The sequence below is a fragment of the Dyadobacter chenhuakuii genome (genome assembly GCF_023821985.2).
Taxonomy (GTDB): Bacteria; Bacteroidota; Bacteroidia; order Cytophagales; family Spirosomataceae; genus Dyadobacter; species Dyadobacter chenhuakuii.
In genome coordinates this window covers 2,998,912-3,056,582 of sequence record NZ_CP098805.1, presented here as the reverse complement: position 1 = coordinate 3,056,582, position 57,671 = coordinate 2,998,912, and the positions used below count along the sequence as shown (strand labels likewise).

The following is a 57,671-nucleotide window of genomic DNA, read 5'->3' as shown; positions in this document are numbered from 1 at the left end:
TGTAAATAAGCTGAATCAGATTCTGCGGATATTCCGGATCTGTCACGATGGCCACCTGTGTTGATCCATCCAGTGGGATGGTATATTTTGTCCGCTTCTTAGCATTGACAGGCGCAGGCATTGAACCGAATTTCTGCTTGATCGTAGCTTCCACTTTATCCACATCAAAATCACCGACAGCTATAACGGCCATCAGGTCAGGGCGATACCAATCCTTGTAAAATGCTGTAATTGTCTCCGGTTTGAAGCTTTTAAGAATGCTGTCTTTTCCAATCGGCAGCCGCTCCGCATAGCGCGAATTATTGAGGATTACTTTCAGGAATTTATCCCGCATACGCTGTTGCGCACCGCGTCCCATTCTCGACTCTTCCAGCACAACGCCGCGCTCTTTTTCAATTTCGGCAGGATCCAGCAAGGCGCCGTGCGCCCAGTCTTCCAGCACTTGAAGGCCTTTGTCCAGCAATCCGGCCGAATCAGTAGGAATAGGCAGCATATAAACAGTTTCGTCGAAACCCGTATAAGCATTCAAATCCGCCCCGAAGCGCACACCGGTCTTTTGAAGGAAGTTAACCAGTTCATTTTTAGGGAAATTGGTCGTGCCATTGAAGTTCATATGCTCCATGAAATGCGCCAATCCTTGTTGCGCATCCGTTTCCAGGACCGATCCTGCCTTTACAGCAAGACGTAATTCTGCACGGTTTTTAGGCTCAGCATTCTTTCTGATATAGTAAGTCAGGCCGTTTTTAAGTTTTCCTGTCCGCACACCCGGATCAAGCGGGACTTTTTGGGTCGAAAGATCCTGGGCAAAAGAAATAGTCAGCGGGCCCATTCCAAATCCCGCGATATATAAAGCGATCAGCGCCTTTTTCATTGTTTTTATTTTAATTAATGCACTCAGAAGAGCGAAAGATATTTAAAAAACTTACGACTTTTTCGAAATCAGCGACACTTAGCATTTCTAAACGTAAGGCCATTGGTGAAATCCAACTTAGATCTGTCGCTGAACCTCATGCCGCCGTCTTTTTCATCCACCGGCCCGAATCCTTCGACCCAGTTGCCATCCTTTTTTAGAAACACCACTTCACGTGTGGATGCTACGCCCTCGGACATGAATTGGTAATCGGCCCGCAATGTGTCACCATTGATTTTACCCTCAATTTTGCCCCGGTTTTTATCTTTTTCGAATAAGCTATATTCCAATTCCCCGGTCACAATGTTGTCAGCTGTCATTTCAATATGCAGGAAGGCAGAGTCCTTGTCGGTCGCGTAAGCGTAGCATTCAGAAACAGGCTGAGCAGTGTTTTCTGTCGCTGAGGAGGATTCAGATTCCTTCTTTGTGCATGCCGAAAAAATGCAGGCAAGCGCAAGGATAAGATGGATTCGCTTTGTCATATTCGTTTTGTAGAGAAATATTAAGATGAGTCAAGGTAATGCTTTAACCAGCGAAAGCCGGATGAAAACGTAATAAAATTTCCCTTTCTATAACCTTAACGCGTTGCGGAGTCCATCCTTGTAATTTCAATCACTTCAATCGTTAAAAACCCAAATTCTTCTGTGACTACGCCACGGATTTTATAAACACCTTTTACAGAAAAATTAAACTTCGCTGCGACCTGTGGAAAATGCACCGTATCAATGAAATGCCCTTCCTGATCCAGAAAAGTGCCGAATTGCATGGTTTCACCCCTCGCCGTCCGTGTGTTTTTAACTGCTACGAGATACCCATATTGCACCACTTCGCGATTAACGTAAGCATGGAGGTCTTTGCTCATGACGCTTTTCGGCAGCGCATTTTTCAAAAGATCGAAAGGGCTGCATAATGCAAAACCCAGTAATTCTATCTGATCATATGCATCGTCAATCGGCGAAGAGTGGAACGTCGGGAGCTGATAATCTTTCACTTCCGTATGAAACAACTGCTTCTGCGGGACTTTTGCCGGTGTTTTGCTAAGTCGGAAATGCGCTTTCCAAAGCAATGTTTTTTTGTTAATTCCCGTAAATCTGAATGCGTCAATGCGGATCAGGATTGTCAATTGCTCGATTGAAATGGCCACGCGATCAATGAAATTATTCAAGGATGTGTACACGCCATCCTGCTCGCGCGCCGACACAATTTTCAGGATCGTTTTTTCTTCAATTTCATTCAAAAACTGTAATCCCAGATAAATGTCCTTTCCCTTGATCACGGCTTGCGCATTGCTGTTGTTCACGCAAGGCGCCATGATGGTCGCGCCCATCATGCGGGCCTCGTGCAGATATAATTCCGGTGCGTAAAAGCCTCCGCCGTTATTCAGCACGGCGACCATATATTCCAATGGATAATAGGCTTTCAGGAAAAGGGTTTGGTAACTTTCCACTGCATAGGACGCAGAATGTCCCTTCGCAAATGCGTAGCCGGCAAAACTGGCGATCTGATTCCAGATTTCCTGTGTCGTTTGCGGGGCATAACCCATATCCGAGCAGTTTTTGAAATACTTTTTCTTCACACGCTCAAACTCATCGCGCCCGCGAAATTTGCCGCTCATTCCACGCCTGATCACATCGGCTTCGCCCAATGTAAGCTTGGCAAAATAGTGCGCAACCTTGATCACATCTTCCTGATAAACCATAATGCCGTACGTTTCGGGCATTAATTTTAATAGTTCAGGATGTGCTTCCTGGATTTTCTCAGGATTTTGGTGCCGCAAAATGTATTCGCGCATCATGCCGCTTTTCGCCACGCCAGGCCTGATAATGGAGCTTGCCGCCACCAGACCGAGATAGTTATCCACCTCCAACTTGCGTAAAAGCATGCGCATAGCAGGCGATTCCACATAAAAGCAACCAATGCATTGCGCCTGCTTGATGAGCTCGTTGATTTTTGGGTCAGTCTTGAATTTTTTGACATCGTCGATGTCAATGGGCTGCTCCTCAGGGCGATTGTATCGGATCACTTCCAAAGTTTCCTTGATCTTGGCCAATCCGCGCTGCGCAAGAATGTCATACTTGTTTAGTCCCACATCTTCCGCAATCACCATGTCGAATTGCGTGGTAGGGAAGCCTTTGGGTGGCACATCGGTTGCGGTAAAATAATGGATAGGCCTTTCCGAAATGAGGATTCCGCCCGCGTGAATGCTCAAATGGTTCGGCTGATTATTATCCTGCAAATAACCCGCATACTTGATGACCAGCCCCGAAATCTGATCCAGTTTTTTCGGGTCAAATTTTCCATTGCTCAGCGCATCGATCTCATAAGTAGGCAAACCGAAAACTTTGCCTAACTCGCGCACGGCCGCACTGTGCTGGAATGTGCTGTAAGTCGCCAGCAACGATGCCTGCCCATTTTTTCCGAAAATGTCGAAAATGTATTGTGTCACGTCCTCGCGGTCGCGCCACGAAAAGTCTATGTCGAAATCGGGCGGATTTTTACGGTGGAGGTTGATGAAACGTTCAAAATAAAGGTCCAGCTCTATAGGGTCAACATTCGTAATGTTTAGCAGATAAGCCACAATGCTGTTCGCGCCGCTTCCGCGACCTACATAATAATAGCCTTTCCGTCGCGCATAGCTGACAATGTCATGGTTAACCAGGAAAAACGGCACGAAATTCTGCTTCTGGATGAGATCGAGTTCCATAGCGATCCGGTCAAAAATCTCGTCCGTTACATGCGCACCGTATCGATAGCCCAGTGCCTGATAACTGAGTGACGTCAGTTTTTGGTAATCGTCTTTTGCGCTTTCACCATAAACCCGCAGATTCTGATGCTCCCGGTCATCACCGAAATTGAAATGAATGCTGCATTCCTCCATCAGTTTTTCGGTGTTATGGATAATGAAATCAAGATCTTTTTCCTTGAAGTGATATTCTAAAACCTTCAACGGCATGATTTGCTCGGATTCTTCGCCCGTTTCAGCAGGTGAAAGCTTGCTTAGCAATGTGTTTTCATCGATCGACCGCAATAGCCTGTGCATGTTGAAATCGCGCTTGTTGCGAAAACTCAGCGGCTGCATAACCACAAACTTTTCCTTATGCTTATATAATGGTGAAAAGCGTATTCTGTTCAAGTCTTTTTGCGCAATGCCAATGAACTCATTGGGTAGCAACGTTTCTTTTTTAGTAGCAAATAGTTTTTCAAAGGGATAAATGAACACCGCATTTTCCAGCTCCGGTGCTTCATCCGGGAATGCTTCTTTCAATAAAGAATGTCTTGACAGGAAAGCATTCAGCTCCTGAAACCCGGCGTTATTTTTAGCTAACCCTACATATTGCTGCTGCATTCCATTACGAAAATCAATTCCTACGATTGGTTTAATGTCATATTTCGGCGCCATTCTGATGAAGTTCAGGCAGCCGGATGTGTTATTAATATCGGTCAGTGCAATGCAGCCATAACCGTTTTCCCTGCTTATTTGAAGCAATTCCTGTTCCGGAATAGTCCCAAAACGAAGGCTGAAATAAGAGTGACAGTTGAGTAGCATGGTATTTTGGAAATAAACTTATTCGTCGAGTAAATTCACGCATTCCGATGTGCGGGGATGATGGGTGGGTCGCCGTTGAAGGGGTTTCCCATACTGGAAATGTTGGGGATGCCGATGGTGGTGCCCCAGCTTAGAATCGCGTTTCCGCGCTTGTCGGTGCCGTATCTGTTTCGGATATAATCCATGGCCTGATAAAGATTTAACTTCTCCTCAGAGTCGTCGAACATGTTGATCTGATGACTGCCGGAAACAAGATCACTGAAATTGACTCCTACAAGCCGCACCATCATTCGACGGTTATGCAGCAAATCGAATAACCTTTCAATCTGAGGGATCAATGTATGGTCGGCAGATGTGTAAGGAATCTTCACTTGTTTGGAAACCGTATTAAAATCCGAATACCGGATCTTAACAGAAATGCAGGAAGTGAGTTTATTGCCATTCCGAAGCTGGTAAGCCAGATTTTCACCCATCGCACGCAGCATTTCGCGCATTCGCTTCACGTCGCCGGTGTCTTTGCCGAAAGTCCGCTCATTCGAGATAGATTTGCGCTCATGAAACGGAATGATAGGAGAGTTGTCGAGCCCATTTGCGCGGTTCCAGAGCAGAATGCCGTTTTTACCCAATATTTCGCCCATCATTTCCACCGGCATTTCCTGTATCGTTTTCACATATTTGACACCCATGTCGTAGAGGATCTTGTTCGTCTTGTCCCCGACCATCGGGATCTTTTGCACGTGCATGGGCGCCAGAAAGCTTTTTTCTGTTCCTGCTTCGATCTTCTTGTGATTGTCCGGTTTTGCCTCGCCGGTCGCGACCTTAGACACGACTTTACTGGTCGAAAGGCCGCAGGAAATAGGAAGGCCGCTCTCACGTTTGATGCGCTCTCTCAGGTTGGTAGCAAGCTGATAAGTGCCGAAAAACTTGTCCATCCCGGACAGGTCGGCATAAAATTCATCAATGCTGGCTTTTTCGAAAACGGGCACCGTATCCGCAATGATCTCCGACACAAGTTTCGACTCCTTGGAATAAATCCCGGCTTCGCCGCGAATGATCGTCGCTTCGGGGCAAAGCATACGCGCCATCTTCATGGACATGCCGGAATGCACGCCAAACGGTCGGGTTTCATAACTGCATGCCGCTACTACACCCCGGTCCCCGGTGCCGCCAACGAGTACGGGGCGGTTATTAAGACGGCTGTCGTGCTTTCGCTCCACCGACACAAAAAATGTGTCCAGATCCAGATGTAGTATCGTACGGTCCATTGCGTTTGGAATTTTTACAAAAATATGGATTATTTCCAAATATATGGAGCATATCCAAAATTAAAAAGGAAATATTCCAAAAAATATGTATCTTTGCTTGTGATAAGGAGTTACAGATTTTTTTGACCAGATCATTCGGCTATGCAGATCGACGAGGAATTCAAGCGTTTTAAACAAATAAGGGAAGAATTGAATTTGACCCAGTCTGCTTTTGCAGACGAGCTGGGCATCAGCGCGACGACCGCTGACATTGAGCGTGGGCGGACGCGGATTCCCGGGCAAGTTGTAAAGGAATTGTTGCGAAAATATAGCATTAACCCACTGTGGCTTTTCGGCGATAGCAAGCAGAAATATTTGCAGCCGGACAAGTTGCTGATGAGTCCTAAGGTTGTGACCGTGGATAATGCTGGCAAAGACAACATCGTACTGGTAAGTGCCAAGGCGGCAGCCGGTTATCCCAACAACATTGGGGATGCACAATGGTTTGAAACATTGCCGGCCTTTTCTATCCCGCTGCCCGAATTCCGGAATGCTACATTCCGAGGTTTTCAGGTGGAAGGAGATAGTATGTTGCCGGTGCTGCATTCGGGCGAATGGATCGTCGGGAAGGCGCTGGATGATTGGGAGGACGTGAATCCGAAGCAGATCTACGTTGTTGTGACAGTGGATAGTATTTTAGTGAAAAAAATACAGCAGGAAAGTCAGTCAACGTTTATCAATCTAATTTCTTCAAACCCGGAATACAGCCCTATTAAACTGGATAGGAGTGAGATCAAGGAAATCTGGATTGTTAATAGTAAACTGACTTTTGACCTCGAAGCGGATAACAAGCAAGTGAGTTTGCTGACTTTACATTCAGAAATGCGCGAATTGAAGGAAGAGATGCGGAAGCTGGTAAAGGATGTCGTGTCGAAGTAATGTTGCTTTTGATTTATTGATCGTAAGGATTTATCAATGTTAACCCGCTGATATTCGAAAAATCCTTGGTGTTTCGTGTCACCAACGTAAGATTATACACCATTGCTGTTGCAGCAATAATTGCATCCGGGAGTTTAAGATTATGCAGTTTTCGAATTTCTGCTGCTTTTATTATCCTGCTCGAAGTTCATCCAGATGAGTGTCAACATCTTGGATAGACTGTTTTGACATTCCTCCTTTATATTGAGCAATTTGCAACCTATCTGCTGGCGCGTTCCGCTCTTCCTTCCTTAAACTGATCAGTTCAAGGCGCTCCATATCCATTAAAAGATTGAGCGCTTTTTCATTAATTATGTCAACTGTGATGGTCTGTCTCATAATTCTTGCAAGTAAAGCACCATAAATATACAAATATCCAGCAATTATTGTCGCAGAGGCCAAATTTACGCTTCTTCCGCAACTAACTGCTTCTCATACAGCTCTTTATACGCCTTGTTGAGGGCCATGAGTTCGGTGTGGGTTCCTTGTTCTATAATTTTTCCTTCGTCCAGCACTACTATGCGGTCGGCGAGCTTGGCGGAGGAGACGCGGTGGGAGATGATCACGGAGGTGCGCTGATCCATGATGCGTTTCAGATTGTTAAGGATAATGTTCTCCGTGTTGGTATCGACGGCGGACAAGCAGTCATCGAGAACGAGGATTTTTGGGTCACGTGCGATGGCTCTGGCAATGGATAGGCGCTGTTTTTGACCTCCGGAAAGCGTTATGCCGCGTTCACCTAGCAATGTTTGATAACCCTGCGGAAATTCTTTAATGTTGTTATACAAGTCGGCATCCTTAATGGCTTGCTCAATCCGTTCAAACGGCATATCCGTTGTTCCGAAGCGAACATTGTTCTCAATCGAATCAGAGAAAAGGAACACATCCTGAGGCACATAGCCAATTTGCCGGCGATAAGCATGCACATCGTAGTCCTTCATTGGAATGTTGTCAATCAGGATTTCACCTTCTGTCGGATCGTAAAGACGGCCCAGCAGATGGGCCAGCGTGCTTTTTCCAGAACCCGTAGTTCCTAGAATTGCTACACTTTCTCCCGGTTTTACCTCCAAATCAAAATCGTGCAACGCCTTTATACCGGAATCAGGATAAACGAAGCCTACATGTTTGAATGTGATCGCGCCTTCGAGTGGTTTTTCGATATTTTTGACCGAAACCAATGTTGTTTTTTCATTTAAAAACTCATTGATCCGAGTTTGTGAAGATGCCGCCCTTTGGATCTGACTCGTTGTCCAGCCGAGCGCCATCACGGGCCACGTCAGCATATTAACATATAAAATAAATTCCGTAATGTTCCCAGGCGTAAGGTTCCCATTGATGATTTCCTGCCCGCCGACGAAAATGACGAGAATGTTACTCAGCCCGATCAGCAAGACAATTACAGGATAAAAGAAGGCGTCGACCTTGGTCAGGCTCAATGATTTCTTTTTAAAATCTTCCGCCTCTCTTTCAAAATTCGTATATGAATGTTTCTCCTGAACAAAGGATTTAATAACCCTTATCCCTGAAAAAGCTTCCTGCACGTAAGTGGACAGTCCGGAAAGCTGCTTCTGGATTTCCTGGGAGCGTTTCATGATCATGCTGTTCACAATGTAAACGCTGATCGAAAGCACCGGAAGGGGCAGCAGTACAAATAAAGTAAGCTTCGTGCTCACGGAGAGCATGTAGGAAATGACGAGAAAGAACAGGACGATCAGGTTGATGCCATACATTAATGCCGGACCGACATACATCCGGACATTGCTCACATCCTCGGAAATCCGGGCCATCAGGTCGCCTGTGCTGTGACGGCGGAAGAAACTGGCTGGTAAGGTCTGGTAATGTTGGTAAATGTCATTTTTAAGCTCGAACTCGATATGCCGAGACATAACGATGATCGTCTGCCTGACAAGGAACAGGAAAATTCCTTTCAGAAGCGCCATAGCAAGGATTAACAAGCCATATAGCAGGATGCTGAACGCGAAAATGTCATACATCTCAGTCTGCAAAGCGGCGCCGTTGAACAGATAATAAATGTCCAGCGTCTCAATCACCAGATCCAGCGCGTAACGCACAAGCTGGGCCGGGATTATTCCAAAAAGGTTAGAAATAATTGTAAAAATGGTTCCAAGAATCAGATACCACTTGTATTTCCATAAGTACTGGTTGAGGTACTTTAATGCTTTCACTATATCTTATTTTAACTGCGGATTTTCCCAAGCCAGACAGGCGATAACTAACCAACATCCTATCGTTTCAAAACGTTGCAAATTTAAAAGACGGCATTTCATTTTTTCGATTCTAAACAAAATAGTCTATTTTTGCGGTCAATTTTAAACGAAAAACGCAGGGGAAAGTATTCAAACGGCCCTGCCAAATACAGATACGTTCTTTGATTTACTGTACCTTTTATCCAATTAGTGTTCCGGCTTATGCTGAATAGAAGATTATTAAGAACTAAGGCGGTTCAGGCGCTTTATGCCCGTCAGCTTACAAGAGATGCCAATCGTTTACTGGCCTTAGACCACATTGAAGCGGCTTTTCAGCCGGATCTTAATTCCATGGAATTTCAGGACCGGGCGAAACTGTCGGGAATGAGAAAGCTTGCCGGAATGACCCTCGATGAATTTATCAAGCACGGAAAGCCGAAGGAAGATGAAGAACTTCCTGAGCAGGTGATCAGAGTGGCGCGGAGCGCTTTTGAGGCATACAGCAGACAAACAACTTCCGATGGGGAGAAAATGGTTCGCCGGGTTTTGAATGAAACGGAATCCATTTACGTGGATTTCATCCGTGTTTTATCCATGTTAATAGAGCTTTCGCATCAGGCTAAAATTGACCGCGAAAGAAGATACGATGATCCTGAGGCGCCTTTTCCAAAGGATGCCGGACTCGATACGAACCGGGTTATCCAGGTTTTGATTGCTGATAAGACGCTTGAAGAAGAAATTATCAGGAACGGGATCAATTGGAGTAATGAAATGAACCTGATCCGGAAAATCTATCGCGAAGCACTGCGTAAGGACGAGGAATACACAGCTTATTGCAAAAACGCATCGCATACGCCGGAAGAAGATCAGGCCATTGTGCAACACGTTTTGCGGCAAGTTATATTAAAGCATGAAGTGCCCCTGGAATATCTGGAACAGCGCGATCTCTATTGGGTAGACCATAGCGAACTGATCAGGAGCCTTGCTATCAAAACATTAAGATCAGCAGATAACAGCGCAACATTTGAAATTTCTCCGTTGACAAAAGATTGGGAAGAAGACCGGTTTTTTGTTGAGGAACTTTGCAGGATTGTTGTTGAGGAGAGTGACCAGTATGATGTTTATCTGGATGAGCACCTGAAAAACTGGGAACTTGACCGGATTGCATTGGTTGATCTGATCATTCTGAAGACGGCGCTTGCCGAGCTGATCCATTTCCCTGGAATTCCTGTTAAAGTAACCATCAACGAGTTTATTGAAATTGCAAAAAGGTACAGTACGCCAAAAAGCGGTAAGTTTGTAAATGGTGTCCTGGACGTGCTTTCGGTTAAACTGGCCAAAGAAGGCGTGATCAGAAAAAGCGGACGCGGACTGATAGATAACAAATAGGCTGAGCACAATAATTACAGCTAAAAACCAAAAGTCATGAGTAAAACGAGCAATAGTTTAATCGCATTTTTAACCGGTTGTGTCACTGGCGCTGCTCTCGGGATCCTCTACGCACCTGATAAAGGGGAGGTTCTGCGTACGCAATTGACATATAGATTGTCTAAATACAGAGAAAAATTACAGGATGTTATAGATGATCTGGTTCAGAAAAAAGACCAGCCTGATAACTTCACAAAGACTGAGGGCGAGCGTGTTGTGAATGATGCACGCGAAAAAGCAGAAAAGTTACTTGAAGACGTAGATCGCCTGATGGCACAAATCAAAGGTCAGACCAGCTGATTATTTCATATGAAAATACGGTCATTGGGTTTTTTATTGGGAGTTGCATTACTACTTTCCAATTGTTCCAAAAGCGATAATAAAGAAGATTCAAAACAGGCAGACTCAAAGATGCCTGTTTTTACTTTGAGCGATAGTTCAACATTTGAATTCGGGACAATTCAGGAAGGGGAGGTTGTCGAACATGATTTCAAGTTCCGGAATGATGGCGAATATCCATTGATCCTCAATAATATAACTTCATCTTGCGGCTGCACCACGCCGGAGTGGCCGAAAGATCCCATTGGTCCGAAGCAGACTTCCAGCATTAAAGTCCGTTTTGACAGTAAAAATAAAACTGGCCCGCAGGTAAAAACCATAACGGTTTATGCCAACACGGAGCCGGCTTACACGGAGCTCAGGCTGAAAGGAATTGTAAATGCAGCTTCCAAGCCTGATACACTCAACTAGCTTTCTCTATCACAACCGAAAGGTTAACAACTTACTAATCCGTTCATTATAATGAAATTTTCGATTTTAGCACAAGCAGCAAGTGGCGGTTCAGAAGCCATGATTTACCAGGTCGTGATGTGGGTTGGTATCATTGGTGTATTCTATTTTTTCATGATCCGTCCGCAGCAAAAGAAACAAAAAGAGCAAAAAGAGCTTCTTGGCAATCTTAAAAAAGGAGATCAGGTCGTTACAATAGGAGGGATCCACGCGCGGGTTTATACTGTTGAAGACGCCATTGTTACGCTTGAACTGGATAAAGGAGTGAAGCTTACAGTGGATAAGTCAGCGGTTGCGCGTACTATTGCAGGGTAAAGTCATGTTATGAGTAACGCACCATCAGGCCAGAATAAAGTCAAGACCTTTTTTGTATGTATTCTGGCAGCCTCGTTTTTTTGGTTAATGAATGTATTGAACAAGGATAATTATTCGATTAAGCTTAATTATCCCCTGGACATCGAATACGATTATTCGGCTTTTGTTCCTATGCAGCCATTACCAAAACGGATTTCCGTGAATGTCTCGGGCGACGGCTGGACGCTGCTGCAAAAATCCTGGCTTAATTTCAATGCTAACCCGGTGGTTTATAAGGTTAACAACCCCAATGAGGCAAGTTTCATCAACTCGACCACATTGACGGACCAGATCACGGAATTGTTCCCAAACCTGCACGTGAATTATGTCATTGCGGATACATTCGAGCTCAATTTCGAGCGAAAGATCAGGAAGATCATTCCTATCCGGGTGGATAGCGCGGCGATAAATATCCGCGATGGTTACGTTATTTCAAGCATTATTAATGTTTCCCCATCGCTTATATCTGTCGACGGGCCCGTTTCGTTGATCAAGACTTATCCGGATACGATTCGTGTCAGCGTTCCTACGCCCAAGATCCAAAACAACTTTGACGAAAGCCTGCCCATCCCGCTGCCGGTTTCGCCGTTGGTAGAGGTGAGTCACCGGGACGTTTACATCAGTTTTGAGGTGGCGCAGTATCTCAATGTGATCACGCCGTAAATTCATCATTCACGTCATTTTTCCGTCATGTCACTTCCCCTTCAAGTTGGAATTACCGGCGGAATCGGCTCTGGGAAAAGTGTTGTCTGTAAATTGTTTGCCTGCCTGGGCATTCCCGTTTACAATGCAGACAGCCGGGCCAAATGGCTCACCAATCACAATCCCCAGATCATTGAAAGTGTTGTCTCGCTGTTAGGAAAAGAATCCTACACCAGCGAAGGACATTATAATACAGCATATGTTAGCTCGCTGGTTTTCAGCAATGAACATTTACTCAAAAAACTGAATGCAATCATTCATCCCGTCGTCATGCAGGACACCGCAGATTGGGTTGAAAATCATGCAGGATCGCCGTATGTCGTAAAGGAAGCAGCCATTATGAATAAGGCTGGCGACCGCAATGCACTGGATTATGTGGTTGTGGTTGAAGCGCCATTAGAATTGCGGATATCCCGAATCCTGCAAAGGGACAATCGCAGCGAGGACCAGATCAGGGCCATTGTAAAGAGACAGATTTCGGACGACGAACGAAGAATGGTCGGCAATTTTTTTGTCAATAATGACGAAAGATCAGCTTTGATTCCGCAGATATTGAAGCTTCATGAAATTTTCCTGATGGCAAGAAGCTAAATTAGAAATCTACATCTAATCCCAAAGCTTGTTTCAATTCCAGCAGATACGGATTCTTCTCCGCCATGAAATTGAATTTTTCTGCCGGGGTGTAAGGAAGCCTGTTCACTTCCTGCGGCGCCACGCGCGGGTTTATTTCCAGCCTCGGTGCATCAATGCGACTTTTGAGATAGGTTAGCAGTTCATAACGCACATTCGCCATTGCTTCCAACTGGTGCGTGTTGTCCAAAGCGATTTCAATGCTCGTGCCTTCCAGTTTGAATTCTTTGTTCAAACTGATTTCTTCCGTCGTGGAGTTACCTGCTATCCTTCGCTTTTCGGCGAATTCATACCAATGCGTTTGCAGCGTTTCGAATGTAAGTGCCTCTTTTCTTACATTGGTTTGCGAGGCCGCATAGCCATTCTCCACCTCACTACTTGGCTTTTCTTTAACTGCTGTCTCTGCAACCGCCGCTGTAGGACTCAATGCAATCGTATTTTTGAGACGCGAAGGGGCCTGTGCAACTGGCTGTGCAACGCGCGCCGGAGCCTCGGTATGATTTCCATTTAAGGACAAACCATTGCTGGGCGTTTCAATGGGCGTTGCAGGGGCAGTATTTAAAGGTTTTAACTCAGGCTCAACTTTTTTTTTTGCCGTTTCATCAACGGCGGCAAGAGAAGAAAGTTGAAGAACATGGGGCAGATTGGCGAGCTTCATCAAACAAAGCTCCACATGCAACCGCTGGTTTTTGGCCGATTTATAATTGATATCACACTGGCTGGCAATGCTCAGCGCAGACAACAAAAAGCTCATATCCGCCAATGCCGACTGCTGCTGATATTTCCGTTCCGCTGATTCCGAAACCTGCAAAAGCGTGACAGTTTGCGGGTCCTTGCAGACCAGGAGATTCCGAAAATGTTCCAAAAGGCCAACCACGAACAAATGACCGTCAAAGCCTTTTCTCAAAATTTCATCAAATAAAACCAGCGAGCGGGCAATGCTGCCCGAAGTCAGCGCATCTGTGATTTTGAAATAATAATCGTAGTCCAGAATGTGCAGATTTTCCAGCACAGCTTCATAAGTAAGCTTGTTATCTGTCGAAAATGTCACATTCAGGTCAAACATCGAAAGCGCATCCCGAAGACCGCCATCAGCCTTCTGGCCGATCAGCTCCAATGCTTCTTTTTCTGTTTCGATACCCTCTTTCTGCGCGATATCTGACAAGTGATAAGCAATGTCTTTCGGTTGAATGCGGTTGAAATCGAAGATCTGGCAGCGTGAAAGAATGGTTGGCAGAATTTTATGCTTTTCCGTGGTCGCCAGGATAAAAATGGCGTAACCAGGCGGTTCTTCCAACGTTTTCAAAAATGCATTGAAGGCAGCTTGCGAAAGCATGTGCACCTCATCAATAATATAGATTTTGTATTTCCCGGTTTGAGGCGGGTAACGAACCTGGTCTATCAGGTTACGGATATCTTCAACGGAGTTATTGGAAGCAGCATCCAGCTCATGAATGTTGAATGATGCATTGTTTTGAAAACTGACACAAGATTCGCATTCGCCGCACGCTTCCACATCGTCGCCAAGGTTCTGGCAGTTGATGGTTTTGGCTAAGATCCTTGCGCAAGTTGTTTTTCCAACCCCTCGCGGCCCGCAAAAAAGGAAAGCCTGCGCCAGGTGATTGGTGCGGATTGCGTTTTTTAAAGTTGTAGTGATGTGTGACTGGCCAACCACCGAGTCGAAAGTGACGGGACGATACTTTCTGGCCGAGACAACGAAATTATCCATAGCGCAAGATACTTCCATGCGCTCGAATTTCAAAGCTACTTTTTCTCGACAAGCGGGTAAACGCGCACGTAATCCACCTCCATTTTTTGAGGGAAAATGCTGTCATCCACGCCTTTCTGTCCGCCCCAATTGCCTCCGACAGCCATATTTAAAATTAAATGAAAAGGTTTATCAAAGGGCCATTGAGTCCATTCGTAGCCAGCTTCTTTATTAAAAGTAAAATAGTCTTTGCCGTCCAACAGGATCTTCACGCTTTCGGGCGTCCATTCGCAGGAGTAAATGTGAAACTCTTCCGAAACCGTTTCAACGACGACATTATCACCCTTATTCGTCTTAATAGCATGGTTAAAAGCCTTGGTATGAATGTTTCCATGAACCCGGTTCTGGTCAAAACCTACGTGTTCCATGATATCAATCTCACCATTATCCGGCCAACCCTTATTCCCATAGCTGTTTCCAGTCGCAAGCATCCATATCGCAGGCCAGGTGCCGCGGCCTTTCGGAAGCTTGGCACGGATTTCGAACTTACCATATGTAAAATCCCCTTTGCCCTTCGAAACCAGCCGCGCCGAACTATAATCAGCCTTTCCCGACTTTCCTTTGATAGCCTCAATGACTAGATGCCCGTTTTCCACTTTGGCATTTTCGATCTGATCCGTATAATTCTGCAACTCATTGTTCCCCCAGCCATGATCCCCCAGGTCATAGCTCCACTTCTTCGGGTCAGGCTTACCAGCGTAATCGAATTCATCCTGCCAGGAAGGCTGGGCGGCGAATTCATATTTTGCTGGCTTTTGAGCGAGCGTTGTGTCGTTTGGCTGTGTACAACCAAACGATACAATGGCAACAAGTGCAGCAAAGCCCAAGCTCATATCCCCGTCTTTTTCTTAGCCTCTTCCCTTTGTTTTCTCCTTTCATAAATGGGAGAAAGATCAGTTTTGCTAAGCAGCTCATTTGCCCGCGCCAGCTTCTTTTGAACGATCGGATGATTCGTCACATCATGCAGCTCAACGAGTTTGAATTCCTGTTTCATAATTTTTCAATTAAATAATAGTCGTAATGTGTATTTGGTTGAAAATATTCAGAAAAATCGCCGATTACCCCTGATACAATGAAAGACCTGGATATTTCCCGAACTTCCTTATTAATAATGATCCGATACATTCTATGCCTCCGCTCATCACTTCCCATAAACATAACGACGCTTTCAGGTTTTGTTTCGAAGAAATGATGAATTATTTGGAATACTGTCGCCAGGACCTTTTTGAAATCTTTGTTTCTGGTTTCCGCAACATCACATAGACGTCCATCTTGCAATACATCCAGAAGTGCCAGATTATAAGTGCCCGAAGCTCCGGTTCCGGTAAATAAAACAACTTTTTGTACTGCTTTTGTTGCACTGATACTAATGAATTCGTATCGAAATTCGGTATTTAGTACGGTGAAGGGGTAAGGCTTAATGTCCATCAATAAAATATAGCGTGTGAATTTATCCCAAACATAATCCTTTTCTCTAATTTATGAAAACACATTAATTGCCCTAAACCGGGCAAATACTTGTAATTTTACGATTGATACACTTTATAGGTTAATGATGGAAATTAAGCTTAGTACGGAGGTTGGGACCACTCCATCGGATTGGAAAATTGGCCATCATTCCAGGATTGCGACAATCGGTTCTTGTTTTGCAGATGTGCTTGGTAGTCAGCTTGGCGGGTATAAATTTCCGGTTTTGAATAATGATTTTGGAACTGCATTTAATCCGCTGGCCATTGCCAAGATTTTAGATATTACGCTGGAAGGTAAGGAGCCTAATCAAGCATTGTTTTTAGAGAATCCGGATAAGATCTGGCTTCATCATGATTTCCATTCATCGTTGTACGGACATGATAGGGAGGCTTTACATGCACAGTTGACAGATAAATTGGTGTCTGCAAGAGTCTTTTTGAAAGAAGCGGATGTTCTGGTAATCACTTTCGGAACTGCATTTGCTTACCGGCATAAGCAGACGAATCTGATCGTCGGCAATTGTCATAAACAGCCAGCCGACCGTTTCCTGAGAGAATTGCTTCATCCCGATCAGATCATGATCGCTTATGATCAGCTGATCCAAAAATTGCAGTCTTTCCAAAGAAATCTCAGGGTGATATTGACGGTCAGTCCGGTGAGGCATACACGGGATACGCTGCCGCTGAACCAGGTTAGCAAGTCAACATTGCGGCTGGTTTGTCACCGGTTATCCGAAAAATACAAGCATGTCGAGTATTTTCCTGCTTACGAAATCATGGTGGATGAGCTGCGTGATTACCGGTTTTATGAGGAAGATATGATCCATCCGACCAAGGTTGCAGAGGATTACATTTTCAATGCTTTCGCTAAAACTTACATTGAACCCAGCGCCCGGAATCTTATGAAAGAATGGGACGCTATACGCCAAATGACCCAGCACAGGCCTTTGCATGGCGTTACCGAAAGTCACCGGAAATTGCTGAAAAACGTGTTGTCAAAATTAAAAGCACTGTCATCGCAAATTGATGTCACCAGAGAAATTGCGGAAACAGAAGACAAAATCCATGAATTTTCAGATTTGAGATAAACTCATTGGGAATAATTCGTGTTGCATAATATTGAAGTATAGAATCAGATATTTTTAAGTTTCCGGGGCTTCATAAGGCGTAAAAATCGAGAGGTCTTAACCAGTATAATGGGAGAATTTACAATTAATAAGGAGAAAGTTTTACAGGCGCTCAGCACTGTTGAAGAACCGGATCTCAAAAAGGATTTGGTGACGCTGGGTATGATCCAGGACATTGAAATCGGGGTGAATCAGGTAAGATTTACAGTTGTTTTGACAACCCCCGCCTGTCCGTTGAAAGAGCTGATCCGCAGAAATTGCGAGGCAGCAATTCACGAGCATTTAAGTCCAGACGTCGAGGTTGTTATCAAGCTTACAGCCAATGTAACTTCAACGCGTCAGTCCGGGCCGGTTATTCCGGGCGTGAAGAATGTGATCGCTATTTCTTCCGGAAAAGGAGGCGTGGGTAAGTCAACAGTCACCGCGAACCTTGCTATGGCGCTGCACCGTTCGGGCGCTTCGGTCGGCATTATTGATGCGGATATTTTTGGGCCTTCGATCCCGGTGATGTTTGGTGCAGAGAATATGCAGCCTACCATTACGCCAAAAGACGGTAAAAACTTCATTAACCCGATCCGCCAATACGGGATCAAAATGATCTCCATCGGATTTCTTACTCCTCCTGATAGCGCGGTCGTTTGGCGTGGGCCAATGGCCAGCCAGGCTTTGAAGCAATTTTTTGCAGATACGGACTGGGGTGATCTGGATTATCTTTTGATCGACCTTCCTCCCGGCACCAGCGATATACATTTAACATTAGTGCAAACAGTGCCCGTAACCGGAGCGGTGATCGTTACCACGCCTCAAAAAGTGGCACTTGCTGATGCTATCAAAGGTTTGCAAATGTTCCGCCAGCCGCAGATCAATGTGCCGATTTTGGGTGTAATTGAAAACATGTCCTGGTTTACGCCGGAAGAAATGCCTGATCATCAGTATCATATCTTTGGAAAAGGAGGAGGTCAGTTGCTTGCAGATAAGTTTGATGTTCCTTTATTAGGCCAAATTCCTTTGGTACAAGGCATTAGGGAGGCAGGTGATGAAGGACGCCCGGCTGTTATGGATATGAATCCGATTGTGAATGATGCTTTCCGTGATGCAGCTGAGTCGTTGGCGCAGCAGGTTGCGATCAGAAATGCTACAAAGGAGAAAACGCAGCCCGTTGAAATCCAGGCTTAGCATTATATGTTAATGATTTGATTTTTTGAATATATTCTTGCACCTTAGCAAATAGATTTTTTAACAATGGATTCAAAAGAAAAAATAATAGAGCTCATCGAGCAGGCACTCGATACGGTACGACCTTATTTGCACGCAGACGGTGGAGATGTGAAATTTGTGGAATTGACTGATGATCTGGTCGTTAAATTGGAGTTGCAGGGCTCTTGCCAAAGCTGCCCTATGAGTGCAATGACATTCCGCGCAGGTCTGGAAGAATCCATTCGCAAAGCTGTTCCTTATGTTAGCAAAGTTGTTTCTGTGAATGTCCCTGAATTGGCTTAAAACAAGCCGGTTTTTATAACCTTATTTGATCAAAGGCAGCTTTTCTGAACGGAAGGCTGCTTTTTTATTTAAAATTTTCGGGCATTTCAGCCAGAAATTGATTCGTCCCGATTAGTACGTTATATTGCGCGTAAGATTTAGAAGATTTTACCTGACATTTAAATATGCGTATCGGAATTTTTTTCGGAGGACCTTCCCGCGAAAGGGAAATTTCATTTGCTGGTGGAAAAACTGCTTTTGAATACCTGGATAAATCACTTTTTGAGCCAGTTCCGGTCTTTGTGGATAGTTTCGGACGTTTTATCCTGCTGGAAAAACCACTTATGTATGCCAGTGAGATCAGGGAGTTCTATCCGTCGCGAAGCATCCAGCAAACTGGTTTTAAAACCTATATAGAATCCCATCCGGAGCTCGCCAACGAGTCCGTTCCTTCCGAAATTGGGGTAGAGATATCTCCTGAACAATTCAAACAACATTTCGATTTCGTATTCCTGGCCATGCATGGCCCTGATTGTGAGGACGGTGCAATTCAGGGTTTGTTGGAATGGTATAAAATTCCTTACAGCGGGCCCGGTTTAATGGGTTCGGCAGTCGGAATTGATAAAATTCTTCAAAATGAAATGATCACATTGGTGAATGGTCAGCAGAAAAAGAGCTGGACATTGCGTTACGATCAATGGATTCCAAACGAGTATCCAATTCTTTTTCAGGTTCTTAAAAAACATTTAGGACTTCCGTTGGTCATTAAAGCGCCGCATCAGGGGTCTTCTATCGGCGTTGCTATTGTGAAGGACGATTCTTTGGAAGAATTTATATCAGCAGTTAACCAATGCTTTTTCCAGGTGGAGCTCGATGGCGCGACCTGGACGGCGCTGGGCGGATCCGAAAAACAGGCTTGGGCACAAAAAGTGGCAAATCTTGATGAGGGAATCGGGTTTCCGCTGGTTTTGAATGGTGAAATGATATATCACCCGGCAAAGCTGATCGATGTGCTGGACAGCTATTTCTCAACAGCAAATGAACCTGCCGTTCTCAGCAGCGCTAATGGTGAAGACCAGGTTTTAATAGAAGAGTTTGTCAGCGGGCAGGAGTTTTCCTGCGGCTGCATCCAGCTTGATAACGGGAAACCGTTGGCGCTGCCGCCCAGCGAGGTGATCAAAATGGTGCAGGTTTTTGATTTTAATGCAAAATATAAGCCCGGAGCAAGCCGCAAACGCATTCCCGTTGATACAACGCTTGAACTGAATCAGGAGATCCAAAAGGTGATAGCGACCGTTTTTGAACAACTGGGCATTGATGTTTGCGTCCGTATCGACGGATTTCTGACACCGGAAGGCACCATTGTGCTCCATGACCCTAATACGATTCCCGGAATGTCACCTACATCATTCATCTTCAAGCAGATGGCTGAAATTGGGCTGAATGTGACGCATGCGCTTACCTATCTTGTGAGGCAGTCGATCCGGGAAAGGATCCGTTCCGGGAAAAATATCTGGCAATTAAGGACTTTGCTGGATGGTCTTGATGCGAAAATCAGGGCGGAGAATGCTAAAAGCAAACCTTCGAAATTTATCGTATTTGCTTCAACTGATGAAGATTATATAGCAGCACGGTCAAAATATGGCAGGATGAATGCGGAAGGAGAAGTGAAGCCAATTCCTGTCCTTCATGCTTCGGATGGAAAATATTATGTGTTAACCAATCCGCTGATGTTCAAGGAATATGTAGCGGATGTGGAAGCATTGTTGCACACGGAACGCCATCCATTATTGACCGAAACGGCGCAGAGGGCAGCTGAAACGACTGCATTTTATGCAGGCAAAGTAAACTATCAGGTAAGCGTCTACAATGACCTGGAATCACTTGCAGTTTGAGGTGAAATTTGCTGATCGGTGATGATTTGCCGATTAAGTTTTTAGTTTTACAAAGAGATTTTCATTCCTTTCAGAAAAATATAAATTAATGGCACACGGCGCGGAAAAAGTAAGACTAAGCCTGCAAAAAGAGAATACAGGGTGGAAAAAGTGGGGACCTTATTTGTCTGAACGCCAGTGGGGAACGGTTCGTGAGGATTACAGTGGAAATGGTGATGCCTGGAATTATATCACCCACGAGATGGCACTCTCAAAAGCTTATCGCTGGGGCGAGGACGGAATCGGAGGTTTTTCTGACAATAAGCAGCATATATGTTTCTCGTTCGGGTTTTGGAACCATAAAGATAAGATCCTGAAAGAAAGGATTTTTGGCCTCACAAACCGGGAGTCTAATCATGGCGAAGACGTGAAGGAAATGTACTATTATCTGGATAGCACACCTACGCACTCTTATACCAAAATGCTTTATAAATACCCGCAGAACGCTTTCCCTTACGAAAAGTTACGTCAGGAAAACGGCCGGCGCGGTAAAGAAGATCCGGAATATGAAATCATGGACACAGGCGTGTTCGAGAATGATGAGTATTTCGATATTTTCATTGAGCATGCCAAGGCCGATGAAGAGGACATTATGATGAAGGTAACGGTTTTCAACCGCAGCGACCAGGATGCTCCGATCACGGTTTTGCCAACGATCATGTTCAGAAATACGTGGTCGTGGGGATATGAGGCTTTCAATTATAAGCCGATCATGAATGGTATTTCGAACCGTTTGATAGAGGTTACGCACCGTAAACACGGGAAATACAACCTGTATCTGGATGGCGCGGACGAACTGCTGTTCTGCGAAAATGAGACCAACTTCAAAAAACTATACGGAACTGCGAACAATACAGCCTACCCGAAGGACGGGATCAACGACTACATTGTCAGCAATAAAAAGTCCTCCACCGTAAATCCGAACAACATTGGAACGAAGGCAGCAGCCCGTTTCACACGGACGATTAAGGCTGGCGAAAGCACTACATTCAGATTAAGATTTGTAAATCATACGATTTCAGAACCTTTCGGCGGCTTTGAAGATCTTTTTGCAAAAAGGATCAGGGAGGCGGACGAGTTTTATGACGATTTGCAGCGCGATGTGGCAGATGCCGATCTGCGATCCATTCAGCGGCAGGCGTATGCAGGCATGCTTTGGAGCAAGCAGTTTTATTATTACAATGTTTACGAATGGTTAAAGGGCGATCCGGCGCAGCCAGGGCCGAATCAAGGCCGTAAATGGGGGCGGAATTCCGGGTGGAAGCATTTGTATGCGGCCAACATTATTTCGATGCCGGATAAGTGGGAATATCCTTGGTTTGCTGCATGGGACCTTGCTTTTCACTGTGTCCCGCTGGCCAGGGTGGATGCGGATTTTGCCAAAAGACAGCTTGAAATTTTGCTTCGGGAGTATTATATGCACCCAAATGGGCAGATTCCGGCTTATGAGTGGAATTTCTCGGACGTAAACCCGCCGGTGCACGGCTGGGCAACCTGGAAGGTGTATGAGATTGATCGTGAGCAGAATAACGGAGTAGGGGACATTGAATTTCTTGAAAAAATATTCCATAAGCTGCTCCTGAACTTTACCTGGTGGGTTAACCAAAAGGATGATACAGGCAACAACATTTTCAGTGGCGGCTTCCTAGGCCTGGATAATATCGGGGTTTTTGACCGGTCGACGCCAATGCCTTTTGGCGGAAAACTGCAACAGGCCGACGCCACAGGCTGGATGGCGATGTATACGCTGAATATGCTGCGTATTTCAGTGGAAATCGCCCTTGTGCACCCGGTTTATCAGGATATGGCTTCTAAATTTTTCGAGCACTTCCTGCACATTGCGGGCGCTATGGAGTCTATCGGAGGCAAAAATTCTTCGATAAGCCTTTGGGATGAAGAAGATCAGTTCTATTATGACGTGATCCACATTCCGAATGGACAGAGTATATTGCTCAAAGTGAGGTCAATAGTGGGGCTTATCCCGCTTTTTGCAGTTGAGATTCTTGATCCGCAAAACCTCGATAAAATGCCTGTCTTCAAACGGCGTGTAGAATGGGTTTTGGCAAACAGACCGGATCTGGCGAGGCTGATATCACGCTGGTTTGAGTCCGGTAAAGGAGAAAATCGCCTGCTATCCATTCTGCGTGGTCACAGGATGAAAATGATCATGAAGCGGATGCTGGATGAAAATGAATTTCTTTCGGACTATGGCGTTAGGGCTTTGTCTAAATACCACGAAGAAAATCCGTATAAATTTTATATCAATGGTGAGGTGCTGCAAGTGGATTATACTCCGGCTGAGGCACTTACCGACATTATGGGTGGGAATTCCAACTGGCGCGGGCCAATCTGGTTTCCATTAAATTACCTCATATTTGACTCCCTGATGAAATTCCACGCTTACTATGGCGAGGATTTTATGGTAGAATATCCAACGAATTCCGGCAATCTGGCGACGATTAAGGAAGCAGCTGTGGCCATTGCATGCCGATTGATAGATATATTCAAAAAGGATGCAGACGGCAACCGGGCCGTGTATGGCGTTGACCAGAAAATGCAGAAAGACCCGAATTTCAATGAACACATTCTTTTTTACGAATATTTTCATGGAGATAATGGTCGCGGTTGCGGCGCAAGCCATCAGACCGGTTGGACAGGGCTTGTAGCCGAGCTAATTCACAAAACTGCTAAGGAAACTGCCAAGCAACCAGAAAAAGAAGAGCTGGAAATCAGTAAGTAACTCAACAATCCATAAAGTATATTTTCAATTAATTCCATCCAATCAACTTATGACTGCAAAATTGGAACCTAGTGTAATGACCAAAGTGAGCAGCTGGCTCAACGGTGATTATGATATCGATACCAAACAATCCATTCAGCAATTAATCGATGAAGGAAACGATACTGAACTGACAGACGCATTTTATAAAGACCTTGAATTCGGGACCGGCGGGCTGAGAGGCCTTATCGGGATCGGTTCCAACCGCATGAACCGCTACACAGTGGGCACCGCAACGCAGGGTTTAGCAAATTATCTGAACCAGGCATTTCCGAACGAAGAAATAAAAGTGGCGATTGCATACGACAGCCGCATTAAATCGGATGAATTTGCCAAAATCATTGCCGATATTTTTTCTGCAAATGGCATCACCGTTTATCTTTTTGAAGCGCTTCGTCCTACTCCTGAGCTATCGTTTGCGATCCGTTTGCTGGGTTGTAAAAGCGGTGTGGTTGTAACGGCTTCGCATAACCCGAAAGAATATAATGGCTACAAAGCATACTGGGATGATGGTTCTCAGGTAGTTGCACCGCACGACACGAACATTATCAACGAGGTGAATGCAATCACTTCGATTGATGACGTGAAATTTGACGGTGATGCGTCGAAGATCATTAAGATCGGTGCAGATGTTGATGAAAAATATATGGATCATATTCTGTCGCTCTCCATTTCAAAAGGTGCTTTGGAACGTCAGAAAGGCCTTAAAATAGTTTATACACCATTGCACGGAACGGGGGTAACATTGGTTCCTGCGCTTTTGGCCAAAATGGGTTTCGAGGCAGTTACTGTGATTGAAGAGCAGGCAGAGCCAAAAGGAAACGGCCAGTTCCCAACGGTGGTTTATCCAAATCCGGAGGAAAGTGAAGCCATGTCCAAGGCGGTTGAGAAAGCCAGGGAAATTGATGCAGACCTGGTATTAGGAACCGATCCGGATGCAGACCGTGTAGGAATTGCGGTGAAAAACCATCATGGCGAGATCCAGCTTTTAAATGGTAACCAAACTGCCAGTGTGCTGATCTATTATCTTTTGAATGCGTGGAAAGATGCCGGCAAGCTAACAGGAACTCAGTTTGTTTGTAAAACCATTGTTACTACCGACTTAATTGATAAAATGGCGGCGGCTTACGATGTGAAATGTTATAACACGCTGACCGGTTTTAAATACATTGCACAGGTTATCCGTGAAAAAGAAGGCGTTGAGCAATTCATCGGTGGTGGTGAAGAAAGCTATGGTTACCTGATTGGCGACGCAGTTCGTGACAAGGATGCGATCGCTTCCTGCGCCATGATCGCGGAATTAACTGCTTACGCTAAGGATAAAGGGTTGAGCCTGTTTGATATGTTGATGGAAATCTACAAGCAATTTGGTTTCTATTATGAAGGACTCATTTCTTTAACCAAAAAAGGAAAAACCGGAGCTGATGAAATCCAGCAGATGATGGCCGATTTCCGTGCTAATCCGCCTAAAACATTGGCAGGCTCACCTGTGATCAGAATGGATGATTACAAAGCGTTAAGCACGGTAGACTTTATCAGCGGAACCACGCATTCAATTCCATCGGGGGAAATGGGGATCGAACCATCTAATGTGCTTCAATTCTTCACCGAAGACGGAACGAAATTCACATGCCGCCCATCCGGAACGGAACCAAAAATTAAGTTCTACGTAGGTGTTCGCGCTGCGCTGGAGAAAAACGAAGATTTCGACAATGTATATGCCAGCCTGAAAGCAAAAGTGAGCGCAATAGGCGAGGAGCTTGGGTTGAAATAATTCGTTTATAAATAGAATTGGAGAGGCTGTTCCCTGGCGGAGCAGCCTTTTTTTTGCCTATTTCAGCAAACAGCGCGCCTGTATGCGTCCGTCGTTTTATATTTGAAGTAAAAGTGCCGGATTCTGACAACGCTCGTGATTAATAATTTGCTTAAACCTAATGCCTTATATCGTTTTTGGTTGACGTTCGTCATCGCCGTTTTCAGTCTGTGCCAGGTATATGCGCAGCAAGGCGGAATGGTTACGCTTACTGGAAAGGTGACCGACGAGAAAACGGGTAAGCCACTTCCGTTTGCCAACGTTTTTATTAATAATTCCACCATAGGAACGAATGCGGACGAGAATGGCAATTACCGGCTGACGAATTTGTCCATTGGTAATCTTGAAATGGCAGTGTCGTTTTTGGGTTATGAAACTGTGAAACAAACATTGCGGTTTGAGCAGCCGGGCGTGAAGACTGTCCTTTTTAAGCTGAGGGAAGGAATGGAGCTGCAAGGCGTTACGGTTTATGCTAAAAAGAATAAAAAACGCGAGCGGAACTTGAAAATTATCACCCGCGAACTGCTCGGAAACAGCCGTTTTAGCAAGCAATGCAGGATTGTTAACCCGCAGGTTTTGCGGATTTCCGAGGACGATGACAAGCATTTAACTGCGCAAACGACCAAGCCGCTGATCATTGAAAACCTTGCATTAGGTTACCGCATTCATCAGGATCTGGACGATTTTGATTATTTCAACGGAAAGCTATTCTATGGTGGCAGCACGAGATTTGAGCTGCTGGTGCCGAAAGACAGCATACAGAAAAAACAATGGCGAACTAACCAAAAGATCGCTTACCAGGGCTCTGTGAAGCATTTATTGTCGAGTATGGTGTCGGACAGTTTGCAGGAGGAAGGTTTCAAAGTATATCAGGCAATTCCCGATTCCATGCGCAGGTTCAACACGGTGCGGACGCAAAATGGCTACAACACCATTGCCAATCATTTGCATAACCGCATTGAGCAGATCCGCGGGATGCGGCTCATCCGGCCCGGAGAGTTGGTAACCGAGCGGCTGGTGGTGTCGGGCACGCAGTTAGAAGTTTTTTATATGAAGAAAAAGGGAAGATCGCCTTATTCGGACATGCCATATGCTTACACACAAATCACACTGCCTCAGGGATATATGGTCATTACGCCTTCGGGATGGGTTTCTATTCCCATGGGATTTGAGATTGCGGGCGACCTGGGTAACGATCGTTTCTCATCCCTGCTGCCAGCAGACTGGAAAAGAGACGATTAGCCTATTGCAATTTTGCAGACAGTGTTTTGTTTTCAAGCAGCACATAAGGGATATGCACATTCCAGGTTGGTTTCGAGCTTTCCTGATTCAAAAAACCTTTTGAAAAATTTCCCAAAACAATGTCGTCGTCTCCATCGCCGTCGTAGTCTTCGACATCCATACAGATCCAGCGGCCATGCGTATGCACGGGCACGGCGTGCGGTTTGAAATTCGGTTGCTGCTTAGGCGCTGCATCGGTTTGTTCAAAATACAAAAAGCCTTCCTGCGGCTTCTTCTGAAAATCCGCGAAAAAGGCAATGGTCGCAATGTCCATGTCGCCGTCCTGATCAAAATCTGACGCCACGGCTTTTGTGCAGCCATTAATAGGATAAAAATAGCTTTGCCTGAATGTCAGGTTTCCTGTGTTTTCAAAAATATAAAGGCCGTGGTAAGGTTTCAAAACCCTCGAAAAGTCGCTGTTATCACCAGCTGTGTAAACAATGTCCGGCTCGCCGTCTTGCGTGACATCAATGAGCTGAAAGCTGCTAGAACCATATACAGAAGGAAACCGAAGCACATTCTTTTCAATAAATCCTCCTTTCTGGTCATTCATAAAAACCCAGATCCCTTCGTCTGCATGTGCAAAAAGCGTCATGATATCAGGCCAGCCATCACTATTCAGGTCACGTATATAGCTTTGCGTTGCCCCCGGCATTTCCCTTACCACCACTTTCTCAAACTTACTGCCGGAAGTTGGCTTGTCCGCAAGCTGTTTCAGGATGTATAGGCCGCCTCTGTTATGGCCGAATGCACAGACCAGGTAGTCTTGTAATCCGTCTTTGTTGTAATCTATGGGTTGGCTCTGGATCGGCCGGATGAGGTCCTGCGATATCATTTCGGGTTGGGTGCCGCGTTTTTTATCCAAAGTGAATATTTGGCCCTTAGTAATGTCCAGGGCACGCATGCCGCCCATGCATGTGATCGCCATTTCTGGGTTTTTTAGCGTCGGAAAACAAATGTCGATGGCGGAGGAGGGAAGCGTGGTGAGCAGCTTGCGTTGTTCCAGGCGGTCGGAAGTATACAGGCCCGGGTTTTCCAGGTCGCTGGTGTAGAGGCGTTGCCTGGACGAATCGATTGCAACTAATAATGTGCTGCTTACGGCAGATAATTCAATTTTTGGCTGCTTCAATGTAAATACGGCCCAGTCCTGCGTGTGTTTGTAACCGTTAGGAACTTGCAATGTGTCCGGAGCGAGGGTTTGATAATAATGTACAAGTTTCGTCCAGTCCGCGGAGGAGAGCGCAGATTGTTGGCTATGCAGGTAAATGTTTCCTTCCAGGACCTCAATACCAAGCTGCTCCGCCATAGCTGGCAACACATTATTTGTCCACGTTGATTTGTCCAGAAGAGCCGGATCGGGCACCTGGTGACAGTTTGAGCAATATTTTCCAGCGAGTGCTTTTCCCTCGGCAACCGACTCCCCGGAGCCTTCCGTTCCGCATGACAGGTTACTAAGGCAAAGGCAAATAGAAATCTGGAAAAAGTAATATTGAAGCCATGGGATCTTCCTTAGCATTCTGAGAAAGTAGGTTGTAGCGTGGAAATACTAAGATTGTACAATATGCGGCTTAACGATTTTGTGTGCGTTTGCGTAAATAAACACTCAAAAGTCGGTTATCTATGACATTATTTTATCTCTTTATAATACTATTATTTCACTGCAAGAAAATATTAATCTAAAACGGCCAATTATTTGTGGAAATAATCATAGATTTGACTGCTTAATAATTATTAACCTAACCGAGTATTATGAAAAGAATCTACAAGATCTCCGGCAGGGGCATCTTCTTCTCCTTCATGCTAAGTTTCGCAGCAATTGTTGCATTCGCACAAGAACGTAAGGTAACAGGAAAGATCACCGACCTCGCCGGAACAGGCATCCCAGGGGCCACGGTTGTCGTGAAAGGAACCCAATCAGGAACGAACACCAACACGGATGGTGACTTTTCTATCAACGTTGGTAACAACACCACATTAGTCATCAGCTTTGTGGGTTACAAGACGAAAGAGGTGAGTGTGGGAAATCAAAGTGTCATCAACATTCAGATGGACGATGATATTTCGGCACTAGAGGAGGTTATCGTAACGGGTTACACCATCGATAGCAGAAGAGAAACAACAGGTGCGGTTTCAACAGTTAAGTCAAAAGATTTAACAGCAACCCCATCTGGTAACGTTGAACAGCAATTACAAGGCCGCGTTGCGGGTGTGACTGTCATTACAAACGGTCAGCCGGGAACAACCAGCCAGATCCGCGTAAGGGGTTTTGGTGCTTTCGGTGGTAACGAGCCATTGTACGTTGTGGACGGGGTGCCAACAGGATCAACCGATTTTCTTAACCCTGATGACATTGAAACAACGACTGTACTGAAAGATGCAGCGGCTGCTTCTATTTACGGAGCACGTGCAGCGAACGGTGTAATCGTTTACACAACCAAAAAGGGAACTAAGAAAGCTAAGAAACTGAGCATTACATATGATGGACTTTTCGGGGTAACTACTCCTGGAAAAGGACAGACTATGCTTACGCCACAGGAGCAGGCAGACTGGACATGGCAGGCGATCAGAAATGACGCATTCCAGGGTGACTCACTTCCTAAATTTACAAACGTTGCCAGCGGTCAATATGGCTCAGGCGATAAGCCGGTTTTGCCAGACTACATTAACGTAGGCGGAAAAACAGGTGTAATTGGTGAAGTGGATCTCGCAGCTGAAAAGTTGAAATACAATGTGGATCCAAACCGTGGTTCTATCTATCAGGTGGTTAAAGCTAACAAGCAAGGAACAGACTGGTATGATGCGATCACAAGAAACGCACCTTTGCAGAGACATTCACTTGGATTTTCAGGTGGTGGCGACAACAACCGTTTCTATGCTGGTTTCAGCGTTCAGGATCAGAAAGGGATCATGATTAACAATGGTTTCAAGCGTTATGCTTTCCGTGTTAATACTGAATTTGATGTGCTTAAAAACCTGAGAATCGGTCAGAATGCACAGTTTACTTACCTGCAAGTATTAGGTCAGGATGGTGGATCGGGCGGACAAGGTGTTGCAGCGAATGAAAATGACATTCTTTTTGCATTCCGTATGCCTTCGATCATTCCGGTTTACGATGAGTTTGGCGGATATGCAGGAACATCTTCAAAAGGTTTCAACAACCCGCAAAACCCGGTTGCACGCAGGGATGGTCTTAAAAACAATGCAGGTTTCGCCGGTAACGGTTTTGGTAACTTCTACATTGAACTGGATGTAGTTCCTGGTTTGACATTGCGTTCAAGCGTTGGGGCTCAATATTCCAATTATGCCAACAGAGGTTTCAGCAGATTACAATATGAAAACTCTGAAAACAACTCTGCATTCGGTTACAATGAAGGTTCGGGACACCGTTTCAGCTGGACATTGACAAACACGGCCAACTTCAAGAAAACTTTCGGATTGCATAATCTGGACGTGATCATTGGTCAGGAAGCATTGAACACAGGCGTGGGGAAAAATCAGAATTCATCTGGTCTGAATCCATTCTCGACGGATATCAACTACATTAACATGAATAACGTTGGTTCCAAGCAAGTTTTCAGTGATTACTATAAAGGAGTTAACTTCTACTCACTGTTTGCCCGTGCCAACTACACATTCAATGACCGGTATATCCTGACAGGGGTTGTTCGTCGCGATGGTTCTTCCCGTTTCGGAGAAAACAACCGTTATGGTGTGTTCCCTGCGTTTTCGGCAGCATGGAGAATTTCTTCGGAAAACTTCATGAAAAGCGTTCCTTTTGTTACAGAGCTTAAACTTAGAGGAGGTTACGGTTTGATGGGTAACTCTAACAACGTGGATCCAAACAACCAGTACAGCTTATTCGGTGCAAGCCTTGGCCAGTCATCTTATGACTTGAACGGAACCAATTCAAGCGCATTAGAAGGTTATTACAGAACGCGGATTGGTAACAAAAGCGCGAAATGGGAAACCAGTATCACTAAAAACATTGGTATCGACGGAACATTCCTGAAAGGCAAGCTGGATGTGATCATTGACTTGTGGCAGAAAGATACCAAGGACCTTTTGTTCCAGGTTCCGATCACTGCAACAGCTGGTTACGATGCTGCTGCGCCTTCTGTTAACGTTGGTAAAATGTCAAACAAAGGAATTGACTTGCAGATCATTAACCGTGGCCGTATAACTAACGACCTTGGTTATGAAGTGAATTTCACTGCCGGTATTCTTAAAAACAAGATCGAATCGCTTGCGCCAGGTATCAATTACCTGACAGTTAACCCTGATTTCCGTGGTATCAAGCCAATCAGAAACCAGATCGGTTATGCAATCTCTTCTTTCTACGGATACAAAGTGATGGGTCTTTTCAAAGACAAAGCAGAAGTTGACGGCGCACCAGCTCAGGATGGCAAAGGCCCTGGCCGTTTCCGTTATGAGGATATCAACAATGACGGTGTGATCAATGCGGATGACAGAACTTACCTGGGAAGCCCGGTTCCTAAGTTCACAGGCGGTATCAACCTGAAATTGACTTACAAAGGATTTGACGTTGAAACTTACATGTATACTTCTGTTGGTAACAAAATCTTCAACCTTTCTAAATGGTTTACAGATTTCTACCCATCATTTACAGGAGCGGCAGTTAGTGACCGCGTAAAAGGTTCATGGTTACCAAATGCTACGAACACAGATACGCCGATCTTTGAAAGCACTTCCAATTTCAGTACAAACACGCAGTCAAACTCATTCTATGTTGAGGACGGAACATTCTTCCGTATGCAGAATATCACACTTGGCTACACATTGCCAGGCAACATATTGAGCAAACTTCGCATGTCTAAATTGCGCGTATTCGCTTCAACGAACAACTTGTTCACGCTGACGAAATACAAAGGACTTGATCCGGGTGTTGGTGGAAATGCTGATACAAACTTCGGTATCGACGTAGGTAACTATCCGATCACAAGAAGCTACACATTGGGTATCAATTTAGGTTTCTAAAATCGAAGAAACAAAAGCCATATTTCAAAACATCGGTTTAGACAGATCTTGATAAAAATGAATAAAATGAAAAACAATATTTCAAAAAAAGGTGGACTGGCACTTTTATTAGTGATCATGCTGGTCGGATACTCCTGTAAAGAAAGTTTCCTGACAATTCCGGCAACAGGACAGCTGGATGAAGGGCAGCTTTCAACCAAAAAGGGGATTGAGGGTGTGCTTGTATCGGTATATGGACAGCTTAACGGACGTGCAAACCGTATGGCCAGCGCCAGTAACTGGGTGTGGGGCAGTATTCGCGGAGGTGATGCCAACAAAGGAACTGACCCTGGGGATTTCAGTGATATCAACCCAATCCAACGCTTTGAGTATCAGACTACACAAGGTGTAATTTTGGATAAATGGAAAGGAAACTACGAAGGTGTAGCCCGTGCAAACTTGGTTATCAAGCTGCTGGGTGTTGCACAGGAGGATGTTACAGAAGCCGATAAGAAAAGAATCGGTGGTGAAGCCCGCTTCCTGAGAAGCCACTACTATTTCGAGCTGAAAAGAGGATTCAACAATGTTCCTTTTGTAGATGAAACAAAGGACTACGGAACAGGCATTGAATCAGTTCCTAACACAGTAGAGATCTGGCCATTGATCGAAGCAGATATGAAATTTGCTTATGAAAACCTGCCGGAAACACAAGGTGCAGCTGGTCGCGCTAACAAATGGGCGGCTGCGGCTTATCTTGCGAAAATCTACATGTATCAGAAGAAGTTTACCGAAGCAAAGGCGCTTTATGACCTGATCATTGCCAACGGTAAAACAACCAATGGTAAAAAATACGCTTTGGTACCAAAATTCCAGGACGCATTCAAAGCAGCTAATGACAACAATTCTGAGTCGGTTTTCGCGATCCAGGCTGCTGCCAACACAGGAAGTGTAAACAATGCAAACCCGGAATTTGACCTTAACTGGCCTTACAACACAGGTCCTAACGGTCCGGGTAACTGCTGTTCTTTCTTCCAGCCAAGCTTTGAGCTGGGTAACTCTTTCCGTACAGATGCAAGCGGACTTCCTTATCTGGACGGTTCTTACAACACGGCAGGCAAAGAGCTGAAAACAGATATGGGTTTGAAATCGTCTGACGCTTTCACGCCGGATGCAGGTCCTGTTGACCCACGTCTGGACCACTCTATCGGCCGTCGCGGTCTTCCTTTCCTTGACTGGATCGATCACCCGGGTAATGACTGGATCCGTAACCAGCCAAATGCAGGTCCTTATACGCCTAAAAAATATGCGTATTACAAATCTGACATCGGTTCTTTGCAGGATAACAGCTCATGGACACCAGGTTACACAGCGATCAACGTCAACATTATCCGTTATGCCGACGTCCTTTTGATGGCAGCAGAAGCTGAGATCGAAGTGGGATCATTGGAAAAAGCGAGAGAATATGTGAACCTTGTCCGTACACGTGCTGCTAACCCAGAAAGTTTTGTAAAACGTGCCAATGGCGCAGTTGCTGCTAACTACGTGATCAATACTTACAAAGCGCCTTTCGCAAGCAAAGATGCAGCCCGCACAGCAGTTCGTTTCGAAAGAAAACTTGAACTTTCCGGCGAAGGCCACCGCTTCTTCGACCTTGTACGTTGGGAAATCGCTGATTCAGCAATCAATGCTTACCTTACTTACGAAGGCAAAAAGTTGAGCGGCGCACTGGGCGGAACGAAATTTACATCGAAGAAAAATGAATTCCTGCCAGTTCCTCAGGAGCAGATTGACTTGCTTGGTAAAGACGTTCTGGTGCAGAATCCAGGTTATTAATATTTTAAGAATTGCTTAATAAAAGGAGGTGGTATTTGTTTACCATCTCCTTTTATTAATTTCGAGATGTTCCCCACTTTTGTTTTTTTCAGATGAAGTCCATTTTACCCCCAAAACATTTCTTAATTCTACTTGTAGTTGCTGCACTGCTTGCATCATGCAATAAGAAACAGAAAACATTTACCCTGCTTGACAGCGATGAAACGGGCATTCAGTTTTCCAATCGGATTGCGGAAAACGATACGATGAACATTCTTTCGTTCGAATATGTGTACAATGGCGGGGGCGTAGCTTTGGGCGACTTTAACAATGACAGCCTCCCGGATGTGTATTTTACCGGAAACTCGGTTGAAAACAAATTGTATCTGAACAAAGGTGATTTCAAGTTTGAGGACGTCACCCGGAAGGCGGGAGTGGAAGCTAAGAACAAATGGTCCACAGGCGTGGCATTGATCGATATCAATGCAGACAACCTGCTGGATATTTATGTTTGTGCGTCAGTAAGGAAGGTCGCAAAGGAGCGCGAAAATTTGCTTTATGTAAACCAGGGGCTGGATAAGGATGGCACGCCGGTTTTCAAAGAGATGGGCAGGGAATATGGAGTTGCCGACACTACACACACCACCAACGCTGCTTTTCTGGACTACGACAATGATGGCGATCTGGATCTCTTTCTGCTCGTTAACGAGATGGACGACAACACTTTTCCCAACAAATATCACAAAAAGATCGTCGACGGGTCATCAAAAAGAACTGACCGGTTATATCGCAATGATTGGGACGAAAAATTAAAACATCCCGTATTTACCAATGTGTCAAAAGAGGCGGGGATCCTCATAGAAGGTTACGGTTTGGGTGTGAATGTGACGGATATAAATCAGGATGGTTACAAGGATATCTATGTTACGAACGACTATCTGACCAATGACCTGCTTTACATTAATAATGGTAACGGAACATTCACAGACAAAGCAGCATCCTCATTCAAGCACACTTCTCATTCAGCGATGGGCAATGATGTGGCTGACATTAACAATGACGGTTTGGTAGATCTGGTCGCCGTGGACATGATGCCAGCCACCAACCGCAGGAAGAAAATGATGACGCCCGCGAACAGCTATGTCACTTACCAGAACAATGAGCTTTTTGGTTACCAGTACCAGGTGGCAAGAAACACATTGCAGCTTAATTTGGGATCGGTGGATGGCAAAAGCAAAAGTCCCGTTTTCAGCGAAATAGGTTTGCTGAGCGGCGTGGCTGAAACGGATTGGAGCTGGACGCCCATGGTTACGGACTTCGATAACGACGGCATGCGGGACATGATCATTACCAATGGTTTTCCCAAAGACATTACCGACCTCGACTTCATCGCTTACCGGAACGAAGTGTCGAGCGTGATGGAGCCTATGATGATGCTGGATTACATTCCGACTATCAAGATTGCCAATTTTGCATTTAAAAATAAAGGAAACCTCGGTTTCCAGGATGTCTCAGAGCAATGGGGCCTCGAAACAGAAAGCTTCTCCAATGGTGCCGCCTATGCCGATCTTGATAATGACGGTGACCTAGATTTCGTGGTAAACAACATCAATGATTCCGCATTTGTTTACCGGAACAACAGCATTCAGACTAAGCCCGAAGAGAGCAATTACTTACGGATTGCATTCAAAGGAGCGCGTTATAACAAAGCAGGAATCGGCGCGATTGCAGAGATTATGTATGCAGATACGGTGCGCCAGATTTCTGAGAATTCACCTTACCGCGGTTACTTGTCAACAATTGAGCCATATGTACATTTTGGCCTTGGTACAACCAGAAAGGTAGACCACGTAAAAGTGACCTGGCCAGGTGGTAAGTCACAGATCATGAAGGATGTAAAAGCGAATCAGGTGCTTACATTCAGTGAAGCCGATGCGAAGAATATCATCGAATCACATCAGAACGAAAACTCTGAAACCTCGCTTTTTACAGACATTACATCCAAGATAAACCTTCCATACAGGCACCAGGAAACCGATGTTATTGATTTTAATATACAAAAACTGCTTCCGCACAAAATGTCACAATTCGGCCCGGCTTTGGCTGCTGGTGATGTGAATGGGGATGGTTTGGACGATATATTTATTGGCGGTCCGATGAACTTCAAGGGCCGCTTCCTGTTGCAGCAAACAAATGGAAAATTCCAGGTTACGGATCTACTTCCCGGCCTGGAAGGTGTAACGAAAGACACAGAAGACATGGGCGTTCTGCTTTTTGACGCGGATAATGATAAAGATCTCGACCTGTGCGTGGTTAGCGGAAGCTATGAAATACGGGCAGGCACGCCGGGCCTTAAAACGCTGCTTTATACCAATGATGGCAAAGGCAAATTCAGCCTTGATACAGCCGCTCTGCCGCAGTTCCTCGTGAATGGTTCTTGCATAAAGGCAGTCGATTATGACAAAGATGGCGACCTGGACCTTTTTATCGGCGGCCGCGTGGAGTCTGGGGCATATCCAAAGCCCGTTTCAAGTCACATTCTGCGCAATGATTCACAAAGCAGCACCGTGAAATTTTCGGATGCAACCAAGGCTGTCATTCCGGATCTTGTCAACATTGGTTTGGTATGCGACGCATTATGGACTGATTATGACAATGATGGCTGGGTGGACCTGGTCGTTGCGGGAGAATGGATGCCGGTAACTTTCTTTAAAAATAACAAAGGCAAATTTGCAAAAGCCGCATCCGGACTGGAAGACAAGAAAGGCTGGTGGGGAAGCCTTACGGCAGGAGATTTTGATAACGACGGTGATATGGATTACATCGCCGGGAATTTAGGGACCAATTCACTGGCGCGTGCTTCCGAGAAACAACCGGTGAGCATGTATGCGAAAGATTTCAACAATGACGGCTATTTTGATGCCATACCAACCGTTTACTATCGCGCAGACGACAAGACTTACAAAGAGTTTCCCTATAATACGAGGGATGATATGGGCAAGCAGATCATTCAGGTGCGCCAGCGTTTTCAGGAATACAACAAGTTTGCCCAGGTAAGCCTGCCCGACATATTAAAACCCGAAGAGCTTAAAGACGCCCTGCATGTGAGCGCCACGTGGATGAAAAGCAGTTATATAGAAAATCTTGGAAATGGTAAATTCGCAGTCCGCGAGCTCCCAGTCCAGGCACAGGTCGCACCGATTTTCGGCATGATCGCCGATGATTTTGATCAGGACGGAAACCTGGATGTGCTGCTTACCGGCAATGATTACGGGTCGGAAGTTTCGGTAGGGCGGTACGACGCGTTTTACGGGTTGGTCCTGAAAGGGGATGGGAAGGGCAATTTCAAGCCATTGAACCTGGCGCAAGGCGGTTATGCTGCCATGGGCAATGCAAAAGGGTTAGTGAAATTAGCATCCTCAGGCAATAACTGGATCGCAGCCACCTCACAAAACAAAGATTCGTTGTGTTTCCACCAGCTACGCAAAGAGACTAAAAAGCACACGCTTATGCCGAATGAAACGACGGTGCTATTGAAACTAAAAGGCGGAAAAACCAGGAGAGAGGAGCTGGGATACGGTTCATCATTCCTGTCGCAATCCTCGCATACTTTATTCTTACCCGCCTACGCCGAGCAAGCAACCGCCATCGACTCCAAAGGAAATAAGCGGACATTGAAATAACCAAAAAAGGCCTCTGCATTTCGGCAGAGGCCTTTTTTGTCAACACCTATTAATTAGCTGATGCTAATTTCCTGTGCCGGTTTCTCCGATCCGGGAATGATCGGCAGGTTCAAATGGAGAATTCCATTGTTGTACTCAGCCACAATGTTGTCTGAATCTACTGTTTCATCAATCACAAACGACCGCTCGAAAGAAGTTTTGCTGAATTCATGGCGGATCCAGTTCCGGTTGTCCTCTCTTTCGTGGTTTGATGTATAGGCAACGGTCAACTCGTGCCCTTTGATGCTGATCTTAAAATCCTCCTTCGCCCTGTCCGGTGCAAACACCATCAGTTCATAGTTCGTATCGTTTTTTACGATGTTAACCGGCACGCGATAGTTATGGCTGCCGCCAAATTGTTTTCCTGAATATTCATGGCGCATTCCCTGCCCACGGTGTCCAAATCTGTTATTGCACATTTTGTTTTGAATTTAATGTTGAAAAATTGCTTACGCATGCTGGGCCCCCTAAATCCTCCAAAAGGGGACTTTCAAGAGTAATGTAAAAGTCCCCTTCAGGGGATTTAGGGGCTAACTGCACCGGACGGCTCCCGCGATGAATTTTCTTTCATCCGATCTTCACCCCGATAAGAATGACTATCGCCGCAGTCCCTTTGTCCGTAATGTGGCCCTCCTTCACGGCTCCATCCGGAGCCCCATTGGCGGTGATGGAAGCGGTTTCCTATTGTGAAATTTAAACTCGCTGCTGTGATAAGCGCTATGCTTATCCCCAGCAGCATTCTTGTACTTTTTTTCATGGCTAAATATTTTTTGGATGCTGATAAAATGGATCTCTTAACCCTTCTTTTCCTTCATAAAAACGGGGGCTATCAGGGCCGCCGAAATACGGATCATAATGTCGCCATCTGTGATATCCGCGGCGCCTGCCTGCAAACAGCCGGAAAATGAGGCCGATGAAAAGGAAAAAGAAAAGTGCTTTGAAAAGCAGGAACGGGATCAGGAATAGGATAATCCCTCCCAGGATGCCGCCGGCAACAGTTTTAAGAATTTGATTAAACATGGCTTTTTAGATTTAAAATGAATAGCATACAAATGGTGTACATCATCGCAGACGGCTGATTAGAAAAATTACTTTAATGATTTTTGAAAAAATAAAAAACCCAGCTTTATGGGCTGGGTTTGTAGTATCTATTCATTTTCGGGCGGCTTGCCGCAGCGCCTTCGCATCTCTTGTTTAAATTTTTTCCGGTCTTCATCCGTCATATCCATCCATTTATTCCGCCACGACCTGAATCCCGGTCCGCCTTCATTTTGGAAGTTTTCGCGGAAACCAGGCTTTCGCCACCGGCCCGGTCCGCCGCCAAAATTGCCAAACAAAATCCTGCACAATACGATCAACCCAACGGCCTGCCAGTAGGAGATCGGATTGGTATTCAAAACCTCGGGCAAAATGGCATTCCACAACCAACGCACAATCGCGCCCAGCAGGAGCGCAGCAGCAAACCCGAAAACGGGAAACATCCAAAAGCGCTTCTTGTATGTATGTCGCTGATTCATGATAGACAAATTTAATAATTTACAAATTCCTGATATACGCTTTCCAGTCTTCGTCGCAAATGCTGGACAGCATAACGTTTCCTGGAAATTAGTGTTTTGATATTCTCTCCCGTGCGGTCTGAAATTTCCTGAAAAGTCTGATCCTCCAGTTCATTCCAAACAAACACTTGCCGCTGGTTTTCGGGAAGCTCGGCCAGAGCGATGCCCAGTTGCTCCCAGAAAAGCTCTCGCATATAAACCGTTTCGGGTGTGCCGTCATCGGCTAGCAGGATGTCTTTGAAATAGAACTCACCTTCCTCGTCCTCGTAGCCGTAATCTTCCAGCGAATCCGGTTTTTGTTTCCGGTATTTATCAATGATACGGTTGCGCGCCACGCGATACAACCAGCTGCCGATCTGCTCAATGGCTTCAATCTCAGGGACACTGCTTAGCTGAAACCAAACATCCTGCAAAATATCCTCAGCATCCTCATCGGTATTCACCCGTTGCCGGATAAACCCCATTAGCTGCTTACTATAAGACGCAACGGTTTGAATGATATTTGGCCTTTTCTCCGACAAAGTGAAGATTGAAAATTGGTATTAACAGTGCAGACGGATAGCAAACGAAAATACTTTAAATCCGGCGGTATATTATGTGTTTGTTAACCGCAATTCTTTATGAATGGTTATTATTAAAAAAGTGCAAAAATGGTTGCGCTTAGCGTCATCTTAGCGTCCATCAAATTTTAAACTACTTGTTGCACTTTTGCCATAAACATAGGATTATTCTAATAAGATTAGATAACAACGAAAAGAACTTTAACCAACTGAATATTTGCTTCTTGCATTCTATTCATAATGTTATCTACATTTACATCATCAAACAGCACAGCATATCGGTGCAACGGAAGTTTGAGATTGAATTGGAATATAGAGTTGGTTTAATATCTGAAAAGTACAAAAGTAAACTCAATCAAAACATTAACATTAGAAACATGAAAAAGACAATTTTGACGATCGCAGTTCTGTTGGGAGTATCAGCTGCTAATCTTACCATCGCCGCAGACAAAAACAAAGAAAATAACGCTTCTATTGAACTGGTTTCAAACAGCGAATTGAAATTCAAACTTACGCTTGACAGCGTGAAAGAAAGATCTTCATTGGTTATCAAAGATTTCAACGGAGACATCGTTTACAGCACAGTTCTTCCAAAATCTGAGAACTACTCAAAAATCTTCGATCTATCGAACCTTGCTGACGGAAATTACAGCTTCATCGTGAACAACGGTGGTGAAACTTCTGCAAAGCCATTCGTAATCGCAACGGAAACAAAACGTCTGGTAACAGCAGTTGTTAAATAACTCAACGGACCTTCCTGCAAAAAAGGCTGCCACAGAAATGTGACAGCCTTTCGTTTTTTTTAATCCAAATCAAACATTAATAAGTCATCACCTGCTTCTCGCGGCTGCTTTGGAAAGCCAGGTCGATCACGCGCGTTGTGCGTAGGATTTCTTCTGGTTTCACAGCCAGCTCCGCGCCGTTTACGATCGCGTCATACACATTCTGATAAAACGGCGCATAATCACCCGCTTCACTTTCGATGATGCCTGTAAACGCTTCGCTGGATAATTTTCCCCAGCGATTTTCCGGCTCAACGCCCCACGGTGTTTCCGTAGGTAAAATATTCTTCCTTAATGTCTCTTCCTGCGGGTCCAGGCCGCCTTTGATGAATGATCCTTTCGTCCCGTGCAGGTTATAGCGCAGGAAATTTTCATAAACCATGAGGCTCGATTTTACGATCACCAGCTTATCCGCATAGCCCAGCCGCACGTCAAAGTAATCATCAATCTCGCTGTTAGGCCTTACCGAACGGATTTCGGCCGTTACTGTCAGCGGCTCACCGAACAGCACCAAAGCCTGATCAATCAAATGCGGTCCCAGGTTATAAAGGTTGCCACCCACCGGAACGCTTTTCTCTTTCCAGGATTCGGTCGGAACAACCGGGCGGAAACGGTCGTAGCGACATTCATACTCAACAATGTCGCCTAATTTATCTTCTGCAATCAGTTTTTTAATGGTTAAGAAATCCGAATCCCAGCGGCGGTTTTGGTAAGCCGTCAGGATCAATCCTTTCTCTTTGGCCACCGCAACGAGCTGGCGTGCTTCTTCCTCCGTTGCCGCAAATGGCTTTTCGATCACCACATGTTTGCCATTTTCCAAAGCGTCCATTGCGTAAGGGAAATGCGTATCATTAGGCGTGCATATGAAGACAAGATCAATGGATTCGTCGCTCAAAAGCTCCTCAACAGACCGCGCATTGCCAATGTTCGGATCGAATTCCTGCGCCTCGTTCTTACTTCTTTCGACAACGGTCTTGATCTTGAAATTCGGATTGGTGCTAAGAAAAGGGGAATGAAAGTAACGCCCGGACAACCCAAAGCCAATCAACCCAACATTAAGAATTCGTGAAGCCATAATTTTATTTTTAGACAATAATAACAAAGGTAACTTTTGAAGGGAAATGGGCAAGAGCCAGGTTTATGGCAATGCAAACGCTACATATTGATCGCCCGACCTCGTATTCAGCTTACCGCCTCCGCAGGCTATGACGAGGAATTGTTTGCCTTTCACTGAATAGGTGCTGGCTGAGGCGTAGCCGGCGGCGGGTAATGTGGCAGTCCAGAGGATTTTTCCGGTTGCTTTGTCGAATGCTCTGATCTTTTCGTCGCGGCTGGCGGCGATGAAGATCAGGCCGCTCGATGTGACGAGCGGACCGCCGTAATTATCTGTTCCGGTTGGTGGAATTCCTTTGTTTGTCAATGCTTTGTATTCTCCTAGCGGCACCTGCCAGCGGCGTTGGCCTGTATTGAGATCCACGGCGGTAAGCGTTCCCCATGGCGGCTGACTTACGGGATAGCCATTCTTATCATACCAACGATTATAGCCCGTATTATGGTAAGGAACCTGCCCGGTGTTGGTGCTGATGGTCTTTTGTTCCGTATTTTTGTTTTGTAAAAAATCAATGATCAAATTTTTTTCTGCATCCGAAATGTGCGAAAACGAAGGCATCATTCCTTTTCCCTTTTGTAAAATGGCTGTGATGTGTTCTCGGGATAACCGCTTTTCAACATTCACGAGTGAAGGATAAGAACCGTCGTGGTTTCCAGTTTTATCAGCTCCGTGACAGGCAGCGCAATTTAATTGATAAAGTTTGCTGCCGTTAACGGCCTTTTCACTCAGCACTTCCTTTTTCTTCAATGTCGTGTAAACCGGAATTTCCTTTGCCGGAATGTACATGATCCCATCCTGATCAGTCGCCGCGCCGCCCCACTGCGCGCCGCCATCTGTTCCTGGATAAAAAATAGTCATATCGCCGGTGATCGGAATGTAAGCCGTTCCGAAGCGTGCTTTTTTTAACAATCCTTCCAAGGAATCGCGGTCTGCGACAAATGAATTAAAGTCTTTGGCACTGAATGTTTGCCGCGTAAACGGCAGCGGTAAGGTAGGAATGGGCTGTGTTTTGCTGGGTTTTTCGCCTTCCATAGCATCCGTTGGAAAGGCCGTTTCTTTGATAGGAAACAATGGTTTGCCCGTTACGCGGTCGAAAACAAAGATGTAACCCTGCTTAGTGATCTGCACAACGGCGTCGACTTGTTTTCCGTTAATGTTCAGCGTTACCAGATTAGGCGGACACGGCGGATCGCGGTCCCAAATGTCGTGGTGGACGAGCTGGTAATGCCAGAGTCGCCTGCCTGTTGCGGCATCGAGCGCGATGAGGCAATTAGCGAACAAGTTATCGCCGGGCCTGTTGCCGCCCCAGAAATCAAAAGCTGCCGAACCGGTTGGAATATAAACGATGCCGCGTTTCCGGTCAATGGCCATTCCTGCCCAGGCATTGGCGCCACCGAATTGCTGTCTTGCCGGCTGCGCCAACCACGTGTTGTAGCCAAATTCACCTTTGTCCGGAATGGTATGGAATGTCCAGACGAGCTTACCCGTGACGGTATTATAAGCTCGCACGTCGCCCAAAAGTGCCGTTTCGTTCTCGGCAACCCTGCCGCCGACAATGATCAGATTTTTATAAATGGTATTAGGTGTGCTGGATGATATAAAATCATCAGAGCCAGGGCGTTCAATGCCTGTTTTAAGATTGACTTTGCCGTGATCACCGAACGAATCAATGAGCCTTCCGGTGTTTGCATCAAGTGCGTAAAGCCAGTTTGCAGCGCCAAAAAAGATGCGTTTACTTTGATTATCAGACCAGTAAGTTACACCACGGCTCAATGTTCCCGCAACATCCGGCAAATCGCTTTTCCAAATTTCTTTGCCCGTCGCCGCGTCAACCGCAAAAGCCTGGATAGATGCAGAAACGCCATAAAGAATGCCGTTAATAATGATGGGATTGCATTGCATCTGACTGCGGTTTCGCGCTGTATCCGCTCCGCCGGAGGCATATGTCCAAGCAACTTTCAGCTCAGAAACATTATCCTTTGTGATCTGATTAAGCGCAGAATAATGACTTCTTTCGCCGTTTCCGTTGTATTCCGGCCAGTCCGTATCATTTAAATAGGGAGCAATTGCGAAGCCGGTAACAGCCACGAAAATCAGCGAAAACAAGATCAGGCGTTTCATAATGACGGGCTGTTCATGCTTCCTGCCAAAGTTCTTTTGCTCTTTTCAAATCCCGTCGCATGGCATCGAAAACGATCTTTTTATCCACCGTAATTTTATCCGCGCCCTGATCTGCACCGCCCAGAGGATATTCCAGATGCAGGCAGATCGGAACGTCTACTTTATTGTCTTTCAGTAGTTTGAAATAGGTTTTGAAATCCACCATGCCTTCTCCGAGCGGGACGCTTTTGGGTCCCCATTTGCCATTGGTTTTTTCCCACATAAAATCTTTTAAAACAATGGTCTTAATGCTCGGCCTGATGAGATTGAAGCCCGTTTGCCATGAAAGACCACCTTCCAATGTGGCGTGGCGGATGTCATATTGTGCACCCATGCTTTTAGGATCGGCTTTTTGCAGAATTTCCCAGATCTCAAACATGCTCGCGCCTACCAGCCTGCCCGCGTGGTTTTGATAGCAACCCACAAGCCCAAGCTGGTTATTTAACTGGCTTAACCCAGCCATTTTATCCTTATACTGATCCAGAAGTTGCGGAATGGTTTGCTGTTCGTTGTATTTATACCAATTCATGCGGTAATATTTGAAACCCAGCTTAGAAGCCGTTTCCAGCAATTTTTTGTCAACCGGGTTGGTTGCATCTTCCACGGCTGTGCAGAACATTAAGGGCGTAAAACCAGCCTTTTTCATCGCTTCCGCAGCTTTTGGTAAGTCATTTTCCACATTCTCAGGCAAAACATGTCCTTTCGGGCGCACCGTGAGGTCAATGCCATCGAAGCCGAGTTCCTTGGCGGCATCCGCCATATCGCTATAATTCAGGAAGTGCAGGTGTTTGGAAAAAATGTTGATTTTAGGGACTTCTGCTGCTGAATCAGCCTTTGCCGCAAAAGCATTGTCCGCAATGACAGGAGCAATTGCACCAGCTAAAGCACTATTGATGAGAAAATCGCGACGGGAAATGTGTTGGGACATGAGGTTTGAATTTAATTTTCGAATGAAAACGTAATGATCATAAGTTTTGGAAAGTTGTTTTTTACTAGATGATAATCAATTTTCTGTGTCGAGTATTTTCCGTCGATTAAAATCGACGGGAATGATTGAAAGATTCGCCGTTGATTTCAATCAACGGATTTAAAAGGAAGTGGTTTAAAAATCAAAGGCGATAGAATATTGAAAAATCTCGCCGTTGATTTCAATCAACGGATTTAAAAAAAGCGATTGAAAATATTGATAAATTGAATTTGCTATTGATTTCAATCAATGAGATTGGTTAGTAGAAATTTCTTCTTTTTTCTTTGAAATATCAGAACTCAACTTCTAACTGATATGGAAATCAATTCTTTGAATCGCAGGGACTTTCTAAAAGCAGGGGCGGTGCTATCATCATTCATGATCGTTCCAAGGCATGTTTTGGGGAAAGGATATCTGGCGCCGAGCGATAAAATTGCATTAGGATTTATCGGCTGCGGTCGGCAGAGCGGCGGTTTAAGGAATCGTTTTCTGGACACGATGGAAACGCAGATTGTTGCTGCTTCGGATGTGTATGCGGTTAAGCGTGAAGCATTTGTGACCAATGTAAATAAATGGTATGCTGAGAAAGCGGCTCAAAGCAATTATAAGTCAGCTATCGGAATTGAAGATTTTCGCGAGTTGCTTGCCCGTAAAGACATTGATGCTGTGGTAATTGCAGCGCCGGATCACTGGCATGCGTCTATGGCGGTGCGGGCTGCCGAGGCAGGGAAAGATATTTATTGCGAAAAACCGTTATCGCTCACTGTCAGAGAAGGACGTGCTATGGTGGATGCAACCCGCAAGCATAATCGCGTTTTCCAGACAGGAAGCATGCAGCGATCGGCCAAGGAATTTACGCAGGCTGTGCAATTGGTGCAAAGTGGCGCCATTGGCAAAGTGAAGCAGGTTTTCGTCAATGTAGGCGGACCGCCGAAAGCATGGGATTTAAAAGAAGAAACAAAACCCGATGGCCTGAACTGGGATCTCTGGATGGGCCCCAATGCCATGAACCGGCCTTATAACAATGAACTGGCACCCGTCATGACAGCCACATTCTGGCCCAAATGGCGTGATTACATTGAATTTGGCGGCGGCGGCATGACCGACTGGGGCGCACATATGTTTGACATCGCGCAATGGGGATTGGGCATGGATAACAGCGGGCCGGTGGAGCTTGTCTATTCAGAGCCTACAAAAGGATTGGTCTACAAATATGCCAACGGCGCCGAAGTGATCCACCGGCCGATGGAAGGCAAGCAACATTGTCATTTCGTAGGAACAGACGGTGAGGTTTTTGTAGCAAGAGGAGAGCTGCGCACCACGCCCGAAACATTAAAAGAGAAGACCTTTACCAGTGAAAATTCAAAAGTCTACGTCAGTGATAACCATTATAAAGATTTTCTGAATGCGATCCGCACGCGGAAGCCGCCGATCTGTGATGTGGAAGTGGGGCATAGGACCGCTTCTGTCTGCAATATTGGGAACATCGCGTATCGCCTGCAACGTTCATTAACCTGGAATCCAAAAAAGGAAGAATTTAAAAAAGACAAGGAGGCAAACCAACTTCTGGGCCGCGACATGAAGGCCGAGTGGAAGGTTTAACACAACACTCCATGATTTAATGTCACGAGTTTTTCCAAAATGTGTATTTTTGTAGCATGTTTGGAGAGTCTGCCGTTATGCAATTTAGTGAGTTGGAAGAACTGGAAACGGTCTCTGCTGATCTGCTGCATATTGGCAAAGACATTCCCGTATGGCTTTTCGAGGGCCATATGGGCGCCGGCAAGACAACCCTCATCAAAGCGCTCTGCAAAAAGCTGGGCGTTCGCTCACACGTTCAAAGCCCTACATTTTCACTGGTCAACGAATATGACGCCGGTGATAAATTGGTGTATCATTTTGATTTTTACAGGATTAAGGATGAAGTCGAAGCGCTTGATATGGGCGTGGAGGAATATTTCGATTCCGGGCATTTCTGCTTTGTCGAATGGCCGGGGAAAATTGAATCCTTATGGCCATTGCATTATCTGCTGATCCATATGGAAGCGGATGAAAATGGCGTGAGAATGTTAAAGGCAACCCAGGTATAGAGGTCATAATCAATTCGTTTCACATTCACTTTTTTCAATGGCACAACCTCAGATTACCGGTTTCGAAGAGCTTGCCAAGCAGTCGGCGTTGTATCCGCAGGAATCCCTGGTGGCGGTGCGCAAGGATCAGAATTCGCTGCATATTGGCTTGCCGCGTGAAGTTTCTTTGCAGGAAAACCGGATCGCATTGACTCCCGACGCAGTAAAAATCCTCGTTCGAAACGGACATGAAGTGTGGGTTGAAAAGGATGCAGGAAAAGGCGGAAACCTCTCCGACCACGAGTACAGCGAAGCCGGGGCGGTGATCGTGCAAAGTGCCAAGGAAGTTTATCAGGCCAATGTGATCCTGAAAGTGGAGCCGCTGGTGGAAGAAGAGTTCCGTTATATCAAAGCAGGGACAACATTGATTTCGGCAATGAACCTGCCAACGCTGGAAAAGAAATATTTTGAGAAGCTGAATGAGCTGAAAATAACAGGGATCGGTTACGAGCTCATTGAAGATAAAGTAGGAGGGAAGCCCATCATCAGGGCGATGGGCGAGATCGCCGGAAGCACCGTTTTGCTGATCGCTGCTGAATATTTATCCACGCCTAATGGTGGAAGAGGCATCATTCTGGGTGGTATTACAGGCGTTCCGCCAACTAAAATCGTGATCCTGGGAGCCGGAACAGTTGCGGAATATGCCACCCGCGCCGCCATTAGCGTAGGCGCGGATATCAAGGTTTTTGACAAGCATATATATAGGTTACAAAGGTTAAAATACGCGATAGGCCAAAACCTTTATACATCCATCATTGACTCGGACACATTAGCGGAGGCCATCGCCCGCGCTGATGTTGTCATAGGCACGATGCGCGCTGAGAACGGGATCAGCCCATTGGTCGTTACCAAAGAAATGGTTTCCCAGATGAAGCCAGGCTCCGTTATCATTGACGTCAGCATTGACCAGGGCGGGTCTTTCGAAACTTCCCGCATGACCACGCACAAGCACCCGACATTCAAATATAATGATGTGATTCATTACTGCGTGCCCAACATTCCTTCACGTGTGGCGCATACGGCCAGCACGGCGCTTAGCAATGTATTTTTGCCGTTTTTATTGCAAACAGGCACAATTGGCGGCATCGAGGAAATGATTTATGCCAATCGTTGGTTTATGAAAGGAGTGTATTGTCACAAAGGAACATTGACAAATTCACATATCGCAAGGAGTTTTAACATGCGCTATAAAGATTTAACATTGCTGCTGGCAGCCAGAATGTAAGACGTCGGCCGATTTTTTAATTTAAAATAATCATGATTAATAATAGTAATGAAAATGCCCTGATGGACGACGCCAACTCACCTGAGTTGAACCAGAAACTGATGGGTTATATATCGCAGGACTTTATCAAAGTGGCGGATCAGCTCAAAGAAGCGTCTTATCAGATCCGCAAACGCGGCTTTTCTGACTATCCGATTTTTATCGTGAGCAATAGTGAGGTGGAATTAGGCGCACTGCTGATCGATAGGACCGAACTGACAAATAACTACGCCTATCGCGCTAGTTTCATGCAAGAATTCGTGGACAGGAAGCTGATTGGCGAAGAATCGGTTTTAATGTTCACCGAGAATTACAAAAATGCCGACGAGTTCTGCTGCCTTTTTGCATTGATCGGCGATTTTTCCGGCTTTGTTTTTGTGCCTTATCCGGAAGACTAATGTGCCTTTGATATGCCAAAAGCCGATTAATAAACACCGGCAACGGTTGCTAATCAGGTTAGAAGGGTTACAAAGTTTTCTTTCTAGTTTTAGTGATTAATTTAGTGATATTCAGCTAAACGTACCTCTTTATGCAATCAAACTTACCTTTGGAAAAAGAATTAGAGCCCATCTTTTTACAAAAATTCCCTCCGTTTTCAGAGTCTGTCAAAGAATTTTTGGTGCATTACGGGCCCTATTTCATACTCGTTTTATCCATCCTTGGGATTTTAGGCTTGCTTACGGCATTCGGCATTGGTGGCGCAGCACTTGGGCTGGGCGCCGTTTCGGTCGGCATTGGTTTTAACTTTTATGTGAGCATTGCCCTTGGCGTTATCACGCTCATCATGTACGTGCTGGCATTTTCGCCATTGCGTGCCCGCAAGCGCGAGGGTTGGAACCTGCTATATTACGCATTGCTTGTGGGTTTGGTGAGTAATTTGATCCAGCTTAGCATTCTGGGCGCGCTCATCAGCGGCGTCATCGGGTTTTGGGTTTTATTTCAAATCAGAGAAAAATATATCTGAGCACATTTCCTGAATATTTGAAAATCGAAAGCGAGCGGTGATCCGCCCGCTTTTTTTTATTTTACCACTGATCACTCGATTTTAGACGCTCATAATGTAACTTTAATCCGGCCGCTGATTACTTTGCATTTTACACCGCACAAGTTCGCAGCTCATTTTACAGCCGATTATATAGATTATGAATATCATAGAAGTCCGGAATGTTACCAAGGAGTATTCCAATCACGTTGCATTGGATGATGTTAGCATCAACATCCCAAAAGGATGCATTTTTGGCTTGCTAGGGCCGAATGGCGCGGGAAAAACCTCGCTAATCCGGATCATTAACCAGATTACCGGGCCGGATAAAGGTGAAATTTTGTTTGACGGGAAGCATTTAAATCAAAGTCACATTTCGCGGATCGGTTATTTGCCCGAAGAACGCGGACTTTATAAAAAAATGAAAGTAGGGGAGCAGCTGCTCTATCTGGCGCAGCTCAAAGGCTTGTCGCAGAAACAGGCGATGGACAAGCTGAAAACCTGGTTTATCAAATTCGACATTAAAACCTGGTGGGATAAAAGCGTTTCGGATCTGTCGAAAGGAATGCAGCAAAAGGTGCAATTTGTTTCCACCGTGCTCCACGAACCTGATCTGATCATTCTCGACGAGCCCTTTTCAGGTTTTGACCCCATCAATGCAAACCTTATCCGGGACGAAATTCTGGAATTAAAACAAAAAGGAAGCACGATCATTTTTTCAACGCACAGAATGGAAACCGTGGAGGAGCTTTGCGACAACATTGCGTTGATCCACAAAGCCAAAAAAGTGCTTGACGGACCCAAAAAGCTGATTAAGGAACAATTTAAAACCCACACGTATTTTGTTGAATATAAAGGAGATCTGAGCGGTCTGGAAGAATTTTACACGCTTACTCCTGAAAAAGAACTTGAAAACGGTTACAGGCGTACGAACATTCACCTGGGCGAAGTTGCGAGTCCAAACGATCTGCTCAGGGATTTGCTGCCGAGAGCAGAAATCCGGTCTTTCGGAGAGAACATTCCAAGTATGAGCGACATTTTCATGCGCTCCGTCAATGAAGTCCCCGAAGCATAGTTTCAAGCCGTCCTACATTTAAAACTTTCCACAATGCGCAATATATTTTTGGTAATCAGAAGGGAATATCTCGTAAGGGTCAAAAAGAAGTCATTTCTGATTATGACGCTGCTTGGGCCGTTGCTATTCGTCGCTTTTTACGGTGTAGTGATTTGGGTTGCCGTTGGTTCTGTTGACACAAAAACGGTCCAGGTGCTGGATGAGAGCGGTTTGTTCCGGAATGAATTCAAGAATAGCGAAACATTGAAATTTGCTTATCTGGATTCGTCCATAGATTCTGCCAAAGTCAAATTCAAAAACAGCGACGCGAATGCATTGGTGTACATTCCTAAAAATGTCATTAAGGAACCGAAAAGCGTCCGTATTTATGCTGCAAAAAATGTGAGCATGGACCTGAAATCGGAAATCGAAAAGGTGATCGAGAAAGAAATCGAAAACATTAAGCTTGAAGAAGCGGGTATCACGCACAAAATCCTGGAAGATTCGCGTGTGAATGTGAGCTCGGAAACCATCAGTCTGAGCGAAGAAGGCGAGAAAACGAGCAGTTCAGGAGCCGCAACGGTGATTGGCGGCATTTGTGCATTCCTAATATATATGTCCGTTTTTATTTACGGCACGCAGGTGATGCGCGGGATAACAGAGGAAAAAACAAGCCGGATCGTCGAAGTAATCATTTCTTCGGTTAAGCCATTTCAGTTAATGTTGGGTAAAATCATTGGAGTCGCATTGGTTGGGCTTACGCAATTCGTGCTTTGGATTTTGCTTACAACTGCATTAACGAGCGCTACTTCGGCTGTTTTGAGCAACCAAATGTCCAAAGAATCGCCTGAAATGGCACAGGAAATGGAAAAGGTCCAAAAGGGCATGCCCGGGCCATCGGGTATGCCGGGCGGTAATGTGGAAAATCCGGTTGCAGAAGTTTTGGGAGCCATCAACAGCCTGAATATTCCATTGATCCTGGGCTGTTTTCTGTTTTATTATTTGGGAGGTTACCTGCTTTACAGCGCGCTTTTCGGAGCCGTAGGTGCTGCGGTGGACAATGATGCAGACACCCAGCAATTCATGCTCCCGATCACATTACCAATCATTTTCTCTTTTGTTTTCGCCCAATTCGTCCTGCGCGACCCCGACGGGACATTGGCATTCTGGACCTCCATTATTCCCTTTACATCGCCGATCATTATGATGGTGCGGATCCCGTTTGGCGTTCCGGCTTGGGAAATTGCGCTGTCTATGGTGCTGCTCGTGCTGGGTTTTATGGGCACAACGTGGCTGGCAGCCCGGATTTACCGCGTTGGTATCCTGATGTACGGAAAAAAAGTAAGTTACAGAGAGCTGGCCAAATGGATCTTTTACAAGTGAAAGGGTTTTAAGTTCTTTAACACTTTTTAAGAGAAGGAAAATCTTACTGTTGAGGTAATTTTGCTAATTTTGGCCGACCATTGATAAAACTGCCCATAGCGAGTTACCGTTTTTGCGCATTTTGCCCATAACATTTTTAAATTTACCGTCTGTCAAATGACCCGTTTCAACCGTTCCAACAACCTTACGGGTTGGATTGTTTTCGCAATTGCATTAATCACATATACACTTACAGTCGAACGAACTGCCAGTTTTTGGGATTGCGGAGAATTTATCGCTTGCGCTTTCAAATTACAGGTGCCACACCCTCCGGGAGCACCTTTTTTTCTGTTAATAGGCCGGATTTTCTCATTATTAGCATTCGGTGACCTCACTAATGTTGCTTACTGGATCAACATGGTTTCCGTGCTAAGCAGCGCATTTACGATCCTCTTTCTATTCTGGACCATTACATTGCTGGCACGCAAGCTGATCGCGAAAAGCGATGCGGACCTTACATCAGGCGACATTATCCTGTTGATGGGCTCCGGAATTGTGGGCGCACTTGCTTACACCTGGTCCGATTCGTTCTGGTTTTCAGCCGTTGAAGCTGAGGTTTACGGAATGTCCTCATTCTTCACGGCGATCGTTATCTGGGCCGTTTTCAAATGGGAACGCGTCGAAGACCCGGCTGCTGAAAACCGCTGGCTGATCTTTATCGCTTACCTGGTCGGGCTTTCAATAGGCGTCCATTTGCTGAATCTGGTAACTATTCCGGCATTGGCGTTGGTTTATTATTTCAAAAAATACCCGAAGGTCAGCGTTTTCGGAGGCATTCTTGCATTTGCCGGCGGGCTTGTTGTCCTGGCTATTATCAACTCAGGAATCATTCCTGGCTTGCCAAGTGTGGCGGGTAAATTCGAGATCTTCTTCGTAAACTCACTTGGGCTTCCTTACAAGTCAGGGGTTATATTTTTCATCATTATTTTCATTGGTGCCATCATTTGGGGGATCCGTTATTCCCACCAAAAAGGCAATGTGCTCCTGAATACCAGCTTGCTTTCACTTGCTTTTGTTTTGATCGGTTATGCAAGTTACCTGATGGTGCTTGTGCGTGCGGAGTACAATCCGCCCATCAATGAAAACAATCCTAATGACGTCCTGAGCTTTGTTTCTTACCTTAAAAGAGAGCAGTATGGCAGCCGTCCTTTGCTTTACGGGCCTTCATTTGTATCCCGTCCGGTAAGCCAGAAGCGTGGTGCGCCTATGTATCGCAAACAGGATGGTAAATATGCTATTTATGACTATCGTCCTGAGTATGAGTACGAACCGGGGAGCAGCATGTTATTGCCGCGCATGTATAGCACGCAGTCGGGTCACCCGCAGCTTTACCAGCAAATGACCGGCCTGGCAGAAGGACAGAAGCCAACAATGGGTAACAACCTGTCTTTCATGTTCTCGTATCAGATCGGGCATATGTACTGGCGTTATTTCCTTTGGAATTTTGTAGGGCGTGAAAGTGACGAAGAGGGGGCTGGTAATATGCTTCCGTGGGATGCCGGCAAAACATACCCTGCACCGATTGCCAATAACAAAGCGCATGACAATTATTTCATGCTGCCATTCATACTGGGATTACTCGGGGTCGTGATTGTTTATTTCAGACAAAAACGCGACCTGCTTGTCCTTGGATTGTTATTTATTTTGACCGGGGTAGCACTCGTTGTTTACCTGAACTCGCCGCCAACAGAGCCTCGTGAGCGTGATTACATTTACGTGGGGTCATTCTATATTTTCTGTATCTGGATTGGTTTTGGCGTCATTTCCATTGCCGATGCATTGAGCAAATTCGTAAAAAGCGCTACTACAAGAGCAGGAGCTGCCACGGCGATCTGTCTGGTTGTTCCCGTTATTATGGGAGTAAAAGGGTGGGATAACCACAACCGCGATAACCGGTTCCATTCCGTGGATTTTGCCAAAAACCTTTTGAACTCCTGCGCACCGAATGCGATCCTTTTCACCGGTGGGGATAATGATACATTCCCATTATGGTATGTCCAGGAAGTTGAAGGGTTCCGGACCGACGTGCGTGTATGTAACCTCAGCTTGCTAGGAACCGACTGGTATATCGACCAGATGAAGCGCAAGACTTATTTGTCAGAAGCGCTTCCGATTTCTCTGGATAAAAACAATTACGCTTTCGGTAAAAATGACATTGTGCCGTTCTATGAAATTCCGAGCGTAAAAGAAGGGATTAACCTGAAAGAATATCTTGGATTGGTAAAACAAGAAAATAAAGCCATTCAAGTGCCGCTAACCAGTGGCGATATGACTTCTATCTTGCCATCATCTGTGCTTTTCCTGCCTGTGAACGCAGAGGCGGTTAAGAAAATGAATATTATCAAAAGCGACCTGATCCCATTCGTAAGCGATTCCATCAGCTGGACGATCGGCAAGGGTGACTTGTATAAATCGGACCTGATTATGCTCGATATTATTGCCACAAACGACTGGAAAAGACCGATTTACTTCTCTTCGACATTGGGCGGATCGAGTTACCTGAATTTGAAAGAATACATGCAGCTGGAAGGATACGCTTACCGCCTGCTTCCCGTAAAAGTGCCGGGAGCCAGCGACGGCTACGTGAACACGGATGTGATGTACAACAACCTGATGACCAAAATGTTCTGGCGGGAGCTGGATAACCCGAACACTTACTATGACAACACATATCTGGGTTCACCGGTTGCCACGGCACGTATCGCATTCCTTCGCTTAACGGGTCAGCTGATCGCAGATGGCCGCAAGGACGAAGCTAAGAAAGCAATTGAAAAATCATTGGCCACAATGCCGGACAAAAGCATTCCATACGATCAGTTCTCGGCAAACTTCATCGGGCCATTGTTCGACCTGGGCGAAACGAAAAAGGCATTGGAAATAGCAGAAACCATGGCAACCCGCGCCGACGAGGTATTAACATGGGCCAAAGACAACGGCACCACAAAACGCCGCGACACCAACGTTTATCTCTACATCATGCAGATCATCGTCCAGGAATGCCGCGAAGCGAAGCAAGAAGCCGTCGCAAAGAAATACGAAGCCATATTCCAGAAGCACCTCGCCGCATTTAACATGTACGGCGGGCAGTAAATGCTGTTATAGTAACGACGTGTGGAAGTAATTAAGGGGGCGTTATCACCAAGGTGGTAACGCCCCCTTCGGCTCCGCTCAGGGTGACAGGGCGTCTGTCTTGTCACCCTGAGCGGAGCCGAAGGGCTAGCACAACGGCACCTTCGGAGGCCCGACCGCTGGGCGGCCAATGGCTGAGCGCCAAAGCTGAACATCCCTTGTCACCCTGAGCGGAGCCGAAGGGGCGCTATCATCTAGGTGATAGCGCCCCCTTCGACTCCGCTCAGGCTGACAGGGAGATCAGTCCAAACTAACCTTCACCCAAACCAACCGGTGATCCGAGCTCGACTCGCGTTTTTCAACCAATTCAGCCAGCGGTTCGCCTTTGGCCGGCCAGAAGACACCGCTATCAATGAATTTCAACCCAGCCCGTGAAGGCAACACGTAATCCGCCCGCATGCGCCATACGGCCGTGTGGGTTTTAGCGAACGGATTGCTGCTGGAATGTTCAAAGCCGCCTTTACTGGCGGGTGTTGCATCGTTGTTGATTTTTGGGTGGGACAAGAGTGATTTTATTCCTTCACCGATTGCATTGCCTTCATCAGGCGAAGCATTTTGATCTCCTAGTATTACAAAACTGGCATCCGGTGCCAAAGCGCCACGTGTTTCTTTGTCATCATAAATGTATGCACCTTGCTCGCCGCTGATGTAATCTTTCCAAAAACGGATTTCATCATGGTTACGCTTGCCATTACGGTCCTCAGCACCGTCAAAGCTGGGTGGCGTGGGGTGGCTGGCCAGGAAGTGGATCGTTTTTGCGCCCACTTTTACCGGAACATCCCAGTGCGACTTAGACGAAAGCGGAAATTGCTGCCATGCCTCCGGTGCATACCAATCGCTGCCGTCCGGTTTTTTCGTTTGCAAAGCCTGCGGCATATCCTTCCACTTGAAATGCTGGAATGTGCGCACCTGGTCCGTTTCGATCGGGTATTTGGATAAAAGCACCATAGCATACTGTCCTGGATACACCCCGAATCCCCACGCATCCGCTCCGAATCGTTCCGTTTTGCCGTTATTATCAAGATCGAAAGGGCTTGGCTGTCCGGTGTTGGATGTTCCGTAATAGTAATAGGGATAATCAATGGCCTTTGCGCCATCGGAATCAACATTCAGGTAAGCTTTCACAAACTGTAAAACGCCCTGCTGCGGATCGGCGATGTAGTCAAACTCGTTCAGCAGGATCACGTCCGGTCTTACAGTCTTAATAATCCGTGCAATGTTGCGGATCTGTGGATTCGTGCCGCTGGCCAGCTCTTTGACCAACACTTGTTCCGAAATGTCCTTTGTGCCTTTTGGGACATAATTTTCGGCTTCCATACTTACATTATAGGTAGCGAAGGTAAGTTCGGAAGGGTTGTTATTTTGAGCGAAAAGCATTCGGGGAAGTAATAGGGCAATGGTAATTACTAAATGTTTCATATTTGGATTAAATGAATTACAGTACCGGACCGGGTATTGTCTCCGGTTAGAGCGACGACAAGAATAACCACATTCCGGTTCAAAGTAAACAAGCCGCCTCATTGCTGAAACGGCTTGTTATATATTTAACGATTTGATAAACCTTCTCAGTGAAAGAAATCCTTCATTTTGTCAAAGAAGCCTTTCTCATTCTTTCCTGGCTTAGGCTGGAAGTTAGGCGAATGACGAAGTGATTCCAATGTTTCACGCTCGTCAGATGAAAGTTGCTGTGGCGTCCACACATTAATATGAACCAACTGATCACCTTTGCCGTAACCATTCAAATCTTTGATCCCTTTACCTTTCAAACGAAGAATTTTACCAGCCTGCGTGCCTGATTCAATGTTGATCCTGGCTTTGCCGTCAATGGTCGGGATTTCAACGGATGTTCCTAATGTAGCATCGATAAAGCTCAGGTGCATGTCGAAAACAATGTTGTTACCATCTCTTTTCAAATTTGCATCTTCTTCTTCCTCAATCACAATCAGCAAGTCACCCGCTACGCCGCCTCTTGTAGGCACATTGCCTTTACCGGACATTGAAAGCTGCATTCCTTCGGCAACACCGCCCGGAATGTTCAGGGTGATTAGGTCGTCCTGCAGCAATCTTCCTTCTCCCGCACAAGAATCGCAGCGCTCGCTGATAATCTTTCCATCGCCGTTACAAGTCGGGCAAGTGCTTGTTGAAACCATCTGGCCCAACATTGTGCTTACCACTTTCCTAACCTGACCTGTCCCGTTACACGAATTACAGTTGGTCAGCGACGTTCCGTTTTTCGCGCCATTGCCACCGCAAGTGTTGCAGGTTACATGTCGTTTTACCTTTATTTTTTTCTCAACACCATTAGCGACTTCTTCCAGGTTGAGTTTCAGCTTAATCCTGAGATCCGAGCCTTTACGCACCCGACGGCCGCCTCCACCGCCACCGCGGCCAAAAATGTCACCAAACGGACTACTGTCGCCGAAAATATCGCCGAATTGAGAAAAAATATCGTCCATGGAAAATCCTCCGCCGCTGAAACCACCCGCACCGGCACCTGCGCCGCCTACACCCGCATGACCATATTGATCATAACGCGCGCGCTTGTTCTCATCGCTGAGAATGCTGTACGCTTCGGCCGCTTCCTTGAATTTGTCTTCCGCAGTAGGATCGTCCGGGTTTTTGTCAGGGTGAAACTTGATTGCCAGCTTACGGTAAGCCTTTTTAATCTCATCTGCGGCAGCACCGCGGTCTACGCCAAGGACTTCGTAGTAATCTCTTTTCTTTGCCATTTTATGTTGCTGAAATTAAGCTCCTACGATCACTTTCGCGTAACGTATCACTTTGTCGTTAAGAAAATACCCCTTTTCGATCTCATCGATCACTTTACCTTTAAGATCTTCAGAGGGAGCAGGGAATTGCGCAATTGATTCGTGAAGCTCTGCATCAAATGTTTCACCTTTGGAATCCATTGGTTTTAATCCTTTGGCTTCCAGTGTTTTGAAAAGTTTTGTATATATCAAATCAACGCCCTCTTTCAATGCATCGATTTCAGTAGAGGATTCAAATGATACTTTTGCGCGCTCGAAGTCGTCCACGATAGGCAGGATTGCCTTCACCATATCCGAGCTGGCGCCAGAGATCATTTCCAGTTTCTCTTTTGCCGTGCGTCTGCGGAAGTTTTCAAAATCAGCATACAGGCGGATATATTTGTCTTTCATCTCCGCAAGCTCGATCCTGGCTTCTTCCATTGGATCTTTTTCAACCGACGATTCATTCAAGGACGCCTCACCAGCAGGCATATCATTCAAAATTTCCTTACCGGCATTGTCCAATGGCACTGAATTTGTTCCACTCGTCTCGTCGTTGTCTAACTTGTCAGCTCCTAGTGGCGCTTGTTCCTCGTTCATTTCGTAATTTTTGTCTTGATCTATATTGAATTCGGTATTTTCAGGCATAATTCTTAATGATATTGTGACGTTTTAATCAACCTTTATTGACCTAAATTATTTTGCCAGGGCTAAATTACTGACAAGATGGCATTTTACAATCAATTCGTAACTTTGCAGCATGACGGCAGAAGATCTTGTAAGGCAGCAGAGGAGTCAGTTTATCAAAGCCAAAGCATTGGAAAATGGCTTTGATTTCTGCGGCATTTCCAAAGCAGACTT

Annotated in this window: 50 protein-coding genes (2 of these 50 only partly in view); 27 read left to right on the top strand and 23 right to left on the bottom strand. The window is 45.6% G+C overall.

The window, feature by feature from the left end; translation table 11 throughout:
• The 4 genes from NFI80_RS12645 to NFI80_RS12630 all read right to left on the bottom strand — a co-directional run.
• A protein-coding gene (locus NFI80_RS12645) for a M16 family metallopeptidase (protein WP_235162851.1) crosses the window boundary here: on the bottom strand, positions 1–871 show its 5' end (the start). Its footprint begins 1,940 nt before the window's first position; the window shows 871 of its 2,811 coding nt (coding positions 1–871); the start codon lies at positions 869–871; its stop codon lies beyond the left edge, outside the window.
• Positions 872–939: 68 nt separating this feature from the next.
• Positions 940–1,392, bottom strand: a complete 453-nt coding sequence (locus NFI80_RS12640) for a hypothetical protein (protein ID WP_235162852.1) — start codon at positions 1,390–1,392, stop codon at positions 940–942.
• 95 nt (positions 1,393–1,487) lie between these two features.
• Positions 1,488–4,457: a DNA polymerase III subunit alpha gene (locus tag NFI80_RS12635; protein WP_235162853.1), complete on the bottom strand. Its 2,970-nt coding sequence runs from the start codon at positions 4,455–4,457 to the stop codon at positions 1,488–1,490.
• 35 nt (positions 4,458–4,492) lie between these two features.
• Complete coding sequence (locus NFI80_RS12630) at positions 4,493–5,722, bottom strand: DNA polymerase Y family protein (RefSeq protein WP_235162854.1); 1,230 nt, start codon at positions 5,720–5,722, stop codon at positions 4,493–4,495.
• 141 nt (positions 5,723–5,863) lie between these two features.
• Between NFI80_RS12630 and NFI80_RS12625 the strand changes: the two genes are divergently transcribed.
• Positions 5,864–6,640, top strand: coding sequence for an XRE family transcriptional regulator (locus NFI80_RS12625; RefSeq protein WP_235162855.1), 777 nt, complete (start codon positions 5,864–5,866; stop codon positions 6,638–6,640).
• A 13-nt stretch (positions 6,641–6,653) separates the two neighbouring features.
• On the opposite strand, the gene NFI80_RS12620 is transcribed toward NFI80_RS12625, so the two are convergent.
• From NFI80_RS12620 to NFI80_RS12610, 3 genes are all read right to left on the bottom strand, one after another.
• Positions 6,654–6,812, bottom strand: a complete 159-nt coding sequence (locus NFI80_RS12620) for a PIN domain-containing protein (protein ID WP_256565294.1) — start codon at positions 6,810–6,812, stop codon at positions 6,654–6,656.
• Positions 6,812–7,018 (bottom strand): hypothetical protein, encoded by a 207-nt coding sequence (locus tag NFI80_RS12615; protein WP_233795640.1) that lies wholly within the window; start codon positions 7,016–7,018, stop codon positions 6,812–6,814. Before NFI80_RS12615 ends, NFI80_RS12620 begins: the two co-directional genes overlap by 1 nt.
• A gap of 65 nt (positions 7,019–7,083) precedes the next feature.
• Complete coding sequence (locus NFI80_RS12610; RefSeq protein WP_235162856.1) at positions 7,084–8,865, bottom strand: ABC transporter ATP-binding protein; 1,782 nt, start codon at positions 8,863–8,865, stop codon at positions 7,084–7,086.
• Positions 8,866–9,108: 243 nt separating this feature from the next.
• Here NFI80_RS12610 and nusB point away from each other — a divergent pair, with 243 nt between their 5' ends.
• The 6 genes from nusB to coaE are packed head-to-tail and all read left to right on the top strand — an operon-like array spanning position 9,109 to position 12,750.
• Positions 9,109–10,275, top strand: coding sequence for a transcription antitermination factor NusB (nusB, locus tag NFI80_RS12605; protein ID WP_235162857.1), 1,167 nt, complete (start codon positions 9,109–9,111; stop codon positions 10,273–10,275).
• Positions 10,276–10,311: 36 nt separating this feature from the next.
• A complete protein-coding gene (locus NFI80_RS12600; RefSeq protein WP_026632678.1) occupies positions 10,312–10,614 on the top strand; it encodes a YtxH domain-containing protein in 303 nt (100 codons plus the stop codon).
• A 9-nt stretch (positions 10,615–10,623) separates the two neighbouring features.
• Positions 10,624–11,064, top strand: coding sequence for a DUF1573 domain-containing protein (locus NFI80_RS12595; protein WP_235162858.1), 441 nt, complete (start codon positions 10,624–10,626; stop codon positions 11,062–11,064).
• A 51-nt stretch (positions 11,065–11,115) separates the two neighbouring features.
• A complete protein-coding gene (gene yajC / locus NFI80_RS12590) occupies positions 11,116–11,418 on the top strand; it encodes a preprotein translocase subunit YajC (protein ID WP_233795644.1) in 303 nt (100 codons plus the stop codon).
• Between the two features lie 9 nt (positions 11,419–11,427).
• A complete protein-coding gene (locus tag NFI80_RS12585; protein WP_229204294.1) occupies positions 11,428–12,120 on the top strand; it encodes a YbbR-like domain-containing protein in 693 nt (230 codons plus the stop codon).
• Positions 12,121–12,147: 27 nt separating this feature from the next.
• Positions 12,148–12,750, top strand: coding sequence for a dephospho-CoA kinase (coaE, locus tag NFI80_RS12580; RefSeq protein ID WP_235162859.1), 603 nt, complete (start codon positions 12,148–12,150; stop codon positions 12,748–12,750).
• Position 12,751: 1 nt separating this feature from the next.
• Here the strand turns inward: coaE and NFI80_RS12575 are convergent, their stop codons facing one another.
• From NFI80_RS12575 to NFI80_RS12560, 4 genes are read right to left on the bottom strand one after another with little or no spacing between them, the layout of a single operon-like run.
• The gene (locus tag NFI80_RS12575; protein WP_235163858.1) at positions 12,752–14,518 is read right to left on the bottom strand and encodes a DNA polymerase III subunit gamma/tau; all 1,767 of its coding nucleotides are present in this window, start codon (positions 14,516–14,518) and stop codon (positions 12,752–12,754) included.
• 35 nt (positions 14,519–14,553) lie between these two features.
• A complete protein-coding gene (locus NFI80_RS12570) occupies positions 14,554–15,390 on the bottom strand; it encodes a glycoside hydrolase family 16 protein (RefSeq protein ID WP_235162860.1) in 837 nt (278 codons plus the stop codon).
• Positions 15,387–15,551, bottom strand: coding sequence for a hypothetical protein (locus tag NFI80_RS12565; protein ID WP_235162861.1), 165 nt, complete (start codon positions 15,549–15,551; stop codon positions 15,387–15,389). Before NFI80_RS12565 ends, NFI80_RS12570 begins: the two co-directional genes overlap by 4 nt.
• A complete protein-coding gene (locus NFI80_RS12560) occupies positions 15,548–15,985 on the bottom strand; it encodes a DUF6934 family protein (RefSeq protein ID WP_235162862.1) in 438 nt (145 codons plus the stop codon). The genes NFI80_RS12565 and NFI80_RS12560 overlap by 4 nt, the downstream gene beginning before the upstream one ends.
• A 124-nt stretch (positions 15,986–16,109) precedes the next feature.
• Between NFI80_RS12560 and NFI80_RS12555 the strand changes: the two genes are divergently transcribed.
• The 7 genes from NFI80_RS12555 to NFI80_RS12525 all read left to right on the top strand — a co-directional run bounded on the left by NFI80_RS12555 (position 16,110) and on the right by NFI80_RS12525 (position 26,400).
• Complete coding sequence (locus NFI80_RS12555; RefSeq protein WP_235162863.1) at positions 16,110–17,114, top strand: GSCFA domain-containing protein; 1,005 nt, start codon at positions 16,110–16,112, stop codon at positions 17,112–17,114.
• Between the two features lie 108 nt (positions 17,115–17,222).
• Positions 17,223–18,329 carry an Mrp/NBP35 family ATP-binding protein gene (locus tag NFI80_RS12550; RefSeq protein WP_235162864.1) on the top strand — a complete coding sequence of 369 codons (1,107 nt, stop codon included), beginning with the start codon at positions 17,223–17,225 and terminating at the stop codon, positions 18,327–18,329.
• A 66-nt stretch (positions 18,330–18,395) separates the two neighbouring features.
• Complete coding sequence (locus tag NFI80_RS12545) at positions 18,396–18,653, top strand: NifU family protein (protein WP_026632669.1); 258 nt, start codon at positions 18,396–18,398, stop codon at positions 18,651–18,653.
• A gap of 164 nt (positions 18,654–18,817) precedes the next feature.
• The gene (locus NFI80_RS12540) at positions 18,818–20,527 is read left to right on the top strand and encodes a D-alanine--D-alanine ligase family protein (protein ID WP_235162865.1); all 1,710 of its coding nucleotides are present in this window, start codon (positions 18,818–18,820) and stop codon (positions 20,525–20,527) included.
• An 88-nt stretch (positions 20,528–20,615) separates the two neighbouring features.
• Entirely contained in the window at positions 20,616–23,306 is a 2,691-nt protein-coding gene (locus NFI80_RS12535; protein WP_235158260.1) for an MGH1-like glycoside hydrolase domain-containing protein, read from the top strand.
• A 49-nt stretch (positions 23,307–23,355) separates the two neighbouring features.
• Entirely contained in the window at positions 23,356–25,119 is a 1,764-nt protein-coding gene (locus NFI80_RS12530) for a phospho-sugar mutase (RefSeq protein ID WP_235162866.1), read from the top strand.
• A 180-nt stretch (positions 25,120–25,299) separates the two neighbouring features.
• The gene (locus NFI80_RS12525; protein WP_235162867.1) at positions 25,300–26,400 is read left to right on the top strand and encodes a carboxypeptidase-like regulatory domain-containing protein; all 1,101 of its coding nucleotides are present in this window, start codon (positions 25,300–25,302) and stop codon (positions 26,398–26,400) included.
• 1 nt (position 26,401) lies between these two features.
• Here the strand turns inward: NFI80_RS12525 and NFI80_RS12520 are convergent, their stop codons facing one another.
• On the bottom strand, positions 26,402–27,955 hold the full coding sequence (locus NFI80_RS12520; protein ID WP_235162868.1) for an FG-GAP repeat domain-containing protein: 1,554 nt from the start codon (positions 27,953–27,955) through the stop codon (positions 26,402–26,404).
• Between the two features lie 233 nt (positions 27,956–28,188).
• On the opposite strand from NFI80_RS12520, the gene NFI80_RS12515 reads away from it, so the two are divergent.
• From NFI80_RS12515 to NFI80_RS12505, 3 genes are all read left to right on the top strand, one after another.
• The gene (locus NFI80_RS12515; protein ID WP_374759195.1) at positions 28,189–31,434 is read left to right on the top strand and encodes a SusC/RagA family TonB-linked outer membrane protein; all 3,246 of its coding nucleotides are present in this window, start codon (positions 28,189–28,191) and stop codon (positions 31,432–31,434) included.
• A gap of 66 nt (positions 31,435–31,500) precedes the next feature.
• On the top strand, positions 31,501–33,246 hold the full coding sequence (locus NFI80_RS12510) for a RagB/SusD family nutrient uptake outer membrane protein (protein WP_235162869.1): 1,746 nt from the start codon (positions 31,501–31,503) through the stop codon (positions 33,244–33,246).
• A 92-nt stretch (positions 33,247–33,338) separates the two neighbouring features.
• Positions 33,339–36,908 carry a CRTAC1 family protein gene (locus NFI80_RS12505; protein ID WP_235162870.1) on the top strand — a complete coding sequence of 1,190 codons (3,570 nt, stop codon included), beginning with the start codon at positions 33,339–33,341 and terminating at the stop codon, positions 36,906–36,908.
• A 53-nt stretch (positions 36,909–36,961) separates the two neighbouring features.
• Here the strand turns inward: NFI80_RS12505 and NFI80_RS12500 are convergent, their stop codons facing one another.
• From NFI80_RS12500 to NFI80_RS12480, 5 genes are all read right to left on the bottom strand, one after another.
• Positions 36,962–37,366 carry an Hsp20/alpha crystallin family protein gene (locus tag NFI80_RS12500; RefSeq protein WP_235162871.1) on the bottom strand — a complete coding sequence of 135 codons (405 nt, stop codon included), beginning with the start codon at positions 37,364–37,366 and terminating at the stop codon, positions 36,962–36,964.
• Positions 37,367–37,470: 104 nt separating this feature from the next.
• Positions 37,471–37,704: a hypothetical protein gene (locus tag NFI80_RS12495; protein WP_235162872.1), complete on the bottom strand. Its 234-nt coding sequence runs from the start codon at positions 37,702–37,704 to the stop codon at positions 37,471–37,473.
• Between the two features lie 2 nt (positions 37,705–37,706).
• Entirely contained in the window at positions 37,707–37,967 is a 261-nt protein-coding gene (locus tag NFI80_RS12490; RefSeq protein ID WP_235162873.1) for a hypothetical protein, read from the bottom strand.
• Positions 37,968–38,095: 128 nt separating this feature from the next.
• A complete protein-coding gene (locus NFI80_RS12485) occupies positions 38,096–38,464 on the bottom strand; it encodes a poly-gamma-glutamate biosynthesis protein PgsC/CapC (RefSeq protein WP_235162874.1) in 369 nt (122 codons plus the stop codon).
• Between the two features lie 11 nt (positions 38,465–38,475).
• Entirely contained in the window at positions 38,476–39,024 is a 549-nt protein-coding gene (locus NFI80_RS12480; RefSeq protein ID WP_026630812.1) for an RNA polymerase sigma factor, read from the bottom strand.
• Positions 39,025–39,440: 416 nt separating this feature from the next.
• Between NFI80_RS12480 and NFI80_RS12475 the strand changes: the two genes are divergently transcribed.
• The gene (locus tag NFI80_RS12475) at positions 39,441–39,806 is read left to right on the top strand and encodes a T9SS type A sorting domain-containing protein (protein ID WP_026630813.1); all 366 of its coding nucleotides are present in this window, start codon (positions 39,441–39,443) and stop codon (positions 39,804–39,806) included.
• Between the two features lie 76 nt (positions 39,807–39,882).
• Here the strand turns inward: NFI80_RS12475 and NFI80_RS12470 are convergent, their stop codons facing one another.
• The 3 genes from NFI80_RS12470 to NFI80_RS12460 all read right to left on the bottom strand — a co-directional run bounded on the left by NFI80_RS12470 (position 39,883) and on the right by NFI80_RS12460 (position 44,044).
• Positions 39,883–40,920 (bottom strand): Gfo/Idh/MocA family oxidoreductase, encoded by a 1,038-nt coding sequence (locus NFI80_RS12470; protein ID WP_235162875.1) that lies wholly within the window; start codon positions 40,918–40,920, stop codon positions 39,883–39,885.
• 63 nt (positions 40,921–40,983) lie between these two features.
• Positions 40,984–43,077 carry a pyrroloquinoline quinone-dependent dehydrogenase gene (locus NFI80_RS12465; RefSeq protein ID WP_235162876.1) on the bottom strand — a complete coding sequence of 698 codons (2,094 nt, stop codon included), beginning with the start codon at positions 43,075–43,077 and terminating at the stop codon, positions 40,984–40,986.
• A gap of 13 nt (positions 43,078–43,090) precedes the next feature.
• Complete coding sequence (locus NFI80_RS12460; RefSeq protein ID WP_235162877.1) at positions 43,091–44,044, bottom strand: sugar phosphate isomerase/epimerase family protein; 954 nt, start codon at positions 44,042–44,044, stop codon at positions 43,091–43,093.
• Between the two features lie 354 nt (positions 44,045–44,398).
• Between NFI80_RS12460 and NFI80_RS12455 the strand changes: the two genes are divergently transcribed.
• From NFI80_RS12455 to NFI80_RS12420, 8 genes are all read left to right on the top strand, one after another.
• On the top strand, positions 44,399–45,685 hold the full coding sequence (locus NFI80_RS12455; RefSeq protein WP_235162878.1) for a Gfo/Idh/MocA family protein: 1,287 nt from the start codon (positions 44,399–44,401) through the stop codon (positions 45,683–45,685).
• A gap of 56 nt (positions 45,686–45,741) precedes the next feature.
• Entirely contained in the window at positions 45,742–46,173 is a 432-nt protein-coding gene (gene tsaE / locus NFI80_RS12450) for a tRNA (adenosine(37)-N6)-threonylcarbamoyltransferase complex ATPase subunit type 1 TsaE (RefSeq protein WP_254414145.1), read from the top strand.
• A gap of 37 nt (positions 46,174–46,210) precedes the next feature.
• Positions 46,211–47,437, top strand: a complete 1,227-nt coding sequence (locus NFI80_RS12445) for an alanine dehydrogenase (protein WP_233795670.1) — start codon at positions 46,211–46,213, stop codon at positions 47,435–47,437.
• 32 nt (positions 47,438–47,469) lie between these two features.
• Complete coding sequence (locus NFI80_RS12440) at positions 47,470–47,874, top strand: hypothetical protein (RefSeq protein WP_233795671.1); 405 nt, start codon at positions 47,470–47,472, stop codon at positions 47,872–47,874.
• 131 nt (positions 47,875–48,005) lie between these two features.
• Positions 48,006–48,440: a hypothetical protein gene (locus NFI80_RS12435; protein WP_235158273.1), complete on the top strand. Its 435-nt coding sequence runs from the start codon at positions 48,006–48,008 to the stop codon at positions 48,438–48,440.
• A gap of 178 nt (positions 48,441–48,618) precedes the next feature.
• Complete coding sequence (locus tag NFI80_RS12430; protein ID WP_233795673.1) at positions 48,619–49,533, top strand: ABC transporter ATP-binding protein; 915 nt, start codon at positions 48,619–48,621, stop codon at positions 49,531–49,533.
• Between the two features lie 33 nt (positions 49,534–49,566).
• Positions 49,567–50,895: an ABC transporter permease gene (locus NFI80_RS12425; RefSeq protein WP_235162880.1), complete on the top strand. Its 1,329-nt coding sequence runs from the start codon at positions 49,567–49,569 to the stop codon at positions 50,893–50,895.
• Between the two features lie 156 nt (positions 50,896–51,051).
• The gene (locus NFI80_RS12420) at positions 51,052–54,024 is read left to right on the top strand and encodes a glycosyltransferase family 117 protein (RefSeq protein WP_233795675.1); all 2,973 of its coding nucleotides are present in this window, start codon (positions 51,052–51,054) and stop codon (positions 54,022–54,024) included.
• 279 nt (positions 54,025–54,303) lie between these two features.
• Here NFI80_RS12420 and NFI80_RS12415 read toward each other — a convergent pair whose 3' ends face one another.
• The 3 genes from NFI80_RS12415 to NFI80_RS12405 all read right to left on the bottom strand — a co-directional run bounded on the left by NFI80_RS12415 (position 54,304) and on the right by NFI80_RS12405 (position 57,410).
• On the bottom strand, positions 54,304–55,482 hold the full coding sequence (locus NFI80_RS12415) for an endonuclease/exonuclease/phosphatase family protein (RefSeq protein WP_235162881.1): 1,179 nt from the start codon (positions 55,480–55,482) through the stop codon (positions 54,304–54,306).
• Between the two features lie 146 nt (positions 55,483–55,628).
• Positions 55,629–56,792 carry a molecular chaperone DnaJ gene (dnaJ, locus tag NFI80_RS12410; RefSeq protein ID WP_233795677.1) on the bottom strand — a complete coding sequence of 388 codons (1,164 nt, stop codon included), beginning with the start codon at positions 56,790–56,792 and terminating at the stop codon, positions 55,629–55,631.
• 15 nt (positions 56,793–56,807) lie between these two features.
• Positions 56,808–57,410: a nucleotide exchange factor GrpE gene (locus tag NFI80_RS12405; RefSeq protein ID WP_235162882.1), complete on the bottom strand. Its 603-nt coding sequence runs from the start codon at positions 57,408–57,410 to the stop codon at positions 56,808–56,810.
• 160 nt (positions 57,411–57,570) lie between these two features.
• On the opposite strand from NFI80_RS12405, the gene queG reads away from it, so the two are divergent.
• Positions 57,571–57,671, top strand: the beginning of a protein-coding gene (queG, locus tag NFI80_RS12400) for a tRNA epoxyqueuosine(34) reductase QueG (RefSeq protein WP_233795679.1). 847 nt of this gene lie beyond the right edge of the window; the window shows 101 of its 948 coding nt (coding positions 1–101); its start codon is at positions 57,571–57,573; its stop codon lies off the right edge, out of view.

Coding starts and splice junctions, on each gene's coding strand:
- NFI80_RS12455 (WP_235162878.1), top strand. CDS start 44,399: ATGGAAATCAATTCTTTGAATCGCAGGGACTTTCTAAAAGCAGGGGCG.
- NFI80_RS12530 (WP_235162866.1), top strand. CDS start 23,356: ATGACTGCAAAATTGGAACCTAGTGTAATGACCAAAGTGAGCAGCTGG.
- NFI80_RS12470 (WP_235162875.1), bottom strand. CDS start 40,920: ATGGCTTCACGAATTCTTAATGTTGGGTTGATTGGCTTTGGGTTGTCC.
- NFI80_RS12535 (WP_235158260.1), top strand. CDS start 20,616: ATGGCACACGGCGCGGAAAAAGTAAGACTAAGCCTGCAAAAAGAGAAT.
- NFI80_RS12585 (WP_229204294.1), top strand. CDS start 11,428: ATGAGTAACGCACCATCAGGCCAGAATAAAGTCAAGACCTTTTTTGTA.
- NFI80_RS12505 (WP_235162870.1), top strand. CDS start 33,339: ATGAAGTCCATTTTACCCCCAAAACATTTCTTAATTCTACTTGTAGTT.
- NFI80_RS12415 (WP_235162881.1), bottom strand. CDS start 55,482: ATGAAACATTTAGTAATTACCATTGCCCTATTACTTCCCCGAATGCTT.
- NFI80_RS12515 (WP_374759195.1), top strand. CDS start 28,189: ATGAAAAGAATCTACAAGATCTCCGGCAGGGGCATCTTCTTCTCCTTC.
- yajC (WP_233795644.1), top strand. CDS start 11,116: ATGAAATTTTCGATTTTAGCACAAGCAGCAAGTGGCGGTTCAGAAGCC.
- NFI80_RS12625 (WP_235162855.1), top strand. CDS start 5,864: ATGCAGATCGACGAGGAATTCAAGCGTTTTAAACAAATAAGGGAAGAA.
- NFI80_RS12635 (WP_235162853.1), bottom strand. CDS start 4,457: ATGCTACTCAACTGTCACTCTTATTTCAGCCTTCGTTTTGGGACTATT.
- NFI80_RS12550 (WP_235162864.1), top strand. CDS start 17,223: ATGGGAGAATTTACAATTAATAAGGAGAAAGTTTTACAGGCGCTCAGC.
- NFI80_RS12570 (WP_235162860.1), bottom strand. CDS start 15,390: ATGAGCTTGGGCTTTGCTGCACTTGTTGCCATTGTATCGTTTGGTTGT.
- NFI80_RS12430 (WP_233795673.1), top strand. CDS start 48,619: ATGAATATCATAGAAGTCCGGAATGTTACCAAGGAGTATTCCAATCAC.
- NFI80_RS12490 (WP_235162873.1), bottom strand. CDS start 37,967: ATGTTTAATCAAATTCTTAAAACTGTTGCCGGCGGCATCCTGGGAGGG.
- NFI80_RS12495 (WP_235162872.1), bottom strand. CDS start 37,704: ATGAAAAAAAGTACAAGAATGCTGCTGGGGATAAGCATAGCGCTTATC.
- NFI80_RS12560 (WP_235162862.1), bottom strand. CDS start 15,985: ATGGACATTAAGCCTTACCCCTTCACCGTACTAAATACCGAATTTCGA.
- nusB (WP_235162857.1), top strand. CDS start 9,109: ATGCTGAATAGAAGATTATTAAGAACTAAGGCGGTTCAGGCGCTTTAT.
- NFI80_RS12460 (WP_235162877.1), bottom strand. CDS start 44,044: ATGTCCCAACACATTTCCCGTCGCGATTTTCTCATCAATAGTGCTTTA.
- NFI80_RS12595 (WP_235162858.1), top strand. CDS start 10,624: ATGAAAATACGGTCATTGGGTTTTTTATTGGGAGTTGCATTACTACTT.
- NFI80_RS12615 (WP_233795640.1), bottom strand. CDS start 7,018: ATGAGACAGACCATCACAGTTGACATAATTAATGAAAAAGCGCTCAAT.
- NFI80_RS12510 (WP_235162869.1), top strand. CDS start 31,501: ATGAAAAACAATATTTCAAAAAAAGGTGGACTGGCACTTTTATTAGTG.
- NFI80_RS12425 (WP_235162880.1), top strand. CDS start 49,567: ATGCGCAATATATTTTTGGTAATCAGAAGGGAATATCTCGTAAGGGTC.
- NFI80_RS12500 (WP_235162871.1), bottom strand. CDS start 37,366: ATGTGCAATAACAGATTTGGACACCGTGGGCAGGGAATGCGCCATGAA.
- NFI80_RS12565 (WP_235162861.1), bottom strand. CDS start 15,551: ATGAAACAGGAATTCAAACTCGTTGAGCTGCATGATGTGACGAATCAT.
- NFI80_RS12540 (WP_235162865.1), top strand. CDS start 18,818: ATGCGTATCGGAATTTTTTTCGGAGGACCTTCCCGCGAAAGGGAAATT.
- dnaJ (WP_233795677.1), bottom strand. CDS start 56,792: ATGGCAAAGAAAAGAGATTACTACGAAGTCCTTGGCGTAGACCGCGGT.
- NFI80_RS12465 (WP_235162876.1), bottom strand. CDS start 43,077: ATGAAACGCCTGATCTTGTTTTCGCTGATTTTCGTGGCTGTTACCGGC.
- NFI80_RS12630 (WP_235162854.1), bottom strand. CDS start 5,722: ATGGACCGTACGATACTACATCTGGATCTGGACACATTTTTTGTGTCG.
- NFI80_RS12445 (WP_233795670.1), top strand. CDS start 46,211: ATGGCACAACCTCAGATTACCGGTTTCGAAGAGCTTGCCAAGCAGTCG.
- tsaE (WP_254414145.1), top strand. CDS start 45,742: ATGTTTGGAGAGTCTGCCGTTATGCAATTTAGTGAGTTGGAAGAACTG.
- NFI80_RS12600 (WP_026632678.1), top strand. CDS start 10,312: ATGAGTAAAACGAGCAATAGTTTAATCGCATTTTTAACCGGTTGTGTC.
- coaE (WP_235162859.1), top strand. CDS start 12,148: ATGTCACTTCCCCTTCAAGTTGGAATTACCGGCGGAATCGGCTCTGGG.
- NFI80_RS12485 (WP_235162874.1), bottom strand. CDS start 38,464: ATGAATCAGCGACATACATACAAGAAGCGCTTTTGGATGTTTCCCGTT.
- NFI80_RS12440 (WP_233795671.1), top strand. CDS start 47,470: ATGATTAATAATAGTAATGAAAATGCCCTGATGGACGACGCCAACTCA.
- NFI80_RS12575 (WP_235163858.1), bottom strand. CDS start 14,518: ATGGATAATTTCGTTGTCTCGGCCAGAAAGTATCGTCCCGTCACTTTC.
- NFI80_RS12435 (WP_235158273.1), top strand. CDS start 48,006: ATGCAATCAAACTTACCTTTGGAAAAAGAATTAGAGCCCATCTTTTTA.
- NFI80_RS12475 (WP_026630813.1), top strand. CDS start 39,441: ATGAAAAAGACAATTTTGACGATCGCAGTTCTGTTGGGAGTATCAGCT.
- NFI80_RS12545 (WP_026632669.1), top strand. CDS start 18,396: ATGGATTCAAAAGAAAAAATAATAGAGCTCATCGAGCAGGCACTCGAT.
- NFI80_RS12640 (WP_235162852.1), bottom strand. CDS start 1,392: ATGACAAAGCGAATCCATCTTATCCTTGCGCTTGCCTGCATTTTTTCG.
- NFI80_RS12420 (WP_233795675.1), top strand. CDS start 51,052: ATGACCCGTTTCAACCGTTCCAACAACCTTACGGGTTGGATTGTTTTC.
- NFI80_RS12555 (WP_235162863.1), top strand. CDS start 16,110: ATGATGGAAATTAAGCTTAGTACGGAGGTTGGGACCACTCCATCGGAT.
- NFI80_RS12520 (WP_235162868.1), bottom strand. CDS start 27,955: ATGCTAAGGAAGATCCCATGGCTTCAATATTACTTTTTCCAGATTTCT.
- NFI80_RS12405 (WP_235162882.1), bottom strand. CDS start 57,410: ATGAACGAGGAACAAGCGCCACTAGGAGCTGACAAGTTAGACAACGAC.